This window comes from Janthinobacterium sp. DSP2-3-3, from assembly GCF_049897325.1.
Taxonomy (GTDB): Bacteria; Pseudomonadota; Gammaproteobacteria; order Burkholderiales; family Burkholderiaceae_D; genus Janthinobacterium.
The window spans coordinates 57,672-115,342 of sequence record NZ_JAFCWA010000014.1 but is presented as its reverse complement, the minus strand read 5'-3'; the positions used below and the strand labels follow the sequence as shown (position 1 = coordinate 115,342).

Annotated in this window: 30 protein-coding genes and 2 pseudogenes (2 of these 32 cut by a window edge); 13 read left to right on the top strand and 19 right to left on the bottom strand. The window is 66.5% G+C overall.

Features of this window, described 5'->3' with window-relative positions:
- From ACP7DE_RS23810 to ACP7DE_RS23800, 3 genes are all read right to left on the bottom strand, one after another.
- On the bottom strand, positions 1 to 369 hold the start of the coding sequence (locus ACP7DE_RS23810) for a TonB-dependent receptor (protein WP_426074404.1). Its footprint begins 2,679 nt before the window's first position; the window shows 369 of its 3,048 coding nt (coding positions 1–369); it begins with the start codon at positions 367 to 369; its stop codon lies beyond the left edge, outside the window.
- A gap of 503 nt (positions 370 to 872) precedes the next feature.
- Entirely contained in the window at positions 873 to 3,818 is a 2,946-nt protein-coding gene (locus ACP7DE_RS23805; RefSeq protein ID WP_426074403.1) for a TonB-dependent receptor plug domain-containing protein, read from the bottom strand.
- A 97-nt stretch (positions 3,819 to 3,915) separates the two neighbouring features.
- Complete coding sequence (locus ACP7DE_RS23800) at positions 3,916 to 7,266, bottom strand: TIM-barrel domain-containing protein (RefSeq protein WP_426074402.1); 3,351 nt, start codon at positions 7,264 to 7,266, stop codon at positions 3,916 to 3,918.
- A 365-nt stretch (positions 7,267 to 7,631) separates the two neighbouring features.
- Here ACP7DE_RS23800 and ACP7DE_RS23795 point away from each other — a divergent pair, with 365 nt between their 5' ends.
- From ACP7DE_RS23795 to ACP7DE_RS23755, 9 genes and pseudogenes are all read left to right on the top strand, one after another.
- Positions 7,632 to 8,768, top strand: a complete 1,137-nt coding sequence (locus ACP7DE_RS23795) for an SIS domain-containing protein (RefSeq protein ID WP_426074401.1) — start codon at positions 7,632 to 7,634, stop codon at positions 8,766 to 8,768.
- Positions 8,755 to 9,723, top strand: coding sequence for an ROK family protein (locus ACP7DE_RS23790; protein WP_426074400.1), 969 nt, complete (start codon positions 8,755 to 8,757; stop codon positions 9,721 to 9,723). The genes ACP7DE_RS23795 and ACP7DE_RS23790 overlap by 14 nt, the downstream gene beginning before the upstream one ends.
- A 5-nt stretch (positions 9,724 to 9,728) precedes the next feature.
- Positions 9,729 to 11,072 carry a D-tagatose-bisphosphate aldolase, class II, non-catalytic subunit gene (locus ACP7DE_RS23785; RefSeq protein ID WP_426074399.1) on the top strand — a complete coding sequence of 448 codons (1,344 nt, stop codon included), beginning with the start codon at positions 9,729 to 9,731 and terminating at the stop codon, positions 11,070 to 11,072.
- A 35-nt stretch (positions 11,073 to 11,107) separates the two neighbouring features.
- Positions 11,108 to 11,875, top strand: coding sequence for a DeoR family transcriptional regulator (locus tag ACP7DE_RS23780; RefSeq protein WP_426074398.1), 768 nt, complete (start codon positions 11,108 to 11,110; stop codon positions 11,873 to 11,875).
- Between the two features lie 3 nt (positions 11,876 to 11,878).
- A complete protein-coding gene (locus tag ACP7DE_RS23775; RefSeq protein ID WP_426074397.1) occupies positions 11,879 to 12,973 on the top strand; it encodes an N-acetylglucosamine-6-phosphate deacetylase in 1,095 nt (364 codons plus the stop codon).
- A 38-nt stretch (positions 12,974 to 13,011) separates the two neighbouring features.
- Positions 13,012 to 14,799 carry an MFS transporter gene (locus ACP7DE_RS23770; RefSeq protein ID WP_426074396.1) on the top strand — a complete coding sequence of 596 codons (1,788 nt, stop codon included), beginning with the start codon at positions 13,012 to 13,014 and terminating at the stop codon, positions 14,797 to 14,799.
- A gap of 208 nt (positions 14,800 to 15,007) precedes the next feature.
- Positions 15,008 to 16,405, top strand: coding sequence for an amino acid permease (locus ACP7DE_RS23765; RefSeq protein ID WP_426074395.1), 1,398 nt, complete (start codon positions 15,008 to 15,010; stop codon positions 16,403 to 16,405).
- Positions 16,406 to 16,482: 77 nt separating this feature from the next.
- Complete coding sequence (locus ACP7DE_RS23760) at positions 16,483 to 17,769, top strand: DUF445 domain-containing protein (RefSeq protein WP_426074394.1); 1,287 nt, start codon at positions 16,483 to 16,485, stop codon at positions 17,767 to 17,769.
- A 21-nt stretch (positions 17,770 to 17,790) separates the two neighbouring features.
- Positions 17,791 to 18,087 (top strand): annotated as a pseudogene (locus tag ACP7DE_RS23755) (LysR substrate-binding domain-containing protein); the annotation flags it as partial.
- On the opposite strand, the gene ACP7DE_RS23750 reads toward ACP7DE_RS23755, so the two are convergent.
- Entirely contained in the window at positions 18,035 to 18,298 is a 264-nt protein-coding gene (locus ACP7DE_RS23750) for a hypothetical protein (RefSeq protein ID WP_426074393.1), read from the bottom strand. The pseudogene ACP7DE_RS23755 and the gene ACP7DE_RS23750 overlap by 53 nt on opposite strands.
- A 391-nt stretch (positions 18,299 to 18,689) precedes the next feature.
- On the opposite strand from ACP7DE_RS23750, the gene ACP7DE_RS23745 reads away from it, so the two are divergent.
- The 3 genes from ACP7DE_RS23745 (at position 18,690) to ACP7DE_RS23735 (ending at position 22,451) form a co-directional block, all read left to right on the top strand.
- Positions 18,690 to 19,694, top strand: coding sequence for a GGDEF domain-containing protein (locus ACP7DE_RS23745; RefSeq protein ID WP_426074392.1), 1,005 nt, complete (start codon positions 18,690 to 18,692; stop codon positions 19,692 to 19,694).
- Between the two features lie 62 nt (positions 19,695 to 19,756).
- Positions 19,757 to 21,574 (top strand): PHA/PHB synthase family protein, encoded by a 1,818-nt coding sequence (locus ACP7DE_RS23740; protein ID WP_426074391.1) that lies wholly within the window; start codon positions 19,757 to 19,759, stop codon positions 21,572 to 21,574.
- 31 nt (positions 21,575 to 21,605) lie between these two features.
- Positions 21,606 to 22,451 (top strand): universal stress protein, encoded by an 846-nt coding sequence (locus ACP7DE_RS23735; RefSeq protein ID WP_426074390.1) that lies wholly within the window; start codon positions 21,606 to 21,608, stop codon positions 22,449 to 22,451.
- A gap of 110 nt (positions 22,452 to 22,561) precedes the next feature.
- On the opposite strand, the gene ACP7DE_RS23730 is transcribed toward ACP7DE_RS23735, so the two are convergent.
- The 6 genes from ACP7DE_RS23730 to ACP7DE_RS23705 all read right to left on the bottom strand — a co-directional run bounded on the left by ACP7DE_RS23730 (position 22,562) and on the right by ACP7DE_RS23705 (position 39,081).
- Positions 22,562 to 23,164: an RNA polymerase sigma factor gene (locus tag ACP7DE_RS23730; RefSeq protein ID WP_426074437.1), complete on the bottom strand. Its 603-nt coding sequence runs from the start codon at positions 23,162 to 23,164 to the stop codon at positions 22,562 to 22,564.
- Positions 23,164 to 35,979, bottom strand: coding sequence for a filamentous haemagglutinin family protein (locus ACP7DE_RS23725; protein ID WP_426074389.1), 12,816 nt, complete (start codon positions 35,977 to 35,979; stop codon positions 23,164 to 23,166). The genes ACP7DE_RS23730 and ACP7DE_RS23725 overlap by 1 nt, the downstream gene beginning before the upstream one ends.
- A gap of 291 nt (positions 35,980 to 36,270) precedes the next feature.
- Positions 36,271 to 37,218 (bottom strand): FecR family protein, encoded by a 948-nt coding sequence (locus tag ACP7DE_RS23720; protein ID WP_426074388.1) that lies wholly within the window; start codon positions 37,216 to 37,218, stop codon positions 36,271 to 36,273.
- 14 nt (positions 37,219 to 37,232) lie between these two features.
- Positions 37,233 to 37,775, bottom strand: coding sequence for an RNA polymerase sigma factor (locus ACP7DE_RS23715; protein ID WP_071077582.1), 543 nt, complete (start codon positions 37,773 to 37,775; stop codon positions 37,233 to 37,235).
- Positions 37,765 to 38,583, bottom strand: a complete 819-nt coding sequence (locus ACP7DE_RS23710; RefSeq protein ID WP_426074387.1) for an STN domain-containing protein — start codon at positions 38,581 to 38,583, stop codon at positions 37,765 to 37,767. Before ACP7DE_RS23710 ends, ACP7DE_RS23715 begins: the two co-directional genes overlap by 11 nt.
- A gap of 186 nt (positions 38,584 to 38,769) precedes the next feature.
- Positions 38,770 to 39,081 carry a hypothetical protein gene (locus ACP7DE_RS23705; protein ID WP_426074386.1) on the bottom strand — a complete coding sequence of 104 codons (312 nt, stop codon included), beginning with the start codon at positions 39,079 to 39,081 and terminating at the stop codon, positions 38,770 to 38,772.
- Between the two features lie 373 nt (positions 39,082 to 39,454).
- Here ACP7DE_RS23705 and ACP7DE_RS23700 point away from each other — a divergent pair.
- A pseudogene (locus ACP7DE_RS23700) lies at positions 39,455 to 39,760 on the top strand (alpha/beta hydrolase); the annotation flags it as partial.
- Between the two features lie 9 nt (positions 39,761 to 39,769).
- On the opposite strand, the gene ACP7DE_RS23695 reads toward ACP7DE_RS23700, so the two are convergent.
- From ACP7DE_RS23695 to ACP7DE_RS23655, 9 genes are all read right to left on the bottom strand, one after another.
- Positions 39,770 to 40,756, bottom strand: a complete 987-nt coding sequence (locus ACP7DE_RS23695; RefSeq protein WP_426074385.1) for a magnesium and cobalt transport protein CorA — start codon at positions 40,754 to 40,756, stop codon at positions 39,770 to 39,772.
- A 149-nt stretch (positions 40,757 to 40,905) separates the two neighbouring features.
- Entirely contained in the window at positions 40,906 to 43,422 is a 2,517-nt protein-coding gene (locus ACP7DE_RS23690) for an ATP-binding protein (RefSeq protein WP_426074383.1), read from the bottom strand.
- Between the two features lie 10 nt (positions 43,423 to 43,432).
- Positions 43,433 to 44,461: an ABC transporter substrate-binding protein gene (locus ACP7DE_RS23685; RefSeq protein WP_426074382.1), complete on the bottom strand. Its 1,029-nt coding sequence runs from the start codon at positions 44,459 to 44,461 to the stop codon at positions 43,433 to 43,435.
- Positions 44,458 to 46,095 carry a response regulator gene (locus ACP7DE_RS23680; RefSeq protein ID WP_426074381.1) on the bottom strand — a complete coding sequence of 546 codons (1,638 nt, stop codon included), beginning with the start codon at positions 46,093 to 46,095 and terminating at the stop codon, positions 44,458 to 44,460. Before ACP7DE_RS23680 ends, ACP7DE_RS23685 begins: the two co-directional genes overlap by 4 nt.
- Before the next feature lie 122 nt (positions 46,096 to 46,217).
- On the bottom strand, positions 46,218 to 48,416 hold the full coding sequence (paoC, locus tag ACP7DE_RS23675) for an aldehyde oxidoreductase molybdenum-binding subunit PaoC (protein WP_426074380.1): 2,199 nt from the start codon (positions 48,414 to 48,416) through the stop codon (positions 46,218 to 46,220).
- 4 nt (positions 48,417 to 48,420) lie between these two features.
- Positions 48,421 to 49,380 carry an FAD binding domain-containing protein gene (locus ACP7DE_RS23670; RefSeq protein ID WP_426074379.1) on the bottom strand — a complete coding sequence of 320 codons (960 nt, stop codon included), beginning with the start codon at positions 49,378 to 49,380 and terminating at the stop codon, positions 48,421 to 48,423.
- Positions 49,377 to 50,036, bottom strand: coding sequence for an aldehyde dehydrogenase iron-sulfur subunit PaoA (gene paoA / locus ACP7DE_RS23665; RefSeq protein ID WP_426074378.1), 660 nt, complete (start codon positions 50,034 to 50,036; stop codon positions 49,377 to 49,379). The genes ACP7DE_RS23670 and paoA overlap by 4 nt, the downstream gene beginning before the upstream one ends.
- 76 nt (positions 50,037 to 50,112) lie before the next feature.
- Positions 50,113 to 50,826: a sigma-70 family RNA polymerase sigma factor gene (locus ACP7DE_RS23660; protein ID WP_426074376.1), complete on the bottom strand. Its 714-nt coding sequence runs from the start codon at positions 50,824 to 50,826 to the stop codon at positions 50,113 to 50,115.
- Positions 50,823 to 57,671, bottom strand: partial view of a filamentous haemagglutinin family protein gene (locus tag ACP7DE_RS23655; protein ID WP_426074375.1) — the 3' portion only. The gene runs 5,817 nt beyond the window's last position; the window shows 6,849 of its 12,666 coding nt (coding positions 5,818–12,666); its start codon lies beyond the right edge, outside the window; it ends in the stop codon at positions 50,823 to 50,825. The genes ACP7DE_RS23660 and ACP7DE_RS23655 overlap by 4 nt, the downstream gene beginning before the upstream one ends.

The window sequence follows — 57,671 nt, the reverse complement described above, 5'->3', positions numbered from 1 at the left end:
CTGCTCCTGGCCCACAGGGCCGGCCGCGCTGGCCGGACCGAAGTTCGCTTCCGCACCGGCGCCGATCAGCGCTTCGACTTCCTGCGACGCTTCGACCGAACCGGCCCGCAGCACGCGCACCGCATAGCGGCCTGGCGGCATGGAGTTGGCCACATAGCGGCCCGACGTATCGGGCGTCAAGCTGCGCTGCACGCCCGTCGCCAGGTTTTCCAGTACCACGGTGGCGCCGGCCGGCGCGCTCACTTCGCCGAAAATGGTGCTGGTGGCGTTCGACTGTGCCCAGGCTTGGCCTGGCACGCCGGCCGCCAATGCGATCACGATCGCGGCGGCACGGCTGATGTCGCGCAATTTGAGTCGGGTGCTATGCATGATTGTCTCTCCGTCTATATCGAGGGTTATACGCGCCCTCCCCGCTCCAGGGCGGAGTCGGGGGAACGCAATTTTTATGGTGGTCGTCGGCCGGTGCAGCCAGGCAGTTGCACCTTTCGGGAAATCAGTCCGTATCGGCTGATTTTCGTTTTCTTGGGATTACTTTAAAAAGAAAAATAAGTATCGTCAACAAAAAGAAAGCAATAACGCAAATTTATCGATCAATCCTGCAAATAAATGCGATTTATCTTTCGGTTTAATGGGTGGCGCGGCTGACAACTTTCGTTATCGTGGTGTGACAGATACATGCGCATGCAAGAACGTGGCCTATGAAGGACAATCCGCACAGAAATTGTGTGAGGAAAACGCGAAAGTAGACATGGTAATCCCCTTTAATTTACGTTTATCTTTCATATTGCGCATTTCGGAATATTGTTTTTTCTTTTCATGGTAATACCCGGCCCGCCACTATGCCGGCTGGCGGGCCGGGGCAAGATCACGCCTTAAAAGAACTTGTAGCTGGCCGAGAGGGCAAACTGGCGGCCGAACAGGTCCTGGCTATGGTTGTAGCCTTCCCAGCCGTTCGGGTCGTAGTACGGCTGCTTGTTGAACGCGTTTTTCACGTTCAGGCCCACGTCCAGGTGCTTGATCGGCTTCCAGCTGAAGGCCAGGTTCACCGTGGTGTACGACGGTGCGCCCTTGCACTGGCCCGCAGGCAGGGCCACGGAGGCGGCGGTGCAGTTTTCCGGCGTGTTGTCCTTGTCCCAGGGACCGTAGGCCCAGCGCGTCTTGCCCGAGTAGTTGATGAAAACGCTGCTGACGAAGTTGCGGTAGCTCCAGTCGGCGTTGACTGTAGCGCGGTAGCGCGGTGAATCATAGTAGCCGACGGTATTGCCCTTGATGTCGCTGCCGTCTTCGCTGTCATGGGTGTCGCGCTTGCGGATGGTGGCCGCGATGCCGGTACTCAGCTTGCCCCAGTCACCGAGCGCAAAGCGCGTGCGCGCATCGATGTCCACGCCGTCCATCAGGGTGCGGCCCCGGTTCGAGTACGAGTTGATCAAGCCGCCCAGGTTGCCCACCGAGTAGCCCGGCACGCCGCCCGCGCACACGCCCGCGTTGGCGGGATTGGCGCACATCGCTGCCACCGCCGCCATATTGCCCCGGTCCGCGTCGGTCAAGCTATTGCGGATGGCGCTCGATGTGCCGGCCAGGGTCGGCCCATACTTGTCCACCAGTTCCGTAAACAGCTCGTTGAAGTCCTGGCGCACGATTTCGTCGCGACGGTTGATGAACCAGTAATCGATGGAGATGCTCACGTCCTTGGCCGGCTGCAGGACCAGGCCCACGGTCGAAATCTTGGCTTTTTCCGGGCGCAGGTTCTGGTTCGGCGGCGTCAGGCCGCCCACCGTCGTCGCGCAATTCGAATTGAGCAGGCTCTTGCCCAGGTCTGCATCCGTCGCCACCTTGGACTTCAGCAAGGCGCGCGCCATGGCATTCGTTTCGTCGCAGCGCACCGTGTCGCGGATGCCGCCCACCTGCGCAAAGACGCCGCCCGACCCTGCTTCGGCCAGATTGGGCGCGCGGAAACCTTCAGAATACGTCCCGCGCAGCATCAGGTCGGGCCGCGCGCGCCAGATCACGCCCAGCTTGGGCGCCAGGTTGGCGGCAAAATGCGGGTATTTGTCCAGGCGCGCGGCCGCATTGACTTCCAGTGTGTCGCTGAGCGGCACCACCACTTCGCCAAACACGGCGGCGATGGTGCGCCGGCCATCGAACCAGGAACCGCCCTGCTGCGTGATCAAGCCATTGGCAGCATCCGCGTTGCCGGGCGTGAGGAAGCTCTCGCGCATGATGTTGGTGCCCACGGCAGCGCGCACTTCGCGCTCACCGAGCTTGAACAAGGTGCCTTCCAGCTTCGCATCCCACGTCATCAGCTTGGTCCAGGATTCGATGGCGAAGGTCGGGTAGGCGGCGCGCAGGAGCGCCGCGTTGGCGTCGCTGATTTCGCCGAACTTGTAGGCGGGATTGTCCGAGATGTACGTGCGGCCGCTGACGGGATCCTTGGTGAACGGGCCGAACGCCTGCTTGAAGCCATTGATATTCAGATTGGCCGTCTGGAACAAGGTGGAATGGCTGCCCGCAACGCTCAGCGCCGTTTCAAAATCCCAGCCACCGCCGATGCTGCCGCGCAGGCCCAACAATGCGCGGTAGTTTTCATCGACATTTTTCTGGCCGAAGTGGCCCGTCGCATCTTGCAACAGGTAATTCAAGCCGGCCGCGCCGCCCATCCTGGCCACCATGTCGGCATCGAGCTTGCCCTTCAGGTAGACGTTGTTCGGGCTCAGAAAAGGCGTGGCGAAGGTGTTCAAGGTATTGCCTGTATTGCGCGCGAACCAGTTATTCGTGCTGCCGCTATTGAAGCTGGACGGACCATTCTCGCCGCGCATCTTGATGTGGGTGAAGGCGCCTTCCGCGAACGCTTCCATGTCGCCACCCAGTTTCAGCCGGCCGCTCAGGTAGGCTGTGGCGCGCTCCGAGGTCGGACCCGTGTCGAGTTGGTTGGGCAGCGCATTCCACACGCAGCGCGTGCCCGAGGCTTCGGTGATGCTGGTGTTGCAGCCAGGCGCGGCGCGCTGGGTGCGAGCATTGTTCTTCGCCTTGTCGAAGACAAAGAAGGTCCCGGGATTCATCACGCCCGGTTCGCTGCCGACGCCCACGCGCATGTTCGGGATGAAATTGGGATTATTCACGTAAAAATACGAGGGACGCTTGCGGTAGGTATCGGCCAGCGCAATGCGGTCGCGCTGGTAGACGTTCACGGAACCGTAGATGTTGTAGCCATCGCTGGCCAAGTCGCCCAAGCCATACAGCACGCTGGCTTGGCGCTCGCCATAGGCTTTCACGCTGGGCGAAAACTCGCCATTGGCGCGCGCTTCCAGGCCTTGATACGATTTCTTGGTGATGACGTTGATGACGCCAGCCACGGCATCGGAGCCATACACGGCCGACGCGCCATCCGTCAGGATTTCCATGCGTTCGATGGCGGCGGCGGGAATGGCGTCAATGTTGACGAACATGGTCTGGAAGCCGGCCGGCGCACCGTAGAACGACAGGCGGCGGCCATTCAGCAGCACCAGCGTGCCTTGCGCACCGAGGCCGCGCAAGTTCGCTTGCGAACCGCCATCGGACCCTGTGAACATCGAGCGGAAATCCTGCTGCGCCGGACGGGCGGCGGGCAGGTTGTCGAGCACCTGCAGCAAGGTGAGCGCGCCCATGTTTTCAATTTGCTTGGCGTTGATCACCTGTACGGGCGACGCCGTTTCCGCGTTGATGCGCTTCAGGCTGGAGCCCGTCACTTCGACGCGCGCCAGTTTCTCCTCCTCCGCTGCCAGCGCCGTTGAGCCCAACCCTACCGCCACCATGGCGGCCATCAGTTTTTTCAAGTGCATTCCCAACTCCTTTTTATAAGTGATTTGTTTTCGCAAGGCTGCAAGAGCCCCTCCCCGGTCCGAAGAGGGGCTCGTTTTTAGTGAAATGATGATGTGTCTAGCGCGGCTTGACTGTCGCGCCCTCCGTGCCGGTCAACACCGCGTTGGCCCAGTTACCACAGACCTGGGCCGGGTGGGCGCCGCGCGCGCCCAGGGTGCGCAAACTGAGCTGGCTCAGGCCGCGCACGTCGATTTCGGGTTTGACCACCCCGGGAGCCGTGACCAGGCCGCTGTCATACAGCAGCCGTTCACCGCTCCAGACCTGGAATTGCAGGCCGCCCGCGCTGCGGCAGCTATCGTCCACGCCCAGGTCGGCGCGCAGCAGATTCCAGTTGCCCGCCAGTTGCAAGTCGATGCGGCTGGCAGGTCCCACGCCGAGGCCCTTGCGGAACCACAGCCCGTTCATGCGCATCTCGACCGCCTTGCTGGCCGGCCGGTCGCGCGCAATATTTTTCGGCAGCGCCAGATCCGACAGATAGCGCTGCACCTCCTCGCCTTCGGCCACGCGGTGCTCGAGCACGCGGAATTCGGACAAAGTGACGGGCGCCACGTCGGTCGCCAACGCTGCATCGAACGCCCGCGCCACCGGCCCGACCTGCGCCGCAGTCACCATCGGATCGGTGGACGCCGCGCCATCGCCTTCCGGATTTTGCGTGCTCATCACGCGGAAGCGCAGCAAGCGCCCGGCCGTGGCGGGAAAATTGATCGTCTGCGTGCCTTGTTCCAGTTTCAGAGTGCCGCGTGCAAGCGGCGCGCCCCACTCGCCGTTGTTGTCGCCGATGTAGATTTCATAGTCGCGCACCTGGCCATGTTTCCAGTGCTGGTCGTTGCGCGGCGCCAGTTCGATGCCGTCCACCAAGCGCCGCTCCGTGAAGCCGATCACCCATTCGTGCGGCCCGCTTTTCACGGACGGACTGCGCACGGTGCGGAACCACGTCTCGGGCTTGCCATCGAAGGCGTTTTCCAGCGGATAGCCGTTTTCCTCAAAGGGACGCGCCACCACCTGCATGGCGTCGGCCGGCAAGGCGCGGCCCGGCACGGGCGCGGCCGGGAAATCGGCATCGATTCTCGCCACGGCCAGCGCGCCAGCGACTTGCAAGGTCAAGGGCTGGCGGATATCGTGCGCCGCCACTTTCACGTGCAAGGTACCTTGCCGGTCGGCCGCGTCGAAGAACCAGCCTTCGACCGCCTTGTCATAGGCGGCACGCTCGCCGGATGCCGCGATCAGACGTTCGCCAGCCCGCACGGCGGCCGGTGCCCGGCCCGCCAGCATGCGCAGCGCATAGCCACGACGCGCTTCCTGACCCGCGTATTGGCCTGCCACGGCGCCGATGTCGACCTGCACGTCGCCGCCCGTTTGGCGCATGCGGATGATTTGCTGGCTGTAGGCACCGCCCTGGTACTGGCGCGTGTTGCCGTCGTCTTCATACAGGGTGTATTCGGAATCGCCGTGTGGATAAATATCGAGGGTCAGCTGATCCTTCGGCTTCTGGCCGTCGTACAGCATTTCCGGATACATGGGCAGGATGGCGCCGCCGCGCACGAACACGGGCAGCTTGTCCAGCGTGACCTGCAAGTCCAGATCGCGGCCTTTGGCGTCGGCCGTGGCCTGGCGGCCATCCCAGTAGTCGTACCACGTGCCCTGTGGCAGGTGGATGCCCTTGCGCCAGCCGCCGCTGACGGCCTGGCTGCGGTAGACGGGCGCCACCAGCACGTCGCGCCCCAGCAGGAATTGATATTTATAGGCTTCCGTGTAGGCGGCCGGGTCTTGCGGGTAATCCCACATCAGCCCCCGCACCAGCGGCGCACCCGATAGCTCGGCTTCGCGCACGAGGGTATACATATACGGCGTCAAACGCATCTTGAGTTTTAGGTAGCGGCGGTTGATGTCGCGGTACGGTTGCTCGAACCACCACGGATGCTTGCGCTCAGCCGCAGCCCAGCCGGACATGCCCATCAGGACGGGCGTAAAACTTTTCCACTGCAGATCGCGCAAATAGGTTTCCGGGCTGCCGCCGAAGATCGCGTCCACGTCGCCCGATGCATACGCCTGACCGGACAGGCCCGAGCCGATCAGGGTCGGGATGTGCCAGCGGATGTAATCCCAGCTGGCGCTCTGGTCGCCGGTCCACGCCACGGCGTAGCGCTGGATGCCGGCCCAGCCCATCACCGTCCACAGGAACGGGCGGCTGTCGGAATTGTTCAGGATGCCGTCGTAAGCGGACTTGTTCGCGTCCATGGCGAACTGGTAGCCCTTACCCGTCCACGCCACGTCCAGTTTTTGTACGCGGCTGCCCGCCTGCCCCACTTCCCAGGCGATCTTGTCGACGCCGTTTTCCGTCCACAGGCCCGTGCGAAAACCGTAGCCGGCCAGGCCCTTTACCGTCTCCGGCAAACTCGTGTAGCCGCAGCCATAGCCGTCGTTGGGCAAGATCCAGCCGCCCGGCATATCATGTTCACGGTACTGGCGCGCCACGGTTTCCACCACGTCGGGCGTCTTGCCCGTCGGGCCATCGCTCCAGCCCTTCGGCACGGAGCCCGGTTTTTTCACGTTGTCGCCATCGTTGTAGCAATCGGCGTCGCCGTATTCCAGCGCCCAGCGGGGCAGCATGCGCGCGCGGCCCGTCAATTCCGTGTATCGGGCGACGACGTCGCGCACGTCCTTGCCGACGAAGAAATACGCATCGAAGCGGCCTTCCGCGTGCTGCAGCGATATCTGCTCCTTGTCACGCAAGTCGTAATGACCGTCGGACCAGGTATTGCGCAGCATGCCCCAGCCGCGTGAACTCATCAGGAATGGCGCGGGGTTCGGCCGATCGCCCTCTTCCCAGCCGCCCGAATATGACACGGGCACCTGCTTGCCCTTGAATTCGAAGCGGCCATTCTGCTGGCCGCCGCCAAAGTAACGTTCGCCCGGCAGACTGGAAAGCACCTGCACGCCCTGCTTGTCGTCGAGCGACAGCGGCTGCACTTCGCGCCACAGCGGCACCGCGTCGCCCTTGCGCAGCAGGGTAAAGCGCAAGGGTTGACGGTCGATGCGCAGGCTCAGGGCTGCGGTACTGATCAGGATATGCTCGGTCTGCTCGCTGAACTCGTACGCCACTTGCGCGGCCGGCTGACCCACGACGATGGGCGCGGCCTTGTCGCCCGGCCCCGTCAAACCGGCCTTGCCGCCTGCCTGGATACGCAGCACGTCCGCCTGCGGCAGGCTGATACGCAGCTGCATGCCCGTATCGCTGCGCACATCCCAGCCCAGTGCCTTCCCCTTGGCCACGTCGACCGCGTGCATGGCGGAAATCGTCTGCAAATTGCCGATAGTCGCGGCATGCAGGCCAGGCGCAGCCAAGGTGGCGAGGGCGGCGAGGACACAGGCGGCAAGGGCGCGGCGGGGAAGCGGAAGTGGTTTCATCAGGCGGCTTTCAGAAAATCGAAGTGATGGAAATACTTTAAGAAGAAAAATAAATATCGTCAATCAAAAGAAAGTTTTACCACCAACTTATTAATAAAATGCCCAAAATTGGCGCAATTTTCTTACGTTTCACCAAAATGTCACAAAACATACTTTCGTTATCGTCGCATTTCAGCGACAAGCGGCAGCAGCACTGGGGACTGGGCTTAATGCGGCACCGCAACATGATTTGAACCGGGATAGCGCCAATGAGAACGACATTATTTCGCAAGCAAGAAAAGAATTTACTTTCGTTTTACTTTCGTATTTGACTTTTCGAAATTTAGTATTTATGCTTTCCCCAACAAACACTTTACTGACACTCCATGACTACCCTTCTTCAGCGTGACATTCAAACCTGGCGCGATATCGGCGGCCTGCACACGGCCGAGGAAATCGCCCACCAGCCGGCCATCTGGCGCGCACTGGCCAGCATTTTGCGCAGCGAGCAAGCCAGCCTGGCCGCCTTCCTGGGCGACGCGCTGTCCAATCCCGCGCAGCGCGTCATCCTGACGGGCGCCGGCAGCTCGGCCTATGTGGGCGAAATTGTCGTCGACACCTTGAATGCCGCCTGGCCCGCGCACATCCGCGCCATCGCCACCACCACCCTGCTGACCCACCATGAGCTGTACCTGGAAGCGGACGCGCCCACCCTGCTGGTCTCGTTTGCCCGCAGCGGCGACAGCCCGGAAAGCCTGGCGGCCGTGGAGCTGCTGCGCGGGGTCGTGCCCGGCGCGCGCTTTTTGAACATCACCTGCAACGCCGACGGCAAGCTGGCGCGCCAGGGCGCGAACGACGCCAATACGTATAACCTGCTGATGCCAGCCGGCAGCTGCGACCGCGGCTTTGCCATGACCAGCAGTTTCAGCAGCATGCTGCTGGCGGCCCTGTCGGTGCTGGGCAAGGACACGGATCTGACTCGCCTGGAGACGCTGGCGCAACTGGGCGAACAAGCGTTGCGCGACTGGTCGGCTCCCGTGGCGGACCTGGGTTCGCAGCCAGTGCAGCGCGTGGTCTACCTGGGCAGCGGCCCGCTGGAAGCGCTGGCCAAGGAAGCGGCCCTGAAAATCCTGGAACTGACGGGCGGCCGCGTGATGGCGATGGCGAATACCGCGCTGGGCTTCCGCCACGGCCCGAAATCGGCCGTCACCACGGAGTCGCTGGTGATCCTGCTGCGCAGCAGCAAGCCGCTGGCGCGCCAGTACGAGGACGATCTATTGAAAGAACTGCAGCGCGACAGCGTGGCGCAGACGTGCCTGACCGTGGGCATCGGCGGCGACCTGTCGGCCGATGCGCCGGCCTGGCCCGACGCCTGGCTGGCGCCATTGTGGCTACTGATGGCGCAGCAATATGCGCTGCACCAGTCCGCGCTGCTGCAACTGCGCCCCGACAATCCATTCGCCGGCGGCATCGTCAACCGTGTCGTGCAAGGCGTCACCATCTATGGCCATGACCAATTCTAATCAGACAACGGGCTACCACGCGGGCTACCACGGCATCGACATCGGCGGCAGCAAGATGGAGCTGGTGGCCTTTGCCGACCGCGACGGCGCGCTGACGGAAGTGTTCCGTGAGCGGGTGGCCACGCCTGGCGACGATTTTGCCGCCTTCGTGCAAGCCATCGTCGACCTGGTGGCGCATGGCGACGCGGCACTGGGCACGACGGCGCCCGTCGGCATCGGCTTGCCTGGCGTGATCGACAGCGCCAGCGGCCGGCAACTGAGCTCCAATGTGCCCGCCCTGAACGGCCGCCTGGTGGCGCAAACCTTGCAGCAAGCCTTGCAGCGCCCTGTCGCCATCGGCAACGATTGCCAGTGCTTCGCCCTGTCGGAAGCGCAAGGCGGCGCGGCCGAGAATGCCGCCAGCATGTTCGGCGCCATCCTCGGCACGGGCGCCGGCGGCGGCTATTGCGTGAGCGGCCAGCTGCTGCGCGGCTTTAACGGCGTGGCCGGCGAATGGGGCCACTGGAGCCTGCCCGCCACCCTGCTGGCGCAGCATGGCCTGGCCGAGTATTGCTGCCCATGCGGCAAAGCGGGCTGCCTGGAACGCTATGTCTCCGGCCCCGCCATGAGCAAGTTATATGCGCATTTTGGCGGAGAAGGCACAGAGCCGTTGGCCACGCTGGCCATTATCGCCCGCGCCAACATCGGCGACGCCGTGGCCCAACGCACGGTGGCCGTGCACCTTGATGTGCTGGGCCACGCGCTGGCCGGCCTGGTGCTGGCCTACGACCCGCACGTCATCGTGCTCGGCGGCGGCCTGTCCAAGCTGCCGCACCTGTACGACAGGCTGCCGGCCGCCGTCAAGCGTCATTTGTTCCCCGGCGTGCACGTGCCGCCCATCTTGCCGCCCCGCTTTGGCGATGCCGGCGGCGCGCGCGGCGCGGCCCTTTTGATACGACAACATACCAAGGCGTAAACATCATGAAGCAAGTGGAAAACCCGACTTTTACCTTGTCCCCGATCCAGCAAGTGATCAAGGCGCACCGCCGCGGCGAACGCGTGGGACTGTACGCCGTCTGCTGCAGCCACCCGAGCGTGCTGCGCGCCGCCATGCGCGTGGCCAGCGACTATGACACCGTGCTGCTGGTCGAAGCGACGTCGAACCAGGTCGACCAGTTCGGCGGCTACACGGGCATGACGCCGGCCGTTTTCCGCGACACCATGCTGGCACTGGCGCGGGAACAGGGTTTCCCGACCGAGCGCCTGGTGCTGGGCGGCGACCATCTTGGCCCGAACGCCTGGCAGCACCTCGACGCGGCCACCGCGATGGCCCACGCCGAGACCCTGATCGCCGCGTATGCGTCGGCCGGTTTCCATAAAATTCACCTCGATTGCAGCATGCGCTGCTTTGACGACCCCTTGCAGCTCGACGATGAAACCGTGGCCGCACGTTCGGCGCGCCTGTGCATCGTCGCCGAAGCGGCGGCCGCCGCCGCCGGCTTCGAGCCGCCCGTCTACGTGATCGGCACGGAAGTGCCGATTCCCGGCGGCGAAGCATCGCTGGCGCAGGCCGGCGCCGTCACCAGCCCGCAAGCGGCGCGCCGCACGCTGGACGTGCACCGCCGCGCCTTTCTCGACAAGGAACTGCATGGCGCATGGCGCCGCGTGATCGCCATGGTGGTGCAGCCGGGCGTCGATTTCGACCAGAGCAGCATCCAGCACTACGACGCGGATGCCGCCACCGAGCTGTCGGCTTTTGTCGCCGAGCAGCCTGGCCTGGTATTCGAAGCCCATTCCACCGACTACCAGCGCGAATCGGCTCTGCATGCCATGGTGCGCGACCATTTCGCCATCCTGAAAGTGGGCCCGGCCGCCACCTTCGCCCTGCGCGAGGCGCTGTACGCGCTGTGCCAGATCGAGCAGGAACTGCTGCCGGCGCACGCCACCTCGCAGCTGATGCAAGTGCTCGACGACGTGATGGCGGCCAAGCCGAAGAACTGGATCAAGCATTACCTGGGCACGCCGGACGAACAGCGATTGATGCGCCGCTATGGCTTGAGCGACCGTTGCCGCTATTACTGGGGCGAGCCGGAAGTGGCTGCCGCCGTCGACAAGTTGCTGGCCAACCTGGACGCGCTGACGATACCGCTGCCGCTGTTGAGCCAGCATTTGCCGGAACAGTACCTGGCCGTGGTGCAGGGCAGCCTGCCAGCACAGGCGCCAGCCTTGATCGAGCACAAGATCGGCAGCTTGCTGGCGCAATATGCGCGCGCCTGCAACCGCAATGCGGCAGTCCCCGTCATTGCCGAAGCGGCAATCTGTTAAGCTCGGTATTTTCATTTTTTACTGAGCCCGCCACCATGCGAAATACCAGCCAACGCCGTGAATCCATCCTCCAAATGCTTGCCCAGCACGGCTCGGTGCAAGTGACCGATCTGGTGGAAAAGCTCGGCGTGTCCGCGGTCACCATCCGCAGCGACTTGAATGCGCTGGAAGCGCAAGGCATGGCCACGCGCAGCCACGGCGGCGCGACGCTGACGCGCACGCCGCCGCTTGAACACACGATACGCCAGAAAGATGCCATCAACCACGAGCAGAAGGAGCGCATCGGCGCCTTCGCGGCGCGGCTGGTGGAACCGGGCGACAACATCATCATCGACTCGGGCACCACCACCATCTCGCTGGCGCGCCATTTGCGCGATGCGACCGGCGTGACGGTGGCCACGAATGGCCTCAACATCGCATGGGAACTGGCCGACGCTCCCGGCGTGGACCTGATTCTGACGGGCGGCTTGCTGCGCAAGCAGTCGCTGTCGATCCAGGGCAGCCAGGCCGAAACCTGTCTGCAAGCGTACAGCTTCGACAAACTGTTTTTGGGCGTGGACGGCTTCGACCTGCAATTTGGCGTGACCACCCACCACGAAGCGGAAGCGAGCTTGAACCACAAGATGGTGGAACGGGCCAAGAAAATCATCGTCCTCACGGACGCCTCCAAGTTCGGCCGCGTCAGCCTGCACCGCATCGTGCAGCTGGACCGCGTCGATACCGTCATCACCGATGCCAGCATCAGCCAGGAATACCGCGAAGGGCTGCAAAAGCTGGGCATCGAACTTTTTATAGCGGAATAACACATGCTGAGCGGCAGAATCCTTACCCCATCTGGCTGGATCACGGGCACCATCACTTTTGATCAGCGTATCGTCCAGATACAAGAAGACCCTGCCGCCGACAGCGCGCTGACCATTTTGCCCGGTTTTATCGACCTGCACGTGCACGGCGCGGCCGGCGTCGACATCATGGAAGGCGGTGACGCGGGCGCCACCGTGGCGCAGGTGCATGCGCGCCACGGCACCACGGCCGTGCTGGGCACCACCCTGACGGCCAAGGAACCCTCGATCCTGCGCGCCCTGCAAGGCCTGGCCGGCGTCATCGCCGAGCGCCCGGCCAACGGCGCGCGCATGCTGGGCGTGCACCTGGAAGGACCATTCCTGAACCTGCACCGCCTGGGCGCGCAGCCGCCCGACGTGGTACAAGCCAGTCTGGCGCTGGTGCAGCGCTTTCACGCCATCGCCCCCATCAAGGTACTCACCATGGCACCGGAAATCCCCGGCCATTTGGCACTGATCCCGCAACTGACGGCGCTGGGCATCCGCGTGCAGATCGGCCACAGCGCCGGCACGTATGACGAAGGTGTCGCGGCCCTGAAGGCGGGCGTCTCCGGCTTCACCCACCTGTACAACGGCATGACGGGCATGACGCACTACGACCCCGGCATGGTGGGCGCGGCGCTGGCGCATGCCGAATACGCGGAAATCATCCCCGACCTGCAGCACGTGGCCAAGGGCGCCCTGCGCGCCGCCCTGCGCGCCATTCCGCGCCTGTACGGCGTGACGGATGCCACTTCGGCCACCGGCATGCCGGACGGCGAATACGGCCTGGGCACGCAGCGCGTGTACAAATGCCTGGGCTGCGTGCGCCTGGCCACAGGCTCTTTGGCCGGCAGCGTGCTGACCATGGACCAGGCGCTGCGCAATTTCGTCGACCTGGGCCTGGACCTGGCCGACGCCTCGAACCGTTTGTCGCTGTATCCCGCCGACTACCTGGGCGAATCCGAACGGGGCCGTTTGGCGCCCGGCGCCTGGGCCGACATCGTCGTCCTCGATGCCAACTTGCAGCCAGTGTCCGTCTTCGTCGAAGGCGCGGCCATCGATCTTTCCACCCGCTAGACCACCTCCCCCAACCTCAACCCCGTCCCGGAGTTTTCATGCACGACACGTCACACAAGGCCCCTGTGTGGGCCATGCGCTACCTGCTATTTATTGCCGGCATGGGGGGATTGCTGTACGGCATAGACATCGGCATCATCGCCGGCGCCCTGCCTTACCTGGAATCGACGGCCTCGGTGGCCTGGAAACTGACAGCCCAGCAGCTGAGCTTTATCGTCGCCGCCGTGCTCTTGGGTTCCGTCCTGTCTTCGCTGTTCGCCGGCGCCCTGGCCGACCTGCTGGGCCGGCGCTGGGTGATGTTCCTGGCCGGCGCCCTGTTCAGCGCCAGCATTCCGCTGATCGCGCTGGCCGACGGCTACACGCCGTTGCTGCTGGGCCGCCTGCTGCAAGGCATCAGCGGCGGCTTGATCGGCGTCGTCGTGCCCCTGTACCTGGCCGAATGCCTGCCCGCGCAACAGCGGGGACGGGGCGCGGCCCTGTTCCAGCTGCTGCTGACCATCGGCCTGGTGGCGGCCGCCCTGATCGGCCTGCTGCAGGCGCAGACGGTGGATACGGCAACGCAAGCGGCGCAAGCCTTGCCGGAAGCGGGCCGCATCGCCGCCATCTTCACGGCCAAGGACCACGCCTGGCGCAGCATCTTCTGGGTCTGTTTGACGCCGGGCCTGGTATTTACCGTCGGCGCCCTGCTGCTGGCCGAATCGCCGCGCTGGCTGGCGCAACGGGGCCGCATCGGGCAGGCGCGCCAGTCCCTGCTGCGCACGCGCCTGCCCGCAGCCGCCGAGCTGGAATTGCGCGAGATGCAAGACACGCCAGAGAACGCGGCAAAGGCGAGTGGCAAGGCCAGGGATCCGCTGCTGAGCCGCCGCTACGTGCTGCCCTTCCTGCTGGCTTGCCTGATCCTGGCCTGCACGCAGGCGACGGGCATCAATTCCATCCTTGCGTATGTCGTCAACATCCTCAATCAGGCGGGCTTGTCGGGCGCCTCGGCCAACATGGCGGACGTGCTGCTGAAGGTACTGAATGCCGTGATGACGGTGGTGGCCGTGCTGCTGGTGGACCGCAAGGGCCGCAAATTCCTGCTGATGCTGGGCACGGGCGGCATCGTCATCTCGCTGCTGGCGGCCGGCTTGCTATTCCGCGGCGCCGAAGCGCACCTGGCCGACGTGCGCCCCGCCATCGCCACTCAGGTACAGGCGGACGGCCTGACCCTGCACCTGGACACCGCCACCCTGCAAGCCCTGGGCGCGGCGGCCGACGGCACGCCGCAACAACTGACCATCGCCTACGCCTACGGCCCGTTCACCAACGTGAAAAGCTTGCGCAGCGACGATCCCGTGCTGCGCCAAGTGTCAATCGCCCGCGAAGACGCCGTGCAGGCCGACAGCGTGATTGGCGTCTTCTTCCGCAAGCTGCACCTGAATCCGTTCGCCGACCCGGCCGCCGGGCGCGAGGCGCCGCTGCGCATCGAAAAGGCCAGCCTGGGTCCCGTGCCGTCGTCCACGCATGGCTGGCTGGTGGCGATTGCCATCTGCGTGTTTGTTTCCAGCTTTGCCGTGGGACCGGGCGTGTGCGTGTGGCTGGCCCTGTCCGAGCTGATGCCGACACGCATACGCTCGAACGGCATGAGCATCGCCCTGCTGGTGAACCAGTTCGTCTCGACGGTGATCGCCGCCATCTTCCTGCCGACCGTGGGCTTGCACGGCTATTCGACGCTGTTCTTCTTCGGCGCCGGCTGCACCGTGCTGTACTTCCTGGCGGCCGCGTTTTTATTGCCAGAGACGAAGGGCAAGACGCTGGAAGAAATTGAAGCGCATTTCGCTAAGTAAGCCAAAGTAACCATTTGTAGCAGTCTCCTTTCCAGCCCCGGCCACATCCGGGGCTGTTTTTTTGCCTGCAAGGCAAGCTTGCAGGCTGGCGCACACGGCAAAGTACAGTTTTCCTTCTGGAATCTTGGCCGCCTGGGCTAGAATCTGGCTGCGTCGTGCTACTCACGAGGCGGCAATGGCGCCATGACAAAAACTACCAGGAGACACAGTGAGCTTATTTAGAACCAAGAATTTGGATGACATGATTGCCCACAGCAAGAAGCCGGGAGGACTGGCCAAGGTGCTGGGGCCCTTCGACCTTGTCCTCATGGGCATAGGCGCCATCGTCGGCACCGGCATTTTCGTGCTCACCGGCACGGGTGCGCTGACGGCCGGCCCCGCCCTGTCGTTATCGTTTGTCGTGGCCGCTGTCGCCTGCTGCTTCGCCGCCCTGTGCTATGCGGAATTCGCCTCCACCGTGCCGGTGGCCGGCTCCATCTACACCTACAGCTATGCCACCCTGGGCGAGCTGGCCGCCTGGATGATAGGCTGGGACTTGCTGCTCGAATACGGCCTGGCCGCGGCCGCCGTCTCCGTCGGCTGGTCCGGCTACTTCCAGTCGCTGCTGTCGGGCTTTGGCATTACCCTGCCTGCGGCCCTGACGGCCGCCCCGGGCGCCCTGCCGGGCGTAACGACCTTCATCAACCTGCCGGCCCTGGTCATCATGCTGCTGCTGACGGCCATGCTGGGCTGGGGCGTGCGCGAATCGGCGCGCCTGAACAACATCATGGTGGCCATCAAAGTGGGCGTGGTGCTGCTGTTCATCATTTTCGGCGCGCGCCACGTGCAGCCGGCCAACTGGCAGCCCTACATGCCGTTCGGCTACCATGGCATGCTGAGCGCCGCCGCCCTCGTGTTCTTCGCCTTCATCGGCTTCGACGCCGTGACCTCGGCCGCCGAGGAAGTCAAGAAGCCGTCGCGCGACTTGCCAATCGGCATTATCGGCTCCTTGGCCGTGTGCGCCGTGCTGTACGTGGTGGTGTCAGCCATCATGACGGGCATCGTGCCGTATCAAAAATTCCTCGGCGTCGACCATCCCGTCTCGCTGGCCCTGCAATACGCGGGTGAAAACTGGATCGCCGGCTTCGTCGACCTGGGCGCCATCCTCGGCATGACCACCGTGATCCTGGTGATGGCCTTCGGCCAGACGCGCATCATCTTCGCCATGTCGCGCGACGGCTTGCTGCCAAAACGCCTGTCGACCGTGCATCCACGCTTCCATACGCCGTTCTTCGCCACCTGGCTGGTCGGCATCGTGTTTGGCCTGATCGCCGCCGTGATCCCACTCAACATCCTCGCCGAGCTGATCAATATTGGCACCCTGGCCGCCTTCACCATGGTCTCCGTCGCCGTGGTGGTGCTGCGCAAGAAGCGTCCCGACCTGCCGCGCGCCTTCCGCTGCCCCGGCGTGCCGTATGTGCCGGCGCTGGCCGTGATCCTGTGCGTGGGCCTGATGACCTTCCTCAGCTGGGTCACCTGGATGGCCTTTACCATCTGGCTGGTGATCGGCCTGGTCATCTACTTCGGCTACGCGCGCCGGCGTTCGCTGCTGCACCCGCCGCAGTAAAAAGTCCAATGCAGCGACATATTCTGTCGCTGCCGCGGTTAAGATGGCGGTCTCGCAAGCAACGCAGGCCGCCATCCATGCAACGTTCCCCCGACCTCATCGCACAGCTGGACCAGAGCACGGACCAGCTCAAGCGCGCGCGCCTGCGCAACATGCAGCTGCTGGCCGCCGGCCTGCTGCTGCTGGCCGCGCTGGTCTTCGCCGTGGCCCGCTCGCAGCGGGGCGGCCATCCCGCCTGGGGCTATGTCGAAGCATTCGCCGAAGCGGCTATGGTGGGGGCGATAGCCGACTGGTTCGCCGTCGTCGCCCTGTTCCGCCACCCGCTGGGCATTCCCTTGTGGCATACGGCCATCATCCCTAACAGCAAGGCGGACATCGGCCGCAGCCTGGGCGCCTTCGTGGAAAACCATTTCATTACCGAGCAAGGCATCGCCGAACGCATCGTGCAAGCCGATCCTGCCGCGCGCCTGGGCGCCTGGCTCAGTGACGAGGTCCACGCGCAGCAGCTGGGCATGGCCAGCGCCGGCGTGGTGAAACAGCTGCTGGCGATGGCCGATCACGACAAACTGGGCCGCCTGTTGCGTGTACAGGCCAGCAACTACCTGGGCCAACTGAATCTGTCGGACGTGGCGGCCGACTGCATCGATGCGCTGATCGCCGACGGCAAGCCGCAGGAACTGCTGGACTTCCTGCTCGACCGCAGCGCCGCCTACCTGGACGACGAGGCACACCACGCCGCCATCGGCGACTTCGTGCTGGGCGCCTTCCAGATCGAGAACGCGCTGGTGAAAAAAGCCGTGAAAGCGTACGAGCCGCGCATGATCGCCTCGCTGCAAAAGTTTGCCCTCGCCGTGCGCATCGACCCGGCCCACCCGCTGCGCCAGCGCATCGCCGGCTGGATCGCCGACAGCGCCTTGCACCTGAAGGCCGACCCGCACTGGCAGGATACCGTGCGCCGCTACCAGTTGCAGCTGATCGCCAGCGATACGCTGCAAGCCATGCTGGGCGACGTCTGGAACCACATCCGCACGCGCCTGCTGGCCGACCTGCACGCGGACCAGCCCGTGCTGGCACAAGCGATCGCCAGCCTGGCGCGCAACACAGGCCAGGTGCTCGGCACGGACCAACATGCACGGGAATGGCTGAACGATGCCATCGTCGCCGGCAGCGGCTCGCTGGTGCGCCGCTACCGGGGCGAAGTGGGCACCTTCATCGCCGGCCGGCTGGACCTGTGGAGCAAGGACGAAATGAGCGAGCGCATCGAACTGGCCATCGGGCGCGACCTGCAATTCATCCGCATCAACGGCACCATCGTGGGCGGCCTGGCCGGTTTGCTGATCTACGCCGTCAGCCATGCGTTTTAAGCCTGCAAGCCATCGTCACCAGCGCTGCGCGGCTCCGCCTTCGAAGATGATTTTCTGTTGATCCGCGCAGCCGAGCCGGGCCAGGGCCTGGCCCTTGTGCCGCAGCTGTACGCGCAGGAGGAAATCGCCGCCGGGCGCCTGGTGCATGTGCTGGACTTGCCCTGGCCCGCGCGCTTTGCCTGTTACCTGGCGGCGCGGCCCGACACGGCCACGCGCCCTGCAGATCAGGCATTCATGGCATGGGTCTGCGAAGAGGCGCAGGCGGCTAAAGCGCCCCATCTCCGTCCGCGCACGACACCACGCCGCACACGGTGCTGAACAACATCGGCACGCCGGCGCGTCCCATGGCGATGCAAGTCACGGCCGGTATTACAGCCAATAACAGAGCCAGGTAGGCGATCGCCTTCAGACGCCGCACGGGTGAGCGGAACACGCCCGCACCCGGCCCTTGCGGATGGCGCGCGCTGCCGGACGGCCGCTGGTCCTTGTACACCGCTTCGCTACCCCTTGCCGGTATTTTCGTAAGCATGTCCGTCTCCTCCATCCACAGTGACCAGCCTGGCATGTCAGGCCGGGCGTGCCTTCGCATGCCGATCTGCATGCATTCTATTTTGCCGCATAAATTTACCAAATACAATAAATAAATCCACAAAAAAATAGTTTCCTCTATCAATAGGTAAGCAGCATGGCGGAAAAATTGCCTTACCCGAGAGTGAAGATGCCTACAACACGCTGCCGCTCCCGTCAAGACTTACATTTCCCAGCGCAGGAAAACTAAATTAAATCATTAAAATCATAATATTTGTTTAAATCATTTTTATTTAATGTATGATGGTTTTCAAGGAAAAATCAAGGCGATACAGCAGCTCTCCTTGCTTCGGTCGCCCGACATCTCTGCCTTCTTTATAGGAGACAAGCACATGAACAAAATCCTGGCCTTGCGCCTGCTCGACGCCGCCGATGACGCCGCCATCATCATCGATGCCGGCTCGCGCATCCGCTATGCGAACGACGCCATGTACGCGCTGAGCGGCTATGCCTCGGACAGCCTGACGGACCGGCAGCTCGAAGCGCTGCTGCCGGACGCCGTGCGCGAACAGCATGGCGCGCAGATCGGCGCTTATCTGGCCGGTGAAAAGAAGTCCACGGTACTCGGGCACAAGCGCCATTTCGCCATGCGCCACCGCGATGGTTCGATGCTGCCCATCGTGCTCAAGGCCATGGATCTGGGCAAGCTGGACGATGAGAACTACATGGGGGCCTTTTTCATCGACCAGCGCCACGAACTTGCCATGGAACAGCAGAATGCGGCCCGCTGGAAGCAACTGCAGCGCAGCGCCCTGAGCGACTCCCTGACCCGCCTGCCCAACCGCCGCGCCTTCGAGATCGACGCCGCGCGTGCGGCAGCGCAGGCCCGGCGCGCGGGCAGTCCGATGACCATCGGCATCGCCGACATCGATTTCTTCAAGAAGGTCAATGACCAGCACGGCCACGCCGCCGGCGACGCCGTGCTGCAAGCCATCGCGGCCGTGCTCCAGTCCCAAGCGCGGGCATCCGATATCGTCGCCCGCGTGGGCGGCGAGGAATTCGGCCTGCTGTTCCCCCATACGGACATGGCCATGGCGCGCCAGGTGGCCGAACGCATCCGCCTTGCCGTGGCCGCAACGTGCGTCGACTTCGAGCAGACGCCCATCACGGCGACGATCAGCATCGGCCTGGCGCCGCTACCGGCAGACGGCGACTGGAACGCCGGCTTCGAACTGGCCGATACCGCGCTGTACCAGGCCAAGAAGAATGGCCGCAACCGCGTCGAGGAAGCTGATAGAGCAACATGTGTGTCAAATCAGCAGCAGCTATTCATGCAGGAAACGGGCGCGGCCATCCAGGCGGCAAGCCGCACGCTGCATGCATCCTGGCAAACTTGATGTAGATCATAATTTTTTGAACAAGCTCTTGCTATCCTGTAAAAAAATGACGGGAGTCCTGGATGAGCAAGACGCAGCCGAGCAATGTGGAGCGACAAATTGAACATGAGCGCCAGGGCAGCGCTTGGCAAGGCACGCCGGCGCCCGACTATCCGGAAAACGCACCGGAAGGCGCCACGCTGGACCTGCTGCTGAACGCCTGGATGGGCAAGTTTACGGGCGGCATTTCGCCGGCCGCGCTGGGCAACGCCTATACCGACTGGCTCAGCCACCTGGCGCTGGCACCATCGAAGCAGCAAACCCTGCTGCAGGAAGCGTGGAAGAAAATCGGGCGCTGGCAACAATTTGCACTGCAATCTGCGCTGCAGCCGGCCCGGGCCGGCAGCGCCAGCGAGCCAGCGTGCATCGCACCGCTGCCGCAGGACCGGCGCTTCGAGGACCCGGCGTGGCAGCGCTGGCCGTACAACCTCATCTACCAGGGCTTCTTGCTGCAGCAGCAATGGTGGCACCGCGCCACCACGGGCGTGCGCGGCGTCTCGCCGCACCACGAGGATGTCGTCACATTCACCGTGCGCCAGTGGCTCGACATGCTGGCGCCGTCGAACTTCATGCTGACCAATCCCGTGGTGCGGCAGGCAACCTTGGCAAGCGGCGGCGCCAACCTGGCGAACGGCGCGCAGCACCTGGCCGACGACTGGCGCCACGCCGCCATGGGAGCATATGCACCCGACCAGCGCAGCTACAAGGCAGGCGACAAGGTGGCCGTCACGCCCGGCAAGGTGGTCTACCGCAATGACCTGATCGAGTTGCTGCAATACGCGCCGACGACTGCGACAGTGCACGCCACGCCGCTGCTGTTCGTGCCGGCGTGGATCATGAAGTACTACATACTCGACCTGTCGCCGCACAATTCGCTGGTGGGCTACCTGGTGGACCAGGGCCACACGGTGTTCATGATTTCATGGAAAAATCCGCTCGAAGAAGACCGCGAGCTGTCGCTGGAAGACTACCGCCAGCTGGGCGTGATGGACGCGCTCGACGCCGTTGCGCGCATCACGGGCGCGCCGCAGGTGCACGCGGCCGGCTACTGCCTGGGCGGCACCCTGCTGGCGATTGCCGCCGCAAGCATGGCGCGCGACAGCGATGCGCGTTTGGCCAGCCTCACCATGCTCGCTTCACAGGTGGACTTCAAAGAACCGGGCGAACTGTCGCTGTTCATCGACGAGAGCCAGGTGAGCTTCCTGGAAGCTGCCATGTGGAAGCAGGGCTACCTCGATACGAAGCAGATGGCGGGCGCCTTCCAGCTGCTGCGTTCGAACGACCTGATCTGGTCGCGCCGGCTGCGCCATTACCTGCTGGGCGAAGACGAGCGGGACAGCGACCTGATGGCCTGGAATGCGGACGCCACGCGCATGCCTTGCCGCATGCACGCGGAATACCTGCGCCGTTTGTTCCTGCACAACGACCTGGCCGAAGGGCGCTACCGCACGGCAGGCCGGCACATCGCCCTGCCCGACATCGACGCGCCCATCTTTGCCGTGGGCACGCTGACGGACCACGTGGCGCCATGGCGCTCCGTCTACAAGCTGCAACTGCTGACCGACACAGACGTCACCTTCCTGCTCACCTCGGGCGGCCACAACGCGGGTGTGGTCTCGCCGCCGGGCCAGGCACGCCGCAGCTACCAGCTGGCCACGCACCGTCACGACGCGCCGTATATCGACGCGGACAGCTGGCAGCGCGACGTGCCGCGCCACGACGGTTCGTGGTGGCCCGCCTGGCAAGCCTGGCTGGCAGAGCGCTCGGGCGCGCAGGTGGCGCCTCCGGCCATGCCCCCTGGCCTGGCCGACGCGCCGGGCGACTACGTGCTACAGACTTGACAACCGACTTCCGACAACCGAGGAAAACGCCATGCCCTACACTACCCTGCTGGTCCACGTAGACAATTCCCACCACTGTGCCCAGCGCATCCGCCTGGCCGTGCGCCTGGCCATTGCAGAAGGCGCCCACCTGATCGGCTCGGCCATGAGCGGCATCTCGCGCTATGCGTATGGCGGCGGCGTCAACGCGCTGCAATTCGCGCCGGCGCAGATGCAGGCGCTACGCACCCAGGCCAGCGTAGCCTTGCACGACTTCGAGCGCATCGCCCGTGAAGAAGGTCTGGGCACCTACGAAACGCGCTTCGTCGACGACGACGCGCAAGGCGCGCTGCTGCTGCAGGCGCGCTATTGCGACTTGCTGATTCTCGGTCAGACCGACGCGCAGGATACGCCGTCGCGCGTCATCGCCGGCACGCCCGAATACCTGATGCTCCATTGCGGCAGGCCCGTGCTGATGGTGCCGCATGCGCCGTCCGCTGCGCTAGCGGGCAACGCGCAGCATCCGCTGCTGGCCTGGAACGGCAGCGCCGAAGCGCTGCGCGCCATCACCGATGCGCTGCCGCTGCTGCAACGCGCGCAGCAGGTGACCCTGGCCGTCGTCAATTCGCACGCCCAGCCGGCCGCGCACGGCGAGCAGCCGGGTGCCGACCTGGCCCTGTACCTGGCGCGCCACGGCGTCAACGTCGAAGTGCTGCAGCACGACACTCCGCCGGGCCAGGACGTGGGCGCGGCCCTGCTGGCCATGGCGACGCAGCGCCAATGCGACCTGGTCGTGATGGGCTGCTACGGCCACATGCGCCTGCGCGAAGCGCTGCTGGGTGGCGTCACGCGCACGGTGTTGCAGGAGATGACCTTGCCGGTACTGGTGTCGCACTGACAGCATCAAGCTGCCTCGTCCTGCACGCCCTTGCCGGCCTCAAGCATCTGCTGCCGGACAAGGACGGGGTTTTCCAGCGCATGCTGTAGACGGGTGGCGTGCCATGATGGTTATCTGATAACAGCAAACGATGGCGGTCCCGGCTGGAAACCAGCCCGCGCCGTCCGCAAAGCCCGGCGCGCCGTACTGATGCCGCCGAAGACGGTCTGTCCCGTCTGCGCGGCGCAGTGATCGAGCGCCTGACGTAGCAAAGTGTCGACATTGCGCAGCGAAATGCCGTGGCGCGCGGCCACCTCGTCGCGCGTGGCGTCCTCCAGGCGCAAGCCGAACAGCACCTGGCGGTGGCGCCGCGGCAGGCACGCCACCGCCCGGTCGACGGCGGCCAGCTCGGAACGCACTTCGGCCAGCGTGGCCGGTCCCGCCGCGCCATCTGCCAACTGTTCCAGCACTGCTTCGGCGCCTTCCGCGTATTGCCAGGGCCGCGCCTGGCGCAGCCGGTCCATGGCCAGGTTACACGCCACGCGGCAGACGTAGGCATCCATGCTGCAGGCGGGCGGTGCCGGCTTGCCCGCCAGGCGCAGCCAGGCGTCGTGCAGGCTGTCACTGGCCAGCTCCGCGCAGCCCAGGTAGCGCGTCAGGCGCCGGTGCAGACGCACGTAGTGCGTGGCCAAGTACGCTTGCAGGCACGGCGACAACGCTTCCACGCTGGCCATCACAGGTCCAGCTCCTGCTGCTCCTGGTGCGTCAGGTGGGCGCGCTGAGTGGCACCCGTACCGCCGAGGCCCAGGATGGCGACGGGGCTATCCGGCCGGTAGCTGGCCGCCTTGCCACGCTTCTCGCCGTCCTCGATCGGCTCGTTGCCAAAGCCCAGCACGCGCACGGAAAAGATCGATGGCAAGCTGCCGCGCGCCGCCGCCCGCTCGCGCTGCAGCGCTTCCTGCGCCGCGCCCGTCGCCTGCGACGCCGCCGCACTGGCGTTGCTCAGGGCGGCCACATTCACGGCAGCAAGCACCGGCATGCCACTCGATTTCCCCTGCACCTGGATGTTCGCCGCGTTCAGCACCTGCAGCGCCGCCAGGTTGATATTGCCAGAGACGCGGATGCCCGCCTCGCCCGCGTCGATGGTGCCCAGGGGAGCGATCAGGTCGATATCGCCGGCAGGCACTTCCGGAATCGGCGCCAGCGTGGCGATGCCGGCGCCCGTGCTCGGCACGTCGGACGCCAGCGTCACATTACCCCATTGGTCATACACGCGCTTGGGCGGCGTGTAGACGATGGTCGACTTCGAACCGCGCCCCGCATTGATATCGCCCAGCGCCGACCAGCCCAGGATGGCGCCGCCGAAGGTCGTCATGATGCGGCTTTGGCCCAGCAGCATGCTGTCCTGGGCGTACAGCGCGATATCGCCCGCACCCTGCGTGAGCACGCCGGGCACCAGGCGCGGCACCGCGAGCGGCGCCTGGCCCTCCGTGCCGAATACCTGCTTGCCGCCCGGCGCGAGCATGCTGATATCGCCGCCAAACAGGGTGTTGACACCGGACGGGCCATACATGCTGATATCGCCCTGATAGCGGATGCGCGCGCCGTGCGCATCCTGCGCGGGGAACAGCGCCGCAATGGCGTTGCGGCCGCGCAGGTAGCTGCCGAAACGCGGACCTTGCGCATCGTTGTACTCGCGCCCGCCCGCCTTCAATTCATCGAAGAAGACCTGGCGCGCGAAGATCCGCTGCTGCTCGGCCGGCAAGGCGGAAAAACGCGTGCTCGCCTGTTGCGGCGTGCCGGCGAAACCCTCGCGCGCCGCCAGCCAGGCGGCCAGCTCCAGCGCATAGGTCTTGGCGACCTTGTCCGCCTGTTGTGCCAATGGCACGCCAGGCTGGGCCAGGTTGGCCGGGTCCAGGTAGCGCTGCGCGAAGGCGGCGAAATCGACGCCATTGACGCCATTGACGCCGGCTTCGCCCAGCCCCGCCTGCAGCACGATGCCGGCGCCGGGGCGTTTATCGCCGGCAAGCACGGCGCCCAGGCTGACCAGCGCCCCCTGCTCTTCCATGCGGATATGGCGCCCCGCCGTCAATTCCAGCGTGCCGGGACCGGCCACGTTGAAGCTGCTATGCAGGATGTCGCGGCCGGCCGCCACGATGGACACGTCCGTGGCGCGCTCATGCACGAACAGGTTGCCCGTGCTGCCGCCATTGCCATACGGGTTCTCGCGGGTATTGGCGATGGCATTCGGCAGCGCCGTCGGCTGGCCCGGCTGCGTGCCGGAGTTGACGATGTCGCGCCCGGCCCTCATCCATACGGGCGCGACACCCTCGTACCACGTCTGTCCGGCCCGCTGGCCAGCGGCAAACGCCAGGATTTCACCGCTGCGCAAGCCGACGATATCGCCTTTGCCCGCGTACAGACGCGACGGCGTGCCGGCGGCGTCGCCCAGCGGCGCGGCGCTGGGGCTGCCAAACGCGAACAGGGGAAAGCGCGCCAATGACGATTCGATGCCGTCAACGCCGCCATTGCCCGCCACGTAGGTGGCCGGCTGCTGATAGCCGGCGAAGGCGGGATGAACCGGCGTCGGCAGGCTCGATGCGGCGGCGCCCGAGCGGCTCACGGCATAGCCGCTGGCATACAGCGAATCGCCCGCCAGCAAGTCGAGCCGGCCGTTGGCCGATGGCGCCAGCAGCATGGAATAGCCGGGCGCATAATAGTCGTTTCCGCCCAGCGCCGACTTGCCCAGGAAGATGCTGCCATTGGCGGCCACCGCTCCCAGCTGCGAAGGGAACAGGAAACGCCCGTCCGAATCGGCATGGTTGCCCTGGCTGGCCGGCGTCCTGCCCGAATTGACGTCGCCCAGCTGCACGCTCGGCGCCAGGCTGCCGCCGGCGGAGAACAAGTCGATCGCCGTGCCGTCCGTCCACAGCGAAAACCAGCCATAACCGCCCTGCGCATAGGCCTTGCCATTGGCCGTGAACGCGGACGAATGGGCTGTCTTCACGCGGCCCGGGTCGCCCGTGCCGGCCAGCACCAGGTTGCCCCGCGTGGACACGCGCGCCGCCGCATCGCCCAGCATCAGCGTCGCGCCACCGGTGGCCGTGCCCAGCGTGGCGCCGTAGGGATCGTAGGCGCGCTGCTCCTTGCTGTCGTGCTGCTGCGGCATGCCGCCATAATTGAAGGCGACGCCGCCCAGGCTGCCCGTCTGCAGGGCCAGGGCGCCGCGCAGATTGCTCAATACGCCGTTCAGGTTCAGGTTCTGGTTCTGGTAATCCGTCGCCGCGCCCGGCTGCATGCCAAAACCGTTGTTGACGGCCGCCCTGGCCTGCAGGCCGGGATTGAGGTCGCCACCGATGCGCACGTCCATGTCGCCGCCGCCCGTCAGCAGCATGCCGCCGTCGGCGCCGACCCGGCCCGTGCCGGCCACGGCCAGCACCAGTCCTTCGCTGCGCGGCGACTGGTCGCCATCGGCCGAGCCGCGCCGCGCCTGCATGCCCGCATGGCCGCCCACATCGACGCTCAGGTTGCCGCCGCCCAGCGTGCCCATGCCCGTGAAGCCCACCAGCATGGGCAGCTTGTCGATAATCGGCTGGTCGGGCTGCAAGACGCTCGCGCCACCGGCTTCCTTGATATACGTGCCAAAATTGATCCACCAGCTGGCGGGCATGGGGTCGACGCCGGCCGTGCCGCCCGTGCCCTGGCGCCACAGCCAGTTGCCCACGTTGGCGCTGGCCGCCTGCCGGCGCAAGTCTTCCTGGCGCGCAACGCCGAACGCACTGACGATGTCGCCCGTCAGGTTGCCGCCCGCGCGCAACAGCACATTGCCGCCATGGTCGGGGTACCAGGCCGCATAGGGGCTGGCCGCGCCGCCATCGACCAGGGATTCATACGCGGCGCCGCCGCTGCCCAGCACCGTCGCGCCGTCGCCGGCGCGCCCGCGCGCCTGATTGTAGGCGGCATTGCCCAGGCTGGCGGTGGAGGTGCCCGCCGTATAGATGCCATATGGCGACAGGGTACTGACGTTGCCGGCCGCGATCAGGTCCAGGTCGCCCGTCCCGGTGCGCAGCACGCTGAAATGCTGGGTCGCAGGCGTCACGCTTTTCAGCGCGCCGATTTCCACCCGGTCCGGGGTGCCGGGAATCGCCTTGCCCAGCGGGATGCAAATCTCCGTGTCGCACTGTCCTTCCACAGCCAGCGGCACCGGCTTGCCGGCCAGCCAGGTGGGATCATACAGGCTGGCGCTGTCGCTCCAGGCATAGTTGTGGCGGTCGCAGGCGCCCTCTTCGCACCAGACTTCAAGATCTGGCGCTACCGGCGTGCCTGGCTCGTACCCCAGTAGTTCGCCCCCGAACGCATTCCAGAACCAGGCACCGCCCGGTCGCGCCGGCGTGCCCGGGATGATTTTCCGATCATACGTTTCATACAGCGCGTAATGGCTGTCGGCCAGCCGCAAGTCGCCCGCCAGCACGGGCCGGATGCTGCGCGTGTCGGCCGCGCTGGTATCGGCGCCGGACACGAGCCGCATCGACCACGACAGCGAGCCTTCCGGCAGCATGGGCGCCACCGCCCAGTTACGGCCCTGCACGCCACCCGTGATGGCGCGCAGCGGCACGCTCAGGGCGCCGCCCGGCAGCTTGACGCGGGTATCGGCGGGGATCAGCGCACCCACGCGCAAGGCCAGCGCACCGGCCAGCAAGACCCCGTTCGGCTTGAGGTAGTTGTCAAACTGCGCCAGGCCAGGCAGGGGCACGCCGGCCGGCCAGGTCAGGCCTTCCAGCGCGGCCGTCCCGGGCAGCTGCGAACCGGCGCCCAGCTGCGTGCCTTTCGGCAGCAGCAGCGGCTGGCCCGCGACCAGCGTGCCGGCCGCATGCAGCAGGCGGCCGGCGCTGTCGCGCACGTCCGCGCGCAGCACCGTATCGACCGGCACTTCCAGCGCCGCTGCCAGGCTGGCCGCCACCGGCAGCACGGTGCCCACGGCCAGCGTCGCCGACTGGATGGGCAGGGCATAATTCAAGACCTTGCCGGCAGGAAACAACGTGCCCTCGGCCAGCACCACGCCATGGCCCGGCACCACCACGTCGCCGCCGTAGGCCTGGCGGCCCGGCGTCAGCACCCAGCCCTTGTCGTCCGGCGTGGCGGGCGGTGGCGCAAAACCGTCGTTGATGCTGCCAAAGATGTCGAGATTGCCGCCCGCGCGCAACACCAGGCTGCCCGGTTCGCCCGAGCCGGCCACGGCGGTTTTTGGCGTCTTCGCGTTCAGGCCCGCATAGCGGTGCGCGGACAGGTCGACGTCGCCGCTGACCACCAGGTCGCCCTGCGTGACGATTTCCACGCCGGGCCGCACATGCAGCGCCTCGGCATGCGCGGCCGTCCGCAAGCCTGCCAGCTTGTTTCCCAGCAAATTGGCGTTGGCCAGCGCCGCCGCCATGAAGTCCGTGCTGTCCTCATGCTTGCTATCGAGGTAAGCCTGGTCGATGAACTGGTACGGCCGTCCGCCCGCCGCCAGGTCCGCCTGCGGCAAGCCGTCCGGGCCCGGCACGACCTGGCCATTGGCATCCTTGAACACGCCTTGTGGCGCATCGCCGTAACGCGCCGTGCCGTGCACGGCGATATCGCGCGTGCCATCGATGCGCAAGCCTGCCCCGGCCGCGATGGCGATGTCGCCGTGCGTGGCCGCGTCGGCGTCGGTGGCGCCACCGGCGCTGCCCAGGCGCGCCGCGTGCAAGTCCAGCGTGCCGCGCGCCTGGCCGTCATGCCGGCCCTTGCCCGCGCCGCCGGCGGCCGTGCCGTGGCGCAAATCAAGCCGCGCGCCGCTGTCCAGGGCCAGCACGCCATCGCCCGCATTGATTTCGATCAACGCCCGGTTCGGCGCGTCGATGATCTTGCCATAGCTATCGACGCGCAGCACGCTGCCATGCGCATCGAGCACGGCCGTGCCGGCCAGCGTCACGCCATGCTTGCCCGCCAGGCGGATGACGCCCACGCGCTCGCCGCTGGCGTCGATGGCGCCCGCCACCGTCAGGCGGCCATTGTCGAGCGAAACATTGACGCTGCCCGCCCTGATCTCGTCGCCGATGGTCAAATCCCCCCGCTTGATCTGGAAACTGCGTTCGCCGTCGACCTTGCCGTCATTCAGGCGCCGGTTCAGGGCCGCGAAATCGCCCACATCCTGCGCGCGGATCTCCACGGCGCCGCCCTTGTAGGGCAAGACGGTGCCACCCGCGTCATAGCGGCCGCTGGCGCCGCCCAGCAGCCGGCCCAGCAGGTCGACCTTGCCTGCGGCCGCATCGAGGGCGATGGCTTGCACCTTGCCGCCCTGGTTGTTGCGGGCCGACACATCGATGCCGGCAGCGGCGGTCTGCGCGATATTGCCGCTGCGGCTGGTCAATATCACCTCGCCGCCCCAGCCGTACTTGTCCGCATCGTGGATGCTGACCTTGCGCCCCGCCAGGTCCAGCTGCGCGCCGTCAAGCAGGCGCACGTCGCCCGTGGCGGCCAGGGTCAGTTTACCACTAGGCAACACCACGGCCGTATCCAGCGTCACGCTATTGCCCGCCAACAGCAACTCCGCGCCCAGCGCCTCGCTGCCGGCAAGCGCCGCCGGTCCGCCCGGTCCCACTCCCGCTCCCGCTCCCGCAATATTGAGCGCCCCGCCTGCCGTGATGCGGTTGACGGAACCGGCTTGTCCCGTCAGCAGCGGCGTGTTCAGGTACAGATCGCCGCCTGCGTACGCGTAGCCCTTGCCCGTCGCATAGGCGCCCTGCGACTGGTGCACGGCCAGGCTGCCCTTGTGGTTGGCCGTGATGCGCTCGCTGGCATTGAGCCTGACGTCGGCGAAACCCAGGATCAGGCGCTGCGCGTCGGCCAACGTGTCCGGGCGCGTGTCGGGGCCATAGCCGAACTCGATGCGCCGCGCACGTACGTCCAGCGTGCCGCTGCCCGTGCCGGCGCCGCCGGCCAGCACGGCGCCGGGCAGCGCTGCCGGGCCGGCCGTGCCGCCATTCCAGACGAGGGTATCGGTGACGATGCGCGCCGCCTCGCCCGCCTTGCCGCCGCCATACATGGCCGGCGTCGTCAGCGACAACTTGTCCAGCAGCGACTTGCCGCTGGCATCCATGGTGCTCAGGGTCGTGTCGCCGTAGAAATTGAGCGACTGGGCGGCCGTCAGCGACAAGGTCTGCAAGGCCGGCGCGCCCGTGCCTGCATCGCCGCGCAGCAAGCGGTCCAGGACCTCCTGGTTCAAGGTCAGTCCCGGCGGCAGGGCGCCGCGCGCGGCGGCCGCATCGAGCGCCTGCGCACTGCCCACATTGATGCCGCCGACCGCCAGGGTCAGGTGACGCGTGCCGTAGCGCACGGCGTCGCCAAGCTCGAAGGCACTGCTGGTGGCAAAGGCGATCGAGCCTTCCGAATACAGCGACGTGACTCCCGCACAAGCTGCCTGCGCGCAAGTGCCGATGCGGATGCTGGCCGGCGTGCCCACGCTATTGTATTCCGGCGCCAGCATCTGCAGGCGGCCGTTGGACACGGCCAGCACGCCGCGGTAGCCGGGTTGGTAGACGAAGCCGTCGTCGGCATCGAAGGCGGACTTGCCGCGCCCCAGCGTGCTGATGGCCGCCCCCTGCTCGACCTTGATACCGGCGCCCTGGTTTGCCACTGTTGAGTTAGCGATGAGCAATACTTCGGCTGCCGACAGCGACGCCCCGTCACGCACGGTGATGGCGCCGGCGGCCCCGCCACTGGAGAAGTCGAGCAGGTTGCCGCCCTGGCCGTAGCGCACCACGGGCAAGCTGCCCAGCGACAGGCGCGCCGCGCCCACGGCGTTGACGTCAGCGGCGCGCAGCGATACGGTGCCCATGTCGGCGCTGGTCTGGCCGCCGGCCGCCAGCACTTCCAGATGCCCTCCGTCCATCGGGAAGGCCAGCGTGCCGCCATGTCCCTTGTCGGCGGGCTGAAAGCGGGCCTGGCCCTGGAAATGGAAATCGATGGCGTCGCCATTGCCTGGCATCAACTGGACCAGCATGGTCCGCGCATCCGCTTCCAGCATGGCGCGCGGTACATCCAGCCTGGCCGCGTCGGCGCGCACGAAATCGGCATAGCTGGTTTCCCGGTACTGCGAATAACTGCGCAACACGCTCGCCGGCGTCACGATCATCTGTCGCGACAGGGCGTCACCGATGCCCGTGCCGGCCACGGACAGGCGGCCGCTGGCGGCCCAGGAGCCGTTGCGCATGGCATTCGGCGCGGCCGGCGCGATGCCGGCCTGGCCATTGATTTCGACGCGGAAGGCGCCCGGCAGCAAGGCGTAGGTCGACGGCAGCAAGGTGTAGCTGCCGGCCGGCAAACCGGGCACGCCGGCGCCTATCGTCACCTGCTGGCCCGGCACGGGCACACTGGCGCCGCGCTCGCCATCGGCGGGGGCCACCGGCGCTTGCGCACCCGGCACGATCGCGTACACGGGATTGCTGGCCAGTTCAGGCAGGATGAAGCCGCCGTTGGCCCGCGTCTGCACCAGCGGATGGTAGCGCGCATCGGTGGAACCGCCACGGCCGGCCACGAAGGCGGCGCCCAGCAACTGGCCGCCGCCCGACAGATCGAGCACGGCGCCCGGCTGCACGTCGACCGCGCGGCTCTTCATCGCCAGCCCCACCTTCAGATTGGCCGTCGTGCCATAGGTGCCGCCCGCGCCCAGCAGGCTGACATCCTGGCCATCGTAGCGCCAGCTGACGCCATCGGCCGTGCCGCCATACGGCAGCATCAGGCCGGCGCCGCTGACCGACGTCACGCTGTCCGGCAGGAAGCGCAAAGAACGCGTGTCCGACATGCTGGCGCCCGTACTGACACCCAGCACGATGCTGCCCAGCGGGGCCAGCAACACGCCGCCCTGCTCGATCGCGGCGGCGCCCAGGGTCAGCGCGCCGAAAGCGGAAGATGGCGGCAGCGGCGGCGCTGCACCATCCGTGCCGGCGCGGCCTATGCGCAGCAGGCGCTGCTGCGCATAATCGCTGCCCCCGCCCAGGTAGCCGGCCCGCACGATGGCGCTGGCGCCCGTTGCCGGATAAATGCGGGCCGCCGTCAGCAACAGGTCGGCCGGCGTGTTCAGGACGGTATTCTGGCCGCTGACGGTGGCGCCCAAGAAACGCAAGTCGCCATGACTGGCCAGTTCCACGCTGTCGAAGGCACGCCGGTCAAGCACCATCGGCAGTCCTTGCGCGCGCTCCTTGCCGCCGTGCGCACCCGTCGTCAGCACGTCGCGCACATCGAGCAGCTGCTGTGCTTCCAGGCGCAGGCTACCCACGGCCGCTTGCGTCGATACGCCGCCCGTCAGCGTGGGACGTATCTGGCCGTCGCCCGTGCCGACGGCGCCGATGCCTGCCAGGCGCATGTACGGTGCCGCCAGCAGCACGCGCGTGGCCGCCGCCGCGCCGTCGGCCAGTACCAGGGTGGGCGCGTACAGATGCAGACTCTGGCCCAGCGACAGGGACAGGTCGCCATCGAAGCCGAGCATGCCGTTGCTGAGGATGGACAGGTTGCCGAAGCCGCCAGCGGCCACCTGCGAGGCGGCCAGCGCCGCGTGGCCATACACGAACTGCGCGGCCGCCTGTTCCGGCTGCGTGCCGGCCAGCGTGCCTCCGGCCGGCTGCTGGCGCAGCATGAATTCGCGCGCCTGGCGCAAGCGCGCGCCCGCTGTATCGCGGTACAGCGGCGTTTCCAGCGCCAGAGCGAGCGTGCCGCCGGCCGCGCCGGCGCCACCCGCGCCGGCTTTCATCAGGCCGTCAAGGTACAGGCCGTTGTTCGACGCCAGCGCGATGCTGCCGCCACGGCTGGCCACTTGCGTGGCGCCCAGGCCCGCCACGTCGAGCTGTGCCTGCGTGCCGGAAGCGTCAAGCAGCGCGCCTTCGCGCACGGCCACGAACAGGTGCGCCGCATCGGCCTTGCCCGTGGCATGGTCGAGCGTGCCGCCCACCACGATGCTGCCGCCGTCGCGCACCAGGCCATAGCGCTGGCCGCGTGCATCGACGGCCGTGGCGGCGCGCGCCGCCACGTCCAGCACGGCCCCGTCACCGATCCAGATCGAGCGACCATGCCCGGCGCCGTTGGCCACCTCGGCCGCCTGCACATCGCCCGCCATGCCTTCCAGCACGATCTTGCCGCCCCAGGCATTCAGGCGGCCATCGAGCGTCAGCTGGCCGATGCTGGCGACCGTGATCGACTGGCCAGGATCGACTTCCAGCATGGCGCCGCGGCCGATACGCGCCTGGACGCTGGCCATGTCCGCGCCGCCGGAGACCTCCGCCACACCTGCCTGCAGCCGCAAGCTGGCGCCGAGGCGCTGCGTCAGCACGCCCTTCCTCGCGTCTTCGCGGTATACCGGCGACAACCACGCTTCCACCTCCTGCCCGGCCAGGCGCAGCAGCGGCATCGTCACCGCGACCTGCGCGCCGTCGGCCACCGTCAAGCCGCCGTTGCCGCCGATATCGTAGCGGGAAAAACCCTTGTCAAAAAAGCCGCTGTCGAGCTGCAGCGTGTCGGCCGCCGCCTGCGCCGCTCCGCCGATCAACACCTTCGCCGCGCGCACCTGCAGCGTGCCACCGCCCTCCATGCCCTGGCCCAGCAGCGCGCCATCGAAACCCAGGCTGGCCGCGCGGTCGCTACCCTGCATGCGCGTTTCCAGCGTCACGTTGCCGCCCTTGCCGCCGCGTACCGCACCGCCAGCCAACTGCGCCGCGCCCGAGCGCACATCGATGCGGCTGTCCTGGCGCAGCAGCACGTCGCCGCTGCTGCGCAGGGAAACACTGCCGCCATGCCGGTATGCCAGCTTGGCGCCAGGCAAGGCCTCCTCCTGCAAGGGTTTGCTCCACAAGCCGCTCGCGTCCAGCGTCACGCCGCCGGCCACCTGCACGCCGGCCTTGCCGCCGGGCGGCGCCTTCAGCACGCTGTCCTCGATGCGGCCGTTGACAGCCTGCCGCAGGATATTGCCGATCTGGATGCCGCCCGCGTGCGCCGTCACGTCGGCATTGACCGCCACGTCGCTGCCGTACAGGGTCACGTTGCCGCCGTCGGCCACCCGCACGGCGCCATTGACGGCGATCGTGTCCGTGGCGGCAATGCGGATGGCGCCCAGTTCGAAGCCATTCAGGCGTGCCGTATCGAGCACCAGGCGCCCCTGGCGCGACGTTGGCAGCAGCGTGCCCAGGTCCAGGCCCGCAGCGATATCGTCCGCGCCGCCGGCCAGTTGCACCTCGCGCATGACGGCACCCAGGCTGTCGTACGTCAGGCCGGTGCTCTTTTCGAACATGGGCACGGAGCGGCCGACGATCAGCTGGCCGCGTGTGGCGGCGGCCTTGTGCGACTGATGGTAGCCATCGACACCGGCCTGCGCCGCCTGCTGCTGGCCCGGACCCTGGACGGCGCTGGCGTCGATCAGCCCTTCCAGCACGGCCGCCTGCGTGCCAATCACCAGGCTGCCGGCATCGCGCCCCACCGTATACCCGTTTTCCAGCCGCTGGAGCGGCGCGATCAACGGACTGCGGTAGGAGGCCGTGGCGGACTCGCCCCAGCGCGCGTGCAACTCTTCAAAGCCCCGGTACAGGCCCGTGTACAGCAGGTCGCCGGGCGCGCGCGATGCTTCGTACTGGCGGCCGTCGGCCCCATTCAGCCAGGTCTGGCGGATCGCGCCGCCTTCCACCCGCAAGGTGCCACCCGACAGATTGATGCTGGAACCGGCCTGCGTGACGACGTCCTTGCCGCCAAAACTGAGCGTGCCGCCCTGCGCCATCCATTCTCCCACCGTGTGTCCCTGCATGCCCAGGTAGCCACCCACCTCGAGCAAGCCGCCCGCCGTGTACCAGCGGTCGCTGTCATAGCCGTTCGTTCCCTTGGGAACAAACACCAAGCTGCGCCTGTCCAGCCAGATATCACTGCTATTGAGCCCCTTGCCATCGCGGTTGCCTGGTGCGTCGCGCTGTTCGTTGCCCTGCACGTTGACCTTGACGTTGTTGCTTTCCATGGCCAGCCTGACCCCGGCCGCGCCCGCTACGTCGATCCGCGCGCCATCGCGCACCAGGCTGCGGCCGGCCGCATTGACGCTGATCTGCCCACCTGTGGCCAGCGTCAGCGACGCGCCCTGGAAATCCACCGTGCCGGCGCTGTCGATGGCGATGCGCGACTGGTCGCGCCGGTCCGCCAGCGGCAGCATGGACTCGGCGCCGGCCACGGCCGGGACGCGCAAGCCATCGCGCTGGCTGTCGAGCGCCGTATTCCTCGCATCTTCCTCGATCAAGACGGCTGTCGTGGCACCCTGTCCCAACACCACGGCGGCCTGCTCGCCCAGTGCCTGCAGGTGCACCGTGCCGCGCGCATTGACGCTGGTGCTGGCCAGCAGCACGCCATCCTGGCGCACCTCGCGCCCGGCCAGGGTCACATCGCCTTCGCGCGCCTGGATCAGCCCCGAATTGGCGACCTTGCCTGTCGCACCCGCCACGCCGGACCGGGGCACGACCTCATTGCCACGCGTGGTGGACAGCGCATTGCCATCCGTGCCCACGCCCTTGCGGATGACGAAGCTGTCGCCAGCGGCCAGCAGTGCTTGTCCCTTCGGCGCCAGGATCTCGCCGCCGTTATGCACCTCGGCGCCCGCCAGCAGCACATAACCGCCGCCCTCGGTGGAATTGGCGGGCGCGCGCGTGGCAAGGCGCGCGCCGCGCAGCACATCGACCTTGCCCAGTGCATCGCTGATCGATGGCGCGCTGCCATTGCTGTAAATGCCGCGCTCGCGGAACTGCGCGTCGCCGATGCCGGCTGCGGCAGCTACCAGGTTGCGCGTATCGACCTGGCTGGCGCCATGGAAGACGATGCCGTTGCGGTTGACCAGCAGCACCGTGCCGTCGCCCTCGATGCGGCCCTGGATCTGGCTGGGACGCGCCAGCGGATCATTGACCCGGTTCAGCACGGCCCAGTCCTTCTGCTGCTGGAAGGACAAGATCGTATCCTTGCCGACATTCAACGTTTCCCAGTTCAGGATGGCCTTGTCGGCCGTCTGCCGCACCAGCACCGTCGTCTTGCCTCCCTGTACCGTCTGCACGGGCGCCTGGGCGTTGAGCCAGCCAGCCGTCAGGCTGTTGGCATCGATCTTCAGGCCGCCATTCACCAGGCCATCGGGCGCGCCGGGCGCACCGGCCGCTGCCTGGCGCGCCTGTGCCTGCGCCGCCTGCTGCGCAGCGATGGCGCGCGCGGCCAGATTCAGGTTGTTGAGCGAACGCTGCAACTGCTCGCCAGCCTGCTGGCCGGGCGCCGCCGGCCGTCCGGCCAGCAGCACGCCGCCAGGCTGCCGCCCCGTTTGCACCACTGTCGCCTGCGTCGCACCCTTGCCGGCAAACCAGGCGCCGCTGAACGCTTGCTGCGCCTGCGCCTGCTGCACCGTGCCACCCGCCGCCAGCAGCACGGCCACGGCATAGGCGAGTGGCGTAAGCCGCATGGCCGCTTGCGGCGCGGGCACGCGCAGCGTCTGTGTCATGGTCTTGCGCCGGGCAGTGTGAAACATGGTCATGGCAATGATTTCCTGGAAAAATAAACGTGCTGGTTGGTCAGGGAAGGCGCGCTGAAAATGCGCTGCTCATGACTGGGACGCATGGTGCCCGCCTAACCCGCATTTATTTTTTGGCACCGTACCCGGCCAGCCATGAGCTGCCGAAGTACCCGGGCTTGCGCTGGCGAAGCGACCCCGGGCACATGCGTTTTCCAGAAACACGATTGAAGACAACGCTGGTAGCGTTCCCATAGTTGAAGGTGAGATACTGTGGGTCCACGCCCGGCTTGATGCGCGCGCGTGTGACAGGGCCTAGCTGAGCAAGACCAGATTGCCAGGCAAGTAGGTGAGTCGGGCGCCGTACAGGTCGCGGATCAGCGCCAGGGCGACATCGAGCTTATCGATGGAAAACTGCGCCTGGACGCGGCGCATGCCCAGCTCTTCGCTTTGCAGGAAGATCTTGCCGGGCCGGTATCGGTTGAGCTCCTCGACGACCTGCGCCAGCGGCGTGTCATTGAACAGCAGCAGGCCGCGGCCCCAGGCCAGCACGGCATGGGAATCGGCCGGCGCGGCCAGGCGCAGCACGGCCGCGCCGTAGCGCAACTGCTGCGACGCGGACAAGGTGGTGCGCCGCTGCGGGTGGTCGACTTCGACCCGGCCTTCCAGGCAGCTCAATTCCACGTCACCATCCGGAAGGTAGCGTACGTTGAAACTGGCGGCGCGCGCCTGCAGCCGTGCGCCGCCGGCCAGCACGGTACACGCCTCACGGCCACCCGTCACGATCTGCGCTTCACCGGCCAGCAATTCGATGAACGCGGCCTCATCCGCGCCGCGCAGGTTCAGGCGTGTCTGCGTATTCATGCGCACTTGTGCGCCGCCGGCCAGCGCCAGTTGGCGCTGCTCGCCCGTGCCCGTGCGATAGTCGGCGGCCAGTTCGCCCACGGACGGCCACAGGGCCAGCGGCGGACGCAAGGCCAGCAGCGCCACCCCCGTGGCCAGCGCGCCGCCCAGGAAGGCGCGCCGGCCGCGCGACGGTGCGCGCATGGCTTGCTCGCGCGCCACCGCGGGCGCCGCCATGCGCAGGCCGCGCCACAGCTGTCCCAGTTCCCGCGCCGCCCGGGCATGGCCGGGACTTTGCGCGCGCCAGCGGGCGAACGCCTGCGCATCGGCCTCGCTCGCCCGGCCCGACCGCAGGCGCACCAGCCATTGCCTCGCCTGTTCCTCGATATCGCCGTCGCTGTCGTTGCTGTGTTGGGTCATGATGAAGAATCGTATCAGAAGCGGCGCGGGCCGCCACGGGCGGCCATGTCGGCCGGCGCGCCCACGTATTGCTGGCAATGTCGCAGGGCGTGCCGCAACTCTTTTTCCACCAGGCTCAGCGAAATATCCAGGCGCGCGGCGATCTCGCGATTGAGCTGGCCATCGATATGCGCCGCCAGCAGGATCTCGCGCTGGCGCGGCGTAAGCTGGCGCAGCGCCGCTTCCAGGGCGATGATCTCGCTGCGCGCCGCGACGATGCGTTCGGGATCGGCCAGTTCGTCTTCCACGTCGAACAGGGCGTCGATATCGGCATCGTTCAATTTCCGGTGTTCGCGGCGGTACTGGTCGGTGGCGACGTTAACCGCCATCTGCAGCAGGTAGGCGTCGGGATTGCGCACGGCTGTATTGCCGGGCATCGACTCCAGGCGCAGCCAGGTCTCCTGCAGGGCATCGCTCGCGCGCTCCCCGGTGCCGACGATGTACTCAAGCTTGCGGCGCAGCTGGCCATAGCGCGTCACCAGCACGCCGCGCAGGCGCGCGCGCAAGCTATCGGGCATCAGCCTGGTCCTCCACGGGCGCCGGCTGGCAGGCGCCGCCCGAGTCATCCGGGCGCAGCAGAATGGTGATCGGCTGCGGCATGGTCGGCGGCGGCGGCTCGAATACCTGCGCACGCAAGCTGCGCGAAATCACGGCATCGCGCAGCGGGCGTCCCGTGCTGCCCGCCTGTTTCAGCGTCGCCACGCTGCCCGACGCGGCGATGCGCAAGCGTAGCGCCAGACGATAGCTGCCGGGGCGCGTCAGGGTCGAGCGGCACAGGGCGCGCAGCAATTGCGTCTGCACGCCACTGACATAAGCGCCATAATCAGCACCGTCCGCACGCACGGCATCGATGGCGTCCAGGGCGATGGCACCGCTTTCTGGTGGGAGTGGCGGCGTGGCCGGGGTATCGCCGGCAGGCAGCTGGATGATGGCGGCATTCGCCGCCGGAAAACGCGCATGCAGGCCGGTGCCCGACAGCAGGCGTTGCAGCGCCTCCGGCGCCGGAAAGCTGCCTTGCACGGCACTGCTGTAGCGCTGGCGCAAGGCGCCGCTGGGCGCCAGCACGGAAATCCCCGTGATCAGGCCATACGCCCTGAGCGCATCGGCGAGCGGCTGGGCTGGAATCTGGAACGCATACAGCGGCGGCGCGGCGTGCGCCGTTCCTGTCGCGGCGAAGCCGGCCAGCAGCAGGCATCCGGCCAGCGCCAGCACACTGAGCGACGCCGGGCTTGCTGTCATCACGCTATCGTCCTGTTCTCGAAATGGGGCTGTTGCCGACGAATGCTCCATCGACAGCAGCAGGCTACACGGCAAAAGTGACACCATCGTGACACGCCGTGACCAGCCGCCGCCTTCCGCCATTCGTCACCCCATGCTCGGCCGCGCTGCCGGGCAGGCGCCGCCCGGCCATCGACAATGGCAAGCACGGCGACTTCTTCATCGAGTACGCGTCGGGTACGAGGCGGCGGTGGTCAACGCCATCGCCGCCCTGTCCCGTGCCTCAGCGCCTGACTACATGCGCTGGCAGGCGGCCGGCTGGCCGTTTCGCGCAGCCGGATGCCAGCTCTTGCCCGAGCTTTTCACCTTGCAGTTATGCGCATCGCGATTGCTCAGCACATCGCCGCCACACTGGGCCGCCGAGCAGCACTGCTGTACCGTGGCGTTGACATTGCATGCCGCGTTGGGCCCGGCGACCGGGGCCTCGGGCTTGGCCATCTCGCCGCTGGCCGGTTTCGCCGGCTTGTCCTGGGCCAGGGCCGGCGCCTGCGCCAACACAAGGAAGGACATCGATACCAACAGGGCGCTCAGGAAATGACGTTTCATTGCTGCTCCTCGAAAGGTAAACCATGAACCGGCCCACGGCTTGCATCAGCGCTTGTGCGAGACCGCGCCGCGACTCGGCAAGGGACGAGCCGCCGCCGCGGGCATTTCCGCATAAGCTAACTCGCAAACGGTATGACGAATCCATGGTAGCAGCTAATTGCGCGCCAAATCTCTCGAATGATTGCAGCCGCGCCTGGCGCTGGCGACGCCCGCAGGCGTCTACAATAGGGCTGGACCGGCATGCGCCGGCCGCCGCGCCGCAGCCTGCTGACAGGCGGCATGGCATGCAAGGTCAGCCCCCGCCACAAGGAGTATCGGCATGAACAATCAGACCACCATCGTCCTCGTCCACGGTTTCTGGGGCGGCGCCGCCCACTGCAGCTTTTGCCAGAACCTCGATGCGGAAGAAGGCGCCGTGCTGGGCGTGATCCAGAAGGCGCCGCTGGCCAGCATCTTCGGCGACAACGTCAGCGACCCGGCCTGGAAGCATAAACCCAGCTGGTACCAGATTTCCAGCGCCGACCGCCTGCTTTCCCCCGTCAACCAGGAACGCATGGCAGCGCGCCTGAATGTCCGCAAGGTCATCACCCTGAACGCCAGCCAGGCCTCGCTGGCCTCGCGTCCCGTGGAAGTGGCGGCGCTGATACTGGAAGCGGCTGGCGCGGTGGCTGACGGGTAAGCCTGCTGGCTACAGCCAGCCCTCGCGCTTCAGGCGCCGGTGCAGCCAGTAGCAGCCGGCGATGATGACAACGATCACGGCCGGATAGCTGCCGCGCCACTTCAGTTCGGGCATGAATTCGAAATTCATGCCGTACAGGCTGAAGACCATGGTGGGCACGGCCAGGATGGCGGCCCAGGCAGCCAGGCGCTTGACCACCTCGTTCTGACGGATAGAAATCTGCCCCAGCGCCACCTGCATGGCCGAATTGACCAGTTCGCGCATCTGCCCCGCCGTATGCGTCACCCGTTTGACGTGGTCGAGAATGTCGCGGTAATAGATGCGGTTTTCCTTGGGCACAATGTCGCCATGGAAACGGATCAGCTGGGTGCAGATGTCGTGCAGCGGGTTGACGGCCGCGTCGAGCTTGAGCAGTTCTGTCTTGAGCTGGTAGAAATCCTGCAGCTTGTCTTCGCTCAAGCTGGGCTTGAACAACTGCAATTCATGGTGCTGGAACCTGGCCTGCAAATGATCGATGCAGGGCTGGTACTGGTCGACAATGAAGTCGATGATCGAATACAGCACGTAGCCGGGGCCGCTGGCGAGTTTCTCGGGCACGCTTTCCTTGCGCTCACGCAACTTTGCATAACCGGCCGAGGCGCCATGGCGCACCGTGATGATGAAGCGGGGGCCGAGAAAGACGTGGGTTTCGCCATACACGATGACGTCGCCGTCCAGGGTGGCCGTGTGCATCACCATGAACAGGGTGTCGCCATACTCTTCCAGCTTGGGCCGTTCGTGCGCGCCCTGCGCATCCTCGACGGCCAGCTCGTGTAAACCAAAGGCCGATTGCAGCGCCTGCATGGCGGCCGCATCGGGGCCGGCCAGGCCTATCCACACGAAACAATCGGGCTCGCCAAGGAAGTCGCCCACCTTGTCGATATCAAAGTGCGCGATCTTCTTGCCGTCGCGATAGGCTTCGCCATTGACAACGGCGGCGTGGGTACTCAGGTCCATGGTGATTTTCTGCTAATGGCGGCAATATTGGGGGGCCAGTATAGCGGAGACCATGATAAACATGCCAACTGAGCGAGCGGATTGACATGCGGGTACGCCAATACAAAAATTTGAAACAAGGATAATCGGGATTGAACGACCTCGGCGGCCTAGCCCGTCGACATGACCGCATTCAAGGCGCGCCGCAATTCCTTCAACCGGGGCGGCTTGCCCAGCACGCAGTTGACGTGTTCGGGGTAGTCGCTGTCGGCCGCCAGGCGCTGGCCCCAGCCCGTGAGCATGATGATGGGCGTGTCCGGCGAACACTGGCGCACCGCGCTGGCCACCTTGCGCCCGTCCACGTGGGGCATGCCCAGGTCCGTGATGACCACCGCAAAGTGTGCGTGCCTGTCGCGCGCGGCCAGGAAGCAGTCGATGCCGGCCTGGCCCCCATCGGCGGCCACCACCTCGTGGCCGTCGATTTCCAGGATGTCGCGCAGGGACTTGAGCACCATCGGGTCGTCGTCCACCACGAGGATGCGCAGGCGCGGCGGCACGGCGTGGGCCGTGTCGGGCGCTTCCTCCCCCTTGCCCACCACGCAGGCGGGAAAAGCCAGGCGCACCGCCGTGCCCTGCCCAGGCGCCGTGAGGATGTCGATGCTGGCGCCATGGCGCTCCATCATGCCGTACACCATGGCCAGGCCCAGGCCCGTGCCCCGCTCGCCCTTGGTGGTGAAAAACGGTTCCAGGCAGCGGCGGCGCGTATTCTCGTCCATGCCGATGCCCGTGTCGCCCACCTCGATCTGCACCTGGCGCGCCGTCTGGCCGGGCATGCCGATGCAGCTGGTGCGCACGGTCAGGGTGCCGCCGTCCGGCATGGCGTCGACGGCGTTGAAGACCAAGTTGGTCAATGCTTCGCGGATTTCGCCCACACTGCCGGGCAGCATGGGCAAGTCATCCGCCAGCTCCGCACGCAGGGCGATGACGATGCCGCGCTGCTGCGGCATGTCGCTCCAGCGCGCGCGCGTCAGGTCCAGCACCTGCTGCGCCACCAGGTTGGCGCTGATGGGCGACAGCGCCAGTTGCGGTTCGCGCTGGCGGTAGAATTCGCGCATGCGCGCTACGGTGGCGGCCACGTCGTCGATGGCGCGCTCGATGACTTCCAGGCAATGCCGGCCCTGCGGACTGAGATTGGTTTCCGTCTCCAGCAGCGATTCCGTGTACAGCGCCACGGGAGAAATGGCGTTATTGATGTCGTGCGCGATGCCGCTGGCCATCTGCCCCAGCGCGCGCAAGCGCTCCTGCTGCATCACCGACTGCTGCGTCTGGCGCAAATCGTCGTACGCGCGCTGCAGCGCGCCATAGAGCTGTGCCTGGTTGGCGGCCAGCGCCACATGCTCGCTCAACTGGCTGAGAAATTCGCATTCGCCGCTGGTAAAGCTGTGCGCCGCGCGGCGCGCCACGATCAGGATGCCGAAAACCGTGTTTTCAGCCAGCAGCGGCGCCATGACGAGGGCGCTCAGCCCCCCTTGCGCCAGCCGCTGCGGAAACGGAAACGCCACCTCGGCGATGTCGGCTTCATACACGAGCTTGCCGCGCACGCAGCTCGACAGGCCATTCTCATCGATGGGGATGTGCGCCTGTTCGCCCATCATGAAGGCATGCGCCAGCGCTTCGCTGCGTACGCCCACGCACGTCACCTGCAGCGCGTGCTGGGACGGCTCGTACAGGCAGATGCAGCTGAAATCGATGGGCAGCTGGTCTTCCAGGCTGCGCACCACCACCTGGAAGATGCTGCGCAAGTCCTGCCGCTCGCCGATCGAGCGCGTGATCTGCTGCAGCAGGTTCAGGCGTTCGAGCTGTTCATGCACCTTGCGCTCGGCCAGCTGGCGCTCGGCGATCTGCGTTTCCAGGGCGGCATTCGTGTGCGCCAGCTCGTCGCGCGAGACGGTGGTGCGCCGCAGCTTTTCCGTCATGCCGTCGAAGGCGCGCGCCAGGTCGCCGATTTCATTCTTCGTATGCACGCCGAGCGCAAAATCGAGCTTGCCGGCGCCGACGATCAGGGTGCCCTGGCGCAACTTTTCCAGCGGTCCCGTGACGCTGGTCATGGTGAAGTAAATCAGGCCGGCCACCAGCGCGATGATCATGCCGCCGAACAACATTACGGCCACGTTGGCCCGCTGCTGCGCATCGAGCACGCCTTGCCGGCTCAATTCGGACAGCCTCATCGCGTCCGAGATCATGCCCTGCACCTTGCCCATGATCTGGCCGGACAGGCGCGACTCCAGTTCGCCCAGCACCTCGCGCCGCTGCGGGTCCTGCCCCAGCTCCCGGTGATTCGCGACAAACAGCTCGAACAGAGAGCCCACGCCGGCCAGGTCGCCCTGCAATTCGCGCAACAGCGCGCGCTCCTCGCCGGTGCTGAAGGCGGGCGTGGCCAGCAGGCCCGTGGCCAACGATTCGCTGCGTAGCTGCCACTGGGCCCGCGTGCGCGCGCTATGGTACAGCGCATACTCAATCGACAAGTAGCGCAGCGACGTGACGGCTTGCAGGATATCGCCTGCGGCCTTGTTCTTCGCCAGTTCACGCTGCATCGCCATGGTGGTGGAGAACAGCACGGCGACGATGATGGCCACTAGCACCACGCAAAACAGTTGGGCCAGCTTGAAGCGCGTTACGATTTTCACGGTGGCTTTCTCAATGAATGACCGTCACGGCCGATGGCGCCACGACTTCCAGGCCATCCAGGTAGACGGCATCGAGGAAGTTCGGCATATCGCCGTTCCCGGGCAGGCGGTTCTTGATGGCCCAGCGCGCCTCGTCTTCCAGCGCCAGCAGCAAGCCCTGGTCGAGCACAATGCCAAACTGATAACCGTGCCAGGCCGCCTGCAGGCGCGCCGCCTCGCTGGCCGAGGCGCTGGAAAACAGGGCGCGCGCGGCGTCGGGCTCGTCGCGGCAAAAACGCGCACCGGCCAGCAGCGCGCGCAGCACCTTGCGCATGGTCGCCGGGTGACTGCGCACATAGTCGCCCGTGCCGGCCACATTGAACAGGCCCGCATACACGTCCTCGCCATAGAAGATAGCCGCGTTGCCTGCAATCGCATGCGTCAGGCCCGTCAGAAAGGGTTCCCAGCCGGCCGCCGCGTCGACCTCGCCCCGCGCCAGCGCACCGGCAAGCTGGTCCGGCGTGTAGTTGCGCAAGATGACTTCGCCGGGCAGCAGCTTCTGGCGGTTCAGGAAAGCGTCCAGCGTGAAATGGCCGGACGTGCCCAGGGTCACGCCGATGCGTTTTCCCTTCAGGCTGGCGGGCGTGGACACGCCACGGTCCAGGCGCCCCACGATGCCGTGGTCGCGCTCGGCCTCGAAGATGCTGGCGATGATGACGACGGACTGGTTCTGCAGGCTGGCCAGCACCACGGGGATGTCGGACACGGTGCCCAGGTCGGCCCTGCCCTGCAGCACGGCTTCCAGCGATGCCTTGCCCGACGAATACGGCTGCAGTAGCGCCTCGATGCCCTCGCGCGCGAAATAGCCCTGGGCGCGCGCGGCAAGCACGGGGCAGCTGCCCACGTACTCGGCATTCACGGCCAGACGCAGCACTTCCACGGGGCCGGGCGGCGCAGCGGCACGGGCATTGAGCCGCCAGATGACCGCGGCGGCAAGCGCCAGCAACAGCGCGACGGCCGCCAGCCAGATCACCCGCCGCACCGGCGCTGTGCCGTTCATGCGCTGCGCTGCGCCGTGGCCGACTCCAGCGCGCTGTTGATGGCCTCGGAAAACGCCACCACGTCGATCGGCTTGCTGAGATAGCGGTAGAAGCCCGCCGCCAGTCCTTGGCGGATATCGCCTGGCCCGGCCACGGCCGTCAGGGCGATGACGGGGATATGCGCAGTGCGGGCATCGGCGCGCAGCAGCTGCATCACTTGCGTGCCGCTGATGTCGGGCAGGTCGCTGTCCATCAGTATCAGCTGCGGCAGGTGGCGGCGCGCCAGGTCCAGGCCCGCCTGGCCATCGCCGGCCGACAGCAGGTCGAGGTCGGGGCGAAAATGGATCAGGCCCGCCACCAGCGCCAGATTCAGGGGATTGTCTTCCACATACAGCAGCGTCTTGCGGTCCGGCAGCCGTATCGTTTCAGCGGGCCGGGCAATGGCGGGCAGGCGCGCACTTTCCTGCAGCGGCTGGAGCGCCGGGCAACTGGCGATATCGAGCCAGAAGGTGCTGCCGCGTCCGGGCGTGCTGGCCACGCCTATCCTGGCCTGCATGGCTTCGGCCAGGCGCTTGCTGACCACCAGCCCCAGGCCCGTGCCCTCTTCGTCGCGCGCATCGCGTCCCAGGCGGTTGAAGGGCTGGAACAGCGCTTCGAGCTGCGCGGCGCTCATGCCGCCGCCCGTGTCGCGCACGGACAGGCGCAGCTGCCGCGCATCGACGGGTTGGCAATCGACGTGGATCTCGCCCTGTTCGCGGTTGTACTTGACGGCGTTTGACAGCAAATTGAGCAGCACCTGCTTGAGGCGCGTGCGGTCGGCCAGCACGTGCAGTCCGCCCGCTTCCACGAACGTCAAGGTGATGCCGCGCTTGTGCGCCAGCGGTTCCATCATTTGCCAGCATTCGTGGTAAATGTCGGCCAAACCCACGGCTTCCATCGACAGCGACATATTGCCCGACTCGATTTTGGCGATGTCGAGGATATCGTTGATCAGGGTCAACAGGTGCCGGCCCGCGCCGAAGATGTGCGACGCAAAGGTTTTCTTTTCCTGCGCCGTCGAGGGGATGGAATCGGACATCAGCATCTGCGAAAAGCCCAGGATGGCGTTGAGCGGCGTACGCAGCTCGTGGCTCATGCTGGACAGGAAATTGGTCTTTTCCTGGTTCGCCCGCTCGGCCACTTCGCGGGCCAGCTGCAAATCCTTGTTCATGGCGTCAAGTTCGGCCGTGTGCTGGCGCAGCAGCAATTCCAGGCGCGCATTGGCGATGCGCAACTGGCGCGTTTCCAGCGCCCGCGCCAGTATCAGCAGGATACCCGAGACCTTGAACGGCTTGACGACATAATCGAGCGCACCCGCCTTCATGGCTTGCACGGCCGAGGCGATCGTGCCTTCGCCCGTCATGATGATGCAGGCCAGGTCCGGATCGATCTGGCGCGCCGCTTCCACCACGGCGATGCCGTTCATGCCCGGCATCATCAGGTCGACCAGTAGCAGGTCGAACGATTCGACAGCCAGCAGGGACAGCGCCGCCTCGCCCGAAGCCAGCCCCGTCGTGTCGTAGTACTGGCCCCGCAGGGTGTCGCACAGCGCGCGCACATGCGCCAGTTCGTCATCGACGATCAGTATCCGCGGCAGCATTGATGAGCTGTTCATGCATTCTCCTGACGGCATGACCTTGCGGACCGGGAACTTGCCCCGCAACATGCGTTCCGAGCATAGCACTTGAAAATTACTAAAAATACACGCATTGTCACGCGCGCGGCGGCGCAAGGGTGCTAGGCGACCTCGGGAAGCCCCCGCAGCAACTTATCCAAGGTCACCGGATACTCACGCACCCTCACCCCCGTCGCGTTATACACGGCATTGGCGATGGCGGCCGCCACGCCGCAGATGCCCAGCTCGCCCACGCCCTTGGCTTTCATGGGCGAGGACATGGGATCGGTTTCATCGAGGAAGATGACGTCCTGGTGCGGGATGTCGGCGTGCACGGGCACTTCGTAACCGGCCAGGTCGTGGTTGACGAAAAAGCCGCGGCGCAGGTCGACCACCAGTTCTTCCATCAGGGCCGCGCCCACGCCCATGGTCATGGCGCCGATCACCTGGCTGCGCGCCGCTTTCGGGTTGAGGATGCGGCCGGCCGCGCAAACAGCCAGCATGCGGCGCACACGCACTTCGCCCGTGTCGCCGTCCACGCCCACTTCGACGAAATGCGCGCCAAACGTCGATTGCTGGAATTTTTTGTCGAGGTCGCCGTATTCCATATGGTCTTCGGCCACGACATCGCCATGGAAGGCGGCGGCAGCGAGCGGCACGCTGCGCTCGCCCTGGCTCACTTGTCCATCGGAAAAACGCGCTTCCTTTTCATCGAAACCCAGCTTGCCGGCGATGGCCTGGCGCAGGCGCACGCAGGCCGCGTACACGCCGGCCGTGGCACTGTTGCCGCCCCACTGGCCGCCCGAACCTGCCGAAACGGGAAAATCCGAGTCGCCCAGGCGCACGATGACCTTGTTCAAGGTCACGCCCAGCATTTCCGCCGCCGTCTGGGCGATGATCGTGTAGCTGCCCGTGCCGATATCCGTCATATCCGTTTCCACCGTGATCATGCCCTTGCCATCGAGGCGCACGCGGGCGGCGGATTGCATGACGAGGTTGTTGCGGAAGGCGGCCGCCACGCCCATGCCCACCAGCCAGCGGCCGTCGCGCCGCGTGCCCGGCTGGCTTTGCCGTTCCTTCCAGCCGAATTCCACGGCGCCCGTGCGCAGGCAATCGATCAGGCGGCGCTGGGAAAACGGCCGGCTGGGCTTTTCCGGGTCCACTTTCGTGTCGTTCAGGATGCGCAAGACGATGGGGTCCATATTCAGTTTTTCCGCCATCTCGTCCATGGCGATTTCCAGCGCCATCAGCCCCGGCGCCTCGCCCGGCGCGCGCATGGAGTTGCCTTCCGGTAAATCGAGCACGGCCAGGCGCATGGCCGTCATGCGGTTCGGCCCCGCGTACAGCAGCCGCGTCTGCATCACGGCCGTTTCCGGTTGGCCGCCTTTGAGGTCGCCCGACCACGATTCGTGGCCGATGGCCGTGATCTTGCCATCGCGCGTGGCGCCGATGCGCAGGCGCTGGATGGTGGCGGGCCGGTGCGTGGTGTTGTTGAACATCAAGGGTCGCGTCAGGGCCACCTTGACGGGGCGCCGCACCGCGCGCGCGCCCAGCGCCGCCAGCAAGGCTTCGGCGCGCAAGAACAACTTGCCGCCGAAGCCGCCGCCGATGTAGGGCGAGACGATGCGCACCTGGTCTTTTGGTATGCCCAAAGTACGGGCCAGGTCGCCGCGGCCCCAGTCCACCATCTGGCTCGCCGTCCAGAGCGTCACCTTGTCGCCCTCCCAGGCGGCTATCGAGGCGTGCGGCTCCATCATGGCGTGCGACTGGTCAGGCGTCGTGTAGCTGGCGTCCAGGCGCACGGGGGCATGGGCGTAGGCGCCGGCGAAGTTGCCCGTCTTGCTGTCGGGCTTGCCGTCCTTCGGCTTGGTCGCGCCGCCCTTGGCCTTGGCCAGATTGAACGCGCCCTGCTGCTGGACATACTTCACGTCCAGCAATTGCGCGGCCGAGCGGGCTTGCTCGAAGGTTTCCGCCACCACCAGCGCGATGGCCTGGTGATAATGCTGGATCTCGGGGCCACCCAGCAGGTTTGCCGTGTTCATCTTGCCTTTGCCCAGCTTGCCCGCCGATTCTGCCGTCACCACGGCCAGCACGCCCGGTGCGCGCCGCGCCGCGCCGGTATCAAGCGAGGCGATGCGGCCCTTGGCAATCGCCGCGCCCACCACGTAGCCGTAGGCAGCATGTGGCGCGGCGGCGTGTTGCTCATACGCGTACGGCGCCGTGCCCGTGGTTTTCAGGGGGCCGTCGATACGGTCCGTGGGACGGCCAACGACCTTCAACTGGTCGATAGGGTTGGTGGTCGCAGGTGTCGTAAATTTCATGGCCCTAGCCTTTCTGTGCGGGTGCTGTCGCCATCACGGCCGCTATTGTGCGCTGCGCCAGGATGACTTTGAAGGCATTGTCGGCCGTCGGCTTGGCGCCCGCCAGCAGGCGTTCACTCACGGCGCCGGCGCCGGCGGACATGGCCTGCTCCGCGCCGGCAACCCGCCACGGCTGCGGCGCCACGCCGCCCAGGGCCAGCCTGCCCTTGCCATCGGGCAAGATAATCGCCGCGACGGATACCAGCGCAAACGCATACGAGGCGCGGTCGCGCACCTTGCGATACACGTGCGTGCCGCCAATGGGCTTGGGCAAGGTCACGCTGGTGATCAGTTCGCCCGGCTGCAGTACGCTTTCCAGTTGCGGCGTGTTGCCCGGCAAGCGGTAAAAATCGGCGATGGGGATGCTGCGTACGGCGCCGTCGGCCCGCACCGTATCGATGCCTGCGTCGAGTACGCGCATGGCCACGGCCATATCGCTGGGGTGCGTGGCAATGCAGGCATCGCTGCCGCCCAAAATAGCCAGCGGCCGGCTGAAACCGCCGATGGCGGAACAGCCGCTGCCCGGCACGCGCTTGTTGCAGGCCTGGTTCGTGTCATAAAAATATGGGCAGCGCGTGCGCTGCAGCAAGTTGCCGGCCGTCGTCGCCTTGTTGCGCAATTGCGCCGAAGCGCCGGCCAGCAAGGCGCGCGACAGCACCGCGTAATCGCGGCGCACCGTGGCGTGCGCCGCCAGCGCCGTGTTGCGCACGAGGGCGCCGATGCGCAAGCCGCCGTCGGCCGTCGTTTCCACTGTATCCAGGGCGAGACCATTGACATCGATCAAGTGCGCGGGGGTTTCGATTTCCAGTTTCATCAAATCGAGCAGATTCGTGCCGCCGGCAATGAACTTGGCGCCTGGCGTGCGCAAGGCTTCGGCGGCCGCTTCGGCGGGTGTGGCCGCCTTCTGGTAGCTGAACACTCTCATGCCGGCCTCCCCGCCACCTCGGAAATCGCCTCGATGATGTTGGAATAGGCGCCGCAGCGGCAAAGATTACCGCTCATGCGCTCGCGCAATTCTTCCGACGTCGCCTGCGGGCGCGCGTTCAAGTCCGCACTGACGTGGCTGGGGATGCCCTGACGGATTTCTCCCAGGGCGGCGACGGCCGAGCAGATTTGCCCCGGCGTGCAGTAGCCGCATTGATAACCGTCATGCGCGATGAAGGCGGCCTGCATCGGGTGCAGTTTGCCGGGCGTGCCCAGCCCTTCGATGGTGGTGACACTGGCGCCATCATGCATCACGGCCAGGCTCAGGCAAGCATTGATGCGTTGGCCGTCGAGCATGACGGTGCAGGCGCCGCACTGGCCATGGTCGCAGCCCTTTTTTGTGCCCGTCAAGTGCAGGTGCTCGCGCAAGGCGTCGAGCAAGGTGGTACGCGTGTCGAGTTCCAGGCTGTGGCGCCGGCCGTTGACTTCCAAATTGACGTTCATCAGCACGGGCGGCGGCGAGGCAGCGGCCTGGCTGGCCGCAGTCACCGCTTCCGCCGCTCCCGCCACGCCGGGCACTGCCACTGCCGTGGCCGACAGCGCGCCGGCGATCAGCAAGCCTCGCCTGCCGGCATTGATGTGATTACAGTCTGTCATCTCGCGCTTCCTCCTGGCTGTGAACTGGCTGGGTGGGCGCATGCAGGCCCGAAGTACCAGTCTGGCAGCAGGAGATTTACGCGTCTGTACGCGAACGAACGTTCAGTCTCAGGCTGCGCCGGGACGTGCCGACGCCACCCTGTGCCGCATGGCCAGTGTGGCGCGCGCAATGGTCGAGCGCCTGGCGCAGAGCCGTATCGACATTACGCAAGGACATGTCGTGCCGCTCGGCCACTTCCTGGCGGGTCAGTTCGTCCACGCGCAACGCTTCAAGCACTTGCTGGTGGCGCCGCGGCAGCAAGTCGACAGCCTGCGCCAGCCGGCGCACGTCGGCATGCAGCTCGGCCAGGCGTTCCGGCCCGGCCGCCATATCGGCCAGAAAATCGACTTGGCCAGCGGCGCCGTCCCCATCGCCCTCGTCCGCATACAGCCAGGCGCGGTTGCGGCGCAGGCTGTCCATGGCCGCATTGCAAGCCACGCGAAACACATAGGCGACGGGGCTGTGCGCCAGCGGCGCCCCATCGCCCGCCGCCAGCGTGCCCAGGCGCAGCCAGGCGTCGTGCAGGCTGTCGCTGGCCAGCTCGGTGCAACCCAGGTGGCGCGTCAGGCGCCGGTGCAAGCCCCGGTAATTGCTTTCCAGCACAGCCTGCATCTGCCTGCCCTGCCCCGGCAACGACGCTGGCGCTGGCGCCATGTCGTTGGCCGCCCGCAGACGGGGCCGGATAGCGGGCAGGCACCAGGCCATGCCGGCCGCGCGCAAGGGCAAGGGTTCGGCCAAGCGGGCCATCATGGCGACAACCTGCTGCGTTCTTGCGCCGTCAGCTGACGCGTGGCCGATTCCGGCAGCGGGCCCAGGCCCAGCACGCGCACGGCGCTGCGCGGGTTGTAGTCGGCCGCCTCGATGCGCGCGCCGTCCTGCGGCATCGCTTGCGCGCTGTCAGGCGGCGCGTCGCTGCCAAAACCCAGCACGCGCACCGTGAACACGGATGGCTGCGCCGAACGGGTGGCGGCGCGTTCGCGCTGCACCACGTCCTGCGCCGCCGCCGTCGCCTGCGTGGCGGCCGCGCTGGCATTCGTCATGGCAGCCACGTTGACGGATGCCGCCGTCGGCATACCCTTGGCTTCGCCCTTGACCTGGATGTTCGCCGCGTTCATCACCTTCAGCGCGGCCAGGTTGACGTTACCCGAGACGCGGATGCCCGCCTCGCCCGCGTCGATGGTGCCCAGCGGCGCCAGCAAGTCCACGTCGCCGGCCGGCACTTCGGCAATCGGCGCCAGGGTGGCGATGCCGGCGCCCGTACTCGGCACGTCGGATGACAAGGTCACGTTGCCCCAGTTGTCATACACGCGCTTGGGCGGCGTGTAGACGATGGTCGACTTCGAACCACGCCCCGCGTTGATGTCGCCCTCCGAGGACCAGCCCAGGATATCGCCGCCAAACGTGGTCATGACGCGGCTCTGGCCCAGCAGAATGCTGCCATGCGAGAACAGGTTGATATTCCCGCCGCCCTTGGTGATGACGCCCGAGGTCGACGGCGGCGCCTCGCCTTCGATGCCGAATACCTGCTTGCCGCCCGGCGTCAGCAGCGCGATATCGCCACCGAAGTTGGTGTGCACGTAGCCGCTGCGGGGAACGATGCGGTCATTGTTTCCCGAACTCGGATTGTAGAGAGCAAACGTGCCGCGGTACATGACGATGTCGCCCGCATAGGAAATCGCCTTGCCGCCGGCGTCGGTGGCCGGCGCCAAGCCTGCGATGGCGTTGCGGCTGCGCAAAAAGCTGCCGTAGCGCGAACTGTCCCAGTCGTTGTACTCGCGTCCGCCCGCCTTCAGTTCGGCAAAATACACAGTGCGGGCAAACACGCGCTGCTGCGGCTCGGGCAAGGCCAGGTAGAAGGCCAGCGCTTCGGCAGGCGTGCCCTTGAAGCCGTAGCGCTCGACTAGCCACGCAGCCAGCTCCTTCTCGTACGATTTCACGACCTTGCCAGCCTGCTCGGCCAGCGGCACGCCCGTCTGCGCCACGTTCGCCGGGTCGAGGTAGGGTTTGACGAAGCGCAGATAGTCGAGACCGGCCGCGCCCACGCCCGCCTGCATGGCGATGCCGGCGCCCGCACGCTTGTCGCCCGCCACAACGGGGCCGAGGCTGACGACGCTGCCCTTGTCCTGCATCAGGATATTGCGCCCGGCGCTGATATCGAGCGTGCCGGGGCCGGCCACGTTGAAGGAACTGCCCAGGATATCGCGCCCGGCCGAGACCACCGATACGTCATGCGCATTGTTATGCACGAACAGGTTGCTGTAGGTGTTGAATAACATGCCGCTCTCGCTGCCGCCCACGCCTTCCAGCAGCGCCGTGCCGCTGCTGACGATGTCGCGTCCGGCCTTCATCCAGACCGGTTGCGCACCCTCATACCAGGTGATGCCCGCATGCTTGGCGTCGTAGAACTCGACGATGCGACCGACGTTGACGCCGAGCAAATCGCCCTTGACGGCATAGATGCGTGCCGCTTGCGTGCCGCTGTTGCCAGGGCCGGCGGCCGAATCGGGACCGAAGGCGAACAGCTGGTATACATCTGCCCTCGCCGGCACCCCCGTGCTGGACAGATTGCTGGCCAGCGGACCGGTCGACCATGAATTCGGGGTCAGGGCGAGGTAGGCGGGCTTGAACGGCGTCGCCATGCTGTCCGCTGCCGCGCCGGATTGGCCGATGGTAAAACCGCCAGCATAGATGGAATCACCGGCCAGCCACTGCAGTTGTGCATTCGGCGAAGGCGCCAGCAGCAATGGTGCGGCATAGCTATTGGCAGCATTGCTGTCCACAATCGTCTTGCCGTAGTACAGGCTGCCATGCGCTGCGGCAACGCGCACGATGGATGGGTAGATGGTGGCGAAGTCGGTTTCCGTGCCGATCGACGCCGTCAATGGCGTCAGATTGCCGCCGGCGGAGAACAGGTCGAGCGCCGTGTGCGGTGTCCACAGGCTGAACCAGCTGTTGCCGATACCCAGTTCGCCGGATGGCGCAAGCGCCGATGTCGGGTTGAGCATCAGTACGCGGCCGGGATCGGCCACATCTTGCAGCACCTGGTCGCCCAGGGTCGCCACGCTGAACGTGGCGTCGCCCGGCACCAGGGTCATGCCGCCCTGCGGCGTGGCGCGCGTGGCCGTGAAGGCATCGTAGGCGCGTGTTTCTTTCGGCGCGTGATCGGTACTTTGTGTGCCATATTGCAGCTTCAGGCTGCCCAGTTGCGCGGCCGACGTTTCCGCGTGGCCGCGCAAGTCGACCAGGGCGCCATTCATGTGGCCAGCATTCGGCACGCCTGCCGGGTTGATGGCGCCGCCCACGCGCAGGTCCAGGTCGCCGCCGCCCGTCAACACCATGCTGCCATCGGCATTCACGCGGCCCGTACTGCCCACGGCCAGCAGCAAGCCCTGCGAACGGGTATTGATATTGCCGTCATAGCTGCTGCCCTGCGCCAGCGCCAGCGCGCCGGCGTCACCCGCCACGTCGGCGCGCAGATTGCCGCCACCCAGGGTACCGAAACCCGTAAAGCCCAGGACGTCGTCGGCCAGGGTGCTGCGGCCCACATAGGTGCCGAAATTGACCCACCAAGCCACCGGCTGCGCCAGGCCACCGATGGCGAGACCGCCGCTGCCCTGGCGCCACAGCCAGTTGCCCACGGCCGTGCTGTCATAGCCCGCGTCCGCCGTCACGGGGCGCAAATTGATCGCGGCACTGCGGCCCAATAACGAACCGCTCAGGTCACCGTCGACCTTCAGCAGCAGGTTGCCGCCCTGGTCGGGGTACCAGGCGCGGTAGATGCTGCCGGTGCCGCCATCGACCAGGTGTTCATGCTCGCCGTCCAGATTGTTCAATACCTTGCCGTCGGCATTGCGCGCCCGTGCCTGGTTGAACGGGTCGCCCGGCAACGTCGCCGTGGACGACATGCCGGCCGTGTACACGCCATACAGGCTGTCCATGCGCAAGTCGCCGCCGCTGAGCAGGTCCAAATCGCCCGTGCCCGTGCGCAGCACGCTGTAGCGCAAGCTGGACGCCTTGTAGTCAAACGTGGAACTGGAGGTGCCGCACCAAGTGGGATTTTCCTCGCAAATGGTCAACCACTTCAGCGCCACCGGGTCGACCACGTCGCCCGCCTTCACGCTGTCGTCGGCAAACTCTTCCGCGCCGACCTTGGTCCAGATGTACGCTACCTTCAACACGCACATGGTCGGGTCGCCGGCACAGAAATCCACGATATTGGTATCGAACCGGCTAAGGAATTCGTCAGTGATAATTTCACCGGCCACGATGCCTTCGATACCCAGGTCCGCAGCAGCCTGACTCCAGTACTGCACGCCCTTCGGCGGAATCAGGATCCCGGACATGCCGTAATGGCTGTCGGCCAGGCGCAGGGTGCCATGCTCGGGATGAGCCTGCACGCTGCGCGTGTCGGCTGCATCGAGGTCGGCGCCCGCCACCAGGCGCATGCCCCACGCTTGCGAGCCTTCGGCCAGCATGGGCGCGATGGCCCACAACTTGCCCTGGCTGCCCGCCACTTCCGGACGCAGCTGGATGGACGCCACGCCGGCCATCAGCTTGACGTCGGTGCCGGACGGGATCAGGGAGCCCACAGCCAGCGCAAGGTTGCCGTTGAGTATGAAGATGGAGCGTTCGCCCGCCACGCCAGGCAGCGGCATGCCCTTGGGCCAGGTCATGGCGCCCACTTTCACCGGTTGCTTGAGCACGCTGCCTGCGTCAAGGCGCATGCCGGCGTCCAAGGTTTGCGCCGTGGCCAGCAGGCTGCCGGCCGCATGGATGATATTGCCGGCGCTGTCGCGCACGGCCGCCGCCAGCACCGTGCCGGCCGGCAAGGTCACGGCCTGGTCCAGGGTCACGGCCGCGGGCAGGCGCGTATTGGCGCCCAGATTGAAGCCCTTGATGGGTAAATCGTAGTTGAGCGCGATGCCGCCCGGGAACAGCGTGCCATCGGCCACGGTCACGCCCTGGCCCGGCACGATGACGTCGCTGCCATTGATGTCGCGGCCCGGCAGCAATACCCAGCCTTTGTCATCCTTGGTGGCGGGCGGCGGCGCGAAGCCGTCATTGATGCTGCCGTAAATGCTCAAGTCGCCGCCGGCGCGCAGCAGCAAGCTGCCCACCTCGCCCGAACCGCGCATGCCCGTCTGCTGGAAGCGCGGATTCAGGCTGGCGTAGCGCATGCCTGACAGGTCCAGGTCGCCCTGCACCACCAGGTCGCCATCGGGCGTCTTGCTGACGATATCGACGCCTGGGCGCAAGTGCAGCGCATCGGCATACGCGGCCGTCGTTAAGCCCGCCAGCTTGCCGTTGCGCAATTTCGTGTTGGCCAGCGCCGCATCGATGAAGGCCGTGCTGTCCGCATGCTTGCTGTCGAGATACGCCTGGTTGATCACCTGATACGGGCGGCCGCTGGCCGACAGGTCTTGCACCGGCTGACCATTGGCGCCAGGCACCATGGCGTAGGCTGCGTCGTCATAGCGCTGCATGGCGTTGACGGCGATGGATTTCGCGCCGCGGATGGTCAAGCCGCCGCCGGCCGCGATGGCGATGTCGCCAAAGGTGGCGGCGTCAACGTCCGTGCGGGTGCCGCCGCTGCCCAGGCGCGGCGCGTTCAATTCCAGCGTGCCGCGCGCGGCGCCGTCGTACTGGCCCTTGCCCTTGCCGGCCACGGCCGCCGTGCCGTGGCGCACGTCGATCTGCGCGCCGCCGGCCAGGTCCAATGTGCCCTCGCCCGCGTTCAGCTCCACCATGGCCCGGTTCGGGCTGTCGATGATCTTGCCATAGCTGTCGACGCGCAAGACGCTGCCATGCGCGTCAAGCACGGCATTGCCGGCCAAGGTCAGCCCATGCTTGCCGGCCAGGCGGATGCTGCCCACGCGCTCGCCGCTGGCGTCGATCACGCCGGCGACGACCAGGCGACCGTTGTCGACGGACACCTGCACTTCACCCGCCTTGAGCTCATTACCTATCGTCAGATCGCCCTGTTTCAGCTGGAAGCTGCGCCCGCCCGTCACGCCGCCTTCCGTCAGGCGCGTGTTCAGCGCGGCGAACTGGCTGTCCAGCGTGCCGCCCGCGTCCAGCGTCAGCGCGCGCACATCCACGCTGCCCTTCTTGTATGGCACCACGGTGCCGCCCGCGTCGTAGCTGCCGCTGGCGCCGCCGAGTATCTTGCCCTGCAAGTCCACCATGCCGGCCGCGCTATCGAGCGCCACGGCCTTCAGGCTGCCGGCGCGGTTGTTCTCGGCCGACAGATCGATCACGGCACCCGCAGCCTGGCGAATATCGCCGGCGCGGCTGTCCAGGGTGACGTCGCCGCCCCAGCTGTATTTATCCACGTCGAAGAAGGTGCTCTTGCGGCCCGCCATGTCGATGCGCGCGCCGTCGGCCACGGTAATGTCGTGCTGCGCGTTGACGGTGAGCTTGCCGCTAGGCAATACCAAGGCCGTCGCCACGCTGACGCTATCGCCATGCAAGGCCAGCTGGGCACCCAGCCCATCGTTGTTTTTGACGGCAGCCGCTGGCGTCGCGCCGGCCGGCGCCGCCACCGTCAGCGCGCCGCCCGCCGTATAACTGTGCGCGGAACCAGCGTCGCCCGTCAACAGCGGCGTGATGATGTTCAGCTTGCCGCCACTGTACTGAACACCCTTGCCCGCCTCGTAGGCGCCCTGCGCCTGGTAGACGGACAGGCTGCCCTTGTGGTTGGCCGTGACCTGGCCCGACGCTTTCAGGTTGACGGTGCCAAAACCCAGCGCCAGGCGGTCGAACGAGGCGACGCCGGCCGGTTGCGTGAACGGGCCGAAGCCGAAATCGATGCGTTCCGCTTCCAGGTTCAGGGTGCCGCTGCCCGTGCCGGCGCCATGCGCGATGATATTGCCAGCTGGAGACAGCGCGCCGCCCCAGATCAGGTTGGCCGTGCGGATGGTAGCCACGGTATCGGCGCCGCCCTGGCCGTACATGGCCGGCGTGGTCAGCACCAGGCGCTCCAGGGTGGATTTTCCCGTGCTCTTGTCGTAGGTATCGAGCACCACGTCGCCATAGAAATTGACGCCGTCTGCCGCACTCAGCATCAGCGCCTGCAGCGCCGGTGCGCCCGTGCTGGTATCGCCGCGCAGCAGGCGGTCCAGCACACCTTGGTTCAGGGCCAGGCCGCTGGAACGCGTGCCGTTGGCCTGCGCCGCCGCCAGCGCTTCGCTGCTGCCCATGTTGATGGCGCCCACGGACAGGCTCAGGTTGCGCGTACCGTAGCGGGCCGAGTCGTCCAGCTGGAAACTGCCATTGGTCGACAGCAGCAAGGTGCCTTCCGAGTACAGGCTCGCTGTACTGGTGCCGGCGCAAGCGTCGTCGCACACGCCGATGCGGATGCCGCCACGCGCCGAACCGCCAACCGGCGCCGCATTGAGCAAGCCGTTCGACGCGGCCAGCACGTGCATGTCCGCGCGGGTCTTATAGATGAAGCCGTCGTTGGCGTCATACGCGGCCTTGCCGCGTCCCAAGGTGCTGATACCCGCGCCAGGCGCGATATCGATCAAGCCATCGCCCTGCATCTCATTGCCCGGGTCCTGGGCCACCAGGAATACCTCGGGCGCCGACAGGACGGC

Excerpts from the sequence above, each read along its gene's own strand:
- ACP7DE_RS23805 (WP_426074403.1), bottom strand. The coding sequence starts at position 3,818 with ATGCACTTGAAAAAACTGATGGCCGCCATGGTGGCGGTAGGGTTGGGC.
- ACP7DE_RS23800 (WP_426074402.1), bottom strand. The coding sequence starts at position 7,266 with ATGAAACCACTTCCGCTTCCCCGCCGCGCCCTTGCCGCCTGTGTCCTC.
- ACP7DE_RS23795 (WP_426074401.1), top strand. The coding sequence starts at position 7,632 with ATGACTACCCTTCTTCAGCGTGACATTCAAACCTGGCGCGATATCGGC.
- ACP7DE_RS23790 (WP_426074400.1), top strand. The coding sequence starts at position 8,755 with ATGACCAATTCTAATCAGACAACGGGCTACCACGCGGGCTACCACGGC.
- ACP7DE_RS23785 (WP_426074399.1), top strand. The coding sequence starts at position 9,729 with ATGAAGCAAGTGGAAAACCCGACTTTTACCTTGTCCCCGATCCAGCAA.
- ACP7DE_RS23780 (WP_426074398.1), top strand. The coding sequence starts at position 11,108 with ATGCGAAATACCAGCCAACGCCGTGAATCCATCCTCCAAATGCTTGCC.
- ACP7DE_RS23775 (WP_426074397.1), top strand. The coding sequence starts at position 11,879 with ATGCTGAGCGGCAGAATCCTTACCCCATCTGGCTGGATCACGGGCACC.
- ACP7DE_RS23770 (WP_426074396.1), top strand. The coding sequence starts at position 13,012 with ATGCACGACACGTCACACAAGGCCCCTGTGTGGGCCATGCGCTACCTG.
- ACP7DE_RS23760 (WP_426074394.1), top strand. The coding sequence starts at position 16,483 with ATGCAACGTTCCCCCGACCTCATCGCACAGCTGGACCAGAGCACGGAC.
- ACP7DE_RS23750 (WP_426074393.1), bottom strand. The coding sequence starts at position 18,298 with ATGCTTACGAAAATACCGGCAAGGGGTAGCGAAGCGGTGTACAAGGAC.
- ACP7DE_RS23745 (WP_426074392.1), top strand. The coding sequence starts at position 18,690 with ATGAACAAAATCCTGGCCTTGCGCCTGCTCGACGCCGCCGATGACGCC.
- ACP7DE_RS23740 (WP_426074391.1), top strand. The coding sequence starts at position 19,757 with ATGAGCAAGACGCAGCCGAGCAATGTGGAGCGACAAATTGAACATGAG.
- ACP7DE_RS23735 (WP_426074390.1), top strand. The coding sequence starts at position 21,606 with ATGCCCTACACTACCCTGCTGGTCCACGTAGACAATTCCCACCACTGT.
- ACP7DE_RS23730 (WP_426074437.1), bottom strand. The coding sequence starts at position 23,164 with ATGGCCAGCGTGGAAGCGTTGTCGCCGTGCCTGCAAGCGTACTTGGCC.
- ACP7DE_RS23725 (WP_426074389.1), bottom strand. The coding sequence starts at position 35,979 with ATGACCATGTTTCACACTGCCCGGCGCAAGACCATGACACAGACGCTG.
- ACP7DE_RS23720 (WP_426074388.1), bottom strand. The coding sequence starts at position 37,218 with ATGACCCAACACAGCAACGACAGCGACGGCGATATCGAGGAACAGGCG.
- ACP7DE_RS23715 (WP_071077582.1), bottom strand. The coding sequence starts at position 37,775 with ATGCCCGATAGCTTGCGCGCGCGCCTGCGCGGCGTGCTGGTGACGCGC.
- ACP7DE_RS23710 (WP_426074387.1), bottom strand. The coding sequence starts at position 38,583 with ATGGTGTCACTTTTGCCGTGTAGCCTGCTGCTGTCGATGGAGCATTCG.
- ACP7DE_RS23705 (WP_426074386.1), bottom strand. The coding sequence starts at position 39,081 with ATGAAACGTCATTTCCTGAGCGCCCTGTTGGTATCGATGTCCTTCCTT.
- ACP7DE_RS23695 (WP_426074385.1), bottom strand. The coding sequence starts at position 40,756 with ATGGACCTGAGTACCCACGCCGCCGTTGTCAATGGCGAAGCCTATCGC.
- ACP7DE_RS23685 (WP_426074382.1), bottom strand. The coding sequence starts at position 44,461 with ATGAACGGCACAGCGCCGGTGCGGCGGGTGATCTGGCTGGCGGCCGTC.
- ACP7DE_RS23680 (WP_426074381.1), bottom strand. The coding sequence starts at position 46,095 with ATGAACAGCTCATCAATGCTGCCGCGGATACTGATCGTCGATGACGAA.
- paoC (WP_426074380.1), bottom strand. The coding sequence starts at position 48,416 with ATGAAATTTACGACACCTGCGACCACCAACCCTATCGACCAGTTGAAG.
- ACP7DE_RS23670 (WP_426074379.1), bottom strand. The coding sequence starts at position 49,380 with ATGAGAGTGTTCAGCTACCAGAAGGCGGCCACACCCGCCGAAGCGGCC.
- paoA (WP_426074378.1), bottom strand. The coding sequence starts at position 50,036 with ATGACAGACTGTAATCACATCAATGCCGGCAGGCGAGGCTTGCTGATC.
- ACP7DE_RS23660 (WP_426074376.1), bottom strand. The coding sequence starts at position 50,826 with ATGATGGCCCGCTTGGCCGAACCCTTGCCCTTGCGCGCGGCCGGCATG.